The organism is Mesorhizobium sp. P2_B5 (assembly GCF_056404775.1).
On sequence record NZ_JBFUDJ010000008.1, the window covers coordinates 170,899 to 227,738 of the forward strand.

Here is a 56,840-nt window from a genome sequence, read left to right on the forward strand (position 1 = left end):
AGATATGATCCGCACAGAGCTCGATCTTGCCGGCCTTGAACAGGTCGTGATGACCGGCCAGCACCATGCACGACCGCACGATGTGCAGGTTCCTCACCAGCGCGGGATCGACCTCGGCGAACCGGGCGGCGAGAAAATCGGCCTGGTTCTGGTTATCGCGTTCGAAGGCACACCCGGTCGCCGCAACGGACCACGGCCTCAGCAGCTTCGCCGCGGTTGGTGGGAGACCAGACTGCCCCTGGCGTAGCGGGCGGCCGTCAAGATCCTTGTTCATAACTTTACCGCATGCCCTAGGACCGCCCGCGTTCGACTGATGCTGGATGGACGTCGGGGCAGCTCGGGCCGACGGGACGGCCGGCTCGCTCCCCGCCATCGGCCATCTGCTATTTTGCGCTGCCCGCGTCCCTGATCAGTGAAGCCACCTGTTTTGGATGGGATATCATGACGACATGGGAAGCGCCGTCGATGGCCACCGTGGCCCGGGACTTGGCCCGGTGGGCGCTAGGCAAAGCGCAGGCGCAGATATGCCACCACGGCAATCGCAAGGCCAATCCATACAAAGGTATATATTAGTTGAACAGTTAGCTGGCAATTAAAACCAAGGTATAGCGTATAATTATATTTCGATTTGGCTATTTATTGATCTTCTGTGAAGGCCGAAAGATATCTATCGAGCATAACGAAGATATGCCCGGGCTTCGCTGGAGTGATGAAACCCGGATTGAGGACGACGTCCAGCGCTGCAGTTGAGACTGGGGTCGTTATGGTACCATGCTTAACAGGATTGACTTCACCGCACCCTTGCAGAACGACGTTGATATTTCGGCTGGCGCCTCCGGCGCAAGCCACCTCGTCGGCCTGCTTTCGTTGGCCACGGCGCTTCCACTGTATGTAGTCGGGCAGGAGGAAGTAGCCGCGATGGCGCAACTCCTTTTCACGGATCTTTTCGAGCGCTCACCGAGTATGGCGAGCGTCTTCGCTAACACTGGCATACGTAAGCGGCACGTCGCGCGCCCAGTTGCCTGGTATCTCGAACCGCGGGGTTGGCCTGAGCGCACCGCTGTGTACATGGAGGAAGGTAGCCGTTTGTTCGTCGAGGCTGCAAACAAGGCGCTCGACGCCGCAGGATGCGTGGCAAATGACGTGGCAAATGACGTGGATGTCGTTGTCTTCATTTCTTCCACGGGGATCGCGACACCGAGCCTGGACGCGGTCGTGCATCGACAGATGGGATTCCGGTCCGATATCGAACGCGTTCCGGTATTCGGCCTTGGTTGTGCCGGCGGCGTGAGCGGCCTGGCCATTGCTTCGCGCATGGCTGCGGCTCGGCCCGGGTCGACAGTCCTCATGGTGTCTCTCGAGCTGTGCTCGCTGGCCTTTCGTTCGGACCTTGTTGACAAGACCAACGTGATTTCCACGGCGCTCTTCGGTGACGGCGCCGCAGCGTGTGTCCTGCGCTCTGGTCAGGCAGGCATCGCAATGATCGACGGCGCAGGCGAACATCTGTGGGCGGATACTCTCGGCATCATGGGATGGAACATGGATCCCGTGGGATTTGGCGTCCTGCTTGCACCGAACCTGCCGGCTTTCGCCACGACCAACCTGGGCCCGGCGGTGGAAGGTGTCTTGGCACGCATAGGGCTCGGCACGGCCGACATCGGACGCTTCATCTGCCATCCTGGAGGGGCGAAGGTGGTAACTGCAATTGAGCGCTCGCTGGAATTAAACCAAGGATCGCTTGATCACGAGAGAACGGTGCTAAGCGACTTCGGAAACATGTCGGCACCAACCGTCCTGTTCGTTCTGGCGAGGGCAATTGCCGAGGGACTGCCGACGCGGACCGCTCTTTTGGCCATGGGACCGGGCTTCAGCGCATCATGTGTGTCTCTCGTGCGGGCGACATGACGATGGAAGCGGTTCTGGTCCTTGCATTGGTAACTCTCCAACGGCTTGGAGAGCTGATGCTGTCCCATCACAACACAAAGAGGCTTCTCGACAAAGGCGCGTGGGAAGCGGCGCCCGCTCATTACCCGTTCCTGGTTATACTTCACGCAAGTTGGCTCGGCGGATTGTGGTGGCTGGCGCCGGGCCGTTCCGTCGACGTGGGGTTCCTGCTCGCCTATCTCGCCGTCCAACCCCTTCGGATTTGGATCCTGGCGACGTTGGGACGACGCTGGACGACACGTATCATCATATTGCCGAACTCGCCTCTGGTTGTGCGCGGACCGTACGCGGTGACTTCGCATCCCAACTATTTGGTGGTCGTCGCCGAGATTGCACTGCTGCCGATGGCTTTCCATCTAGGCTGGTATGCCCTGATATTTTCCGCTTTGAATGCGGCTATCCTGTTTGTGCGCATCCCGGCTGAGAACATTGCTCTTGGCATTGCGCGTCCGAGGCCAGTCGGTCGCGCATTATGACCGACAACGAACCGGTCCGGGTCCAATTCGCAACATGGGTAGGCTTTGCTGCGATGTGCCTCGGCATGTTCATGGCTGTGCTGGACGTGCAGATTGTCGCGACTGCGCTGCCAGCAATCCGCTCAGCTCTTGGCATCGGCGACGATCGGATGAGTTGGGTGCAGACCGCCTATCTAATCAGCGAGGTGATAGCGATCCCGCTGACCGGATTTCTGACACGCGCCTTGGGGGTGCGTATCCTGTTTTCGGCGGGCGTCGGCGTCTTTACAGTTGCCTCGATCGGCTGTGCGGCAAGCCACGGATTCGAGACCCTGATCGCCTGGCGGATATTGCAGGGCTTTTCCGGCGGAATGCTTATCCCGCTCGTATTCTCCGCTGTTTTCCTACTGTTCCCCATACATCTCCAGGGGATTGCGACAATGATCGCTGGAATGCTGGCGGTCCTCGCACCGAGCGTCGGCCCGGTAGCTGGCGGTTGGATTACACAGACGACCTCTTGGCATTGGCTGTTTCTGGTCAATGTGACTCCCGGCATCATCGCCTGTGCGTTGGGCATGACGATGCTGGCGAAAAAAAACTTAGACCGATCGCTGCTACGCACTCTGGATGTCCTGGGTCTGGCTCTTATGGCGACCTGCCTGGCCTCTTTGGAGATCGGGCTGAAGGAGGCGCCTACCCTCGGCTGGCTCCAAGGACCTACCCCGCTCCTGCTGGTCCTCAGTCTGGGAGCAGGCGTTACCCTGGGAGCCCGCGTGCTAAGACAGCGATCGCCAGTCCTGAACCTGCACCTCTTCCGCGAGCGGAGCTTTGCCCTCGGCTGCGCACTGAGCTTCATCTTTGGCATGGGACTATACGGCTCGGTTTATCTGATGCCCGTCTTTCTGTCTTTCGTACGCGATCACGGCTCGCTGACCATCGGGCTCATCATGCTCGTCACTGGCATCACGCAAATGGCGACATCGCCTGTCGCCGTCTGGTTAGAGGCGCGCACCTCCGCGAAAGTTCTATCCATGTTTGGGTTCGCGGTTTTTGGCTCGGGCCTGGCGATGAGTGCTTTCTCTACGACCGGGACAGACTCCGATGGCATGTTTTGGCCACAGGTCATCCGTGGATCCGCCATCATGCTATGCCTGTTGCCTCCTACCCGGCTGGCGCTTGGTGACATTTCACCAGAAAATCTCCCTGACGCCAGCGCCTTATTCAATCTCATGCGCAATCTTGGCGGGGCCATCGGCCTGGCGTTGATCGACACGGTCATTTGGGGACGATCTCCAACGATTGCGAAAAACCTTGGCAAGGATCTCCTGGCAGGCGACAGCAAGATTGCGACGCTCATCGGTCTGCCACCCGGATTCGTGACTGGCCCCGTTTCAAAGCATATCGACCCCGCCGTCGAAGCCATCGTGCAGCCGCTTATCCAAAAGGCGGCGCTCACCCAAGCCATTAATGAGGCGTGGGCCATGCTGGCTTGTGCCATGATCTTGGCGTTTACCCTTGCCTTACTTGTGCCGGCGACACGGCGGCCGACACAACCTCAGGCAGCGACGGCGTAAACAGTAAGCCTATCTCCGATCCAAATACAGGATCGCAGATCGAGATCCCGCGCGGGCTGGGTGTACCCGCGGAACGCGACGGGAGCCCGGTTTAAGCTACACGCAGCGCCTCGCATGATGGTTTAGGCCCGCTCCCTGATGCTAAAAGCTGATCGAGCTGCGCACGCCTACCAGGAACGCATCGTTGACAGCTTGCTTTCCCGTTTTATCAGGAACATTTCCGCCGGGATGAACAACATACTGAATGTCGGGTTGAATTGACCACCAAGGCGAGACCGCGACGAAGTAATTCAGTTCAAAAACCGTCTCGGCATCCCTAATCGGATAGCCGGCTGAACCAGCGGATGTATCCCTATCCAGGCCGGCCGCCCTGGCGCTAATGCGAGAATGACTTACAGCCATGGTCAGTGTGTCGTCCTTCCGATTTTCGAAGAGACCCTCGATAGCGATACCGGCATCCACCCCCCATGATACACGGTTGCGGTCGGAAGGTGCCACCTGCCCCCGCAGGAACGCACTGACACTCATCTGACTAGAAGTGAAAAACGTATTGTCCACCAGGCCATATAACGCCCAATCGCCTCGGTGCGTAAGAGGTTCAACCACGCTGGGATTTGCCAACGATACAACGTTGCCGACACCGTCGCGGCCGAACCGCTGGTCTGCAAATGTGCCCGTATGGTACCAACCGCCGATCTTAAGGGCGATGGCGGGACCACCGGCCCCGTCTTCCTGGTTGATCTCGTAGCCTAGTTCCCCCATCAGCAGCACACCGCCGCTAGTGCTGAATGTGGTTCCATGCCGGTTACAAACCTGCGGGTCGTCCTGGCAATCGTTCCCAGCTGGATTCCCACTGAATACCCCGGCACGAAGAACGACATCCGGCTGCAAATAGAACACCGCCAGGGCGCCTGGGGTGGCGAGCGGATATGCGGGGCCGCCGCTCGTCATATCTGCCCCGTTTAGAACCGGCCAGCCAAAAGCTCCATTCAGCAAGTTGCCTGCTGACTTCATTACCGAAAAGTCTTCATCGGCTGACAATTGGCCTATCCGAAACAAGTTTTTATTGGGAAACTCCTGCTGAACCCAGGCCGTAAAAAGACGTGTGGTGGGCAACGCATCGATGTTGCTAGGGTCTCCAAGGCTTCCAACGCTGTCAGCCGCGTTCCTTTGGTTCACATCGTGGATCTGATAGACCGTCACATGCGCTGACCCGCCTCGCCAGTGCGTAAGCTTGTCGAAATCGAAGTCCGCCGAAGCTTCCAGACGGCCTTCGTAAGTCGTTTGACGCTCGAGTCCGCCTCGCAAATTCACTATCATTTCGCTTGCGTAGTCCAGTGTAAGCGTGATCCCACGATCGGTGAGCGCTGTTCGTGCACCGGACCAGTCGCCGGTCAAATTGCCCCACTCCCAAATGGAATGCGGCGTCGCATCCGCAGCGAGTGTTGGAAATGTCAGCATCGCAAAAACTGCGATTCCGCAAATGCCGCTCCCACATTGAGACTTGAGTCGAGCCATGCGCGACGGCCTATTAGTTCTCATGCGGGGTGCCATTCCGAAAACGACTAAGTCCCCGAAGCGAGATCATGCATTGCGATCCAGCATTGCAATTGACTTCATCATCCCGTTGCAGCCGAATCAGCCGCTGATGCGTCGACATCCCTTAAGCCCGCACTACTAAATTAGCGACAAAGTCCTGTCGTACGCAAGCGCTGCATACATGTGCTTCTGGCGGTGGCCATAGTTTGAACGCCTGCAGCGCTCGCATTGCGAGTCCTTCTTCGGACTCCTGTTCCCCTTAGCATCTAATCCATTAGAATAAATGCGTTCCAGCACGGCTTCCGCAGCCCTGGCTCGTTGAATAGCGCAACCTACAATGTCGCGACCTCCCAAGCTTGCGGGTTTATCAGCGACCCTGTCCCAGACGGCCCACTTTCCGTTTGGCTCCCGCTCACAGTAGAAGCGAGGTTCCGTGTTCTGCAAAACGACTCCCCATTCCATGAAATCTCCTTCAGGATGCTTGCACACCCTCTCAGCACCCCGACTTACATTCTGCTTGCAACTGACATCCATGGACTTGCGCTAAATCAAACTGCGCGTAGCGAAGCCACTCTCAGACTGGCGGGTGTGACAAGCGAAACTGCTCCGTCACGAGCCTGGTCAGTAGAGAAAGATGTCTGACTTTGTTCTAAGAAAAAGTCTGTAAAATCAACGCCATTGACCCGACTTTCAAGCCTACCGAATCTCAGTTCCGGACGACGGGGACGTTTGACACAGCGCGGCGGAAAGAAGCAGGATAGCTGATAGAGTCGACATCGCATAATGATGTCACTATATACCGGCGGCTTCGACCACGTACCTTTGGTTGCGTGCCACGAAGCAGCAGCAGGTGTGCTACAAGTTGTGATACCTATTGTGATACAAATCGGCTATCGCCACCAGGAAAAAGATAGTAAAAACAGTAGCATACGGTCTAGATTGATCCCAGCCAACGGTACCACTCTATCAAACAATCAGTACGTGCTCCTTGAACCCTTCCCTTCCTTCGGCTTTGTGGACCTCGGGCAAGATCGGCTTGCCGGGCGAAGCCGACTCGGTTCGAATGCGGGCATGCATCCTTTGCCGGGTGCGGACGTTTACGATTACCAACCGGCATAGCCGCCAGGGAAAAGCAGTATGAGTGAACATGCGATCGAGTTTTTGCGCGGGTGGATTGGTGAAAAGGTCCACTGCCAGCACTCGCCGGTGAAGATCGAGAAGCAGGCCGAGACCCTGGCCAAGGAATGCGCCGCCAAGGCGGCCGAGGTCGGCATCCCGCTGGAGGATATCCAGGAAGAAGTCGGCGACATCCAGGAGCTGATCGCCTCGCGGCTCGAAGAGGCGGCCGAGGCCGACCAGAGCAACGCAAATTCGGGCAAGCCCGCCGAATAAATGTCAGGCCCGGCCGCCAGAGCCGGGCCCCCATCTATCCAAACCGATTTTTCAGCCAGGCCTTCGGCAGCGCCGGCACGAAATTGCCGTCGCGCCCGCTCATATCCTCATTGGCGACCATCGCATTGAGGATCGCCTCTTCCACACCCTGCACCACCGCATCGAAGAACGGGTCGATATCGACATCCGGGATGTAAGCGGCGCTGGCCGTCTGTCCTGATGGAGCAAGTGCTGCTTGCGGGTTGGCGGTGGTGAAGGCGAGGAAAATGTCGCCCGAACTGTGGTAGCCGAAGCCGCCGGTCATGGCGATGCCGAGCGGCACACGCCTTGCCAACCGCTTCATCTGATGCGGCAGGAAGGGCGCATCGGTGGCGACGATGGCGATGATCGAACCCTTCTCGGCGCGCGGCGTGCCTTCGCGCATCGCCGGTTCCACCAGATCAGGTCCGACGCGCGCGCCGCGCAGCGTGAAATTGTGCCGCTTGCCGAAATTCGCCTGCACGAACACACCGACCGTATGCCTGATGCCCTGCCATTCGACGATGCGCGACGCCGTGCCCGAGCCGGCCTTGAAGCCGAAGGCGATCATGCCGGTGCCGCCGCCGACGCTGCCTTCCTCGATGGTTCCGCCGGTGGCACCGTCGAGCGCGGCTTCGACATGTTCGAAGCCGACATGATGGCCGTTGATGTCGTTGAGGAAGCCGTCATAGGTTTCCGCCGCCACCGGCAGCCCCCAACCACTGTCGAGTGCCGCCGGCAGCACGCGTTGCATCCAGCGCAGCGTGCCGTCGCGGGTGACGCCGCAGGAATGCGTGTTGGTGATGGTGACCGGCAGGTTGAAGGCGCCGACCTCCTCGATGATATGCGAGCCCGTAAGCTCGCCATTGCCGTTCTGGCTGAACACGCCGGCAAACACCGGCGTGGCGAGCTCCGCTAACGGTCGCGGCAGGATGGCGGTGACGCCGGTGCGCACCGGTCCTGTGCCGACATCGAGCGGACCATCGCCTGAGATCAGCGTCGCATAGCCGACGCTCACACCGGGCACGTCGGTAATGGCATTAAAGCGGCCTGGCGTGCCTTCAAAGGCAATGCCGAACGCACGGGCGCGCGGCTTGCCGGTCGGCGTTTGAAGATGCGGGTCGTGTCCGGCCATGCCGTCCTCCAGAGCAATTCCAGGAAAAGTGCGAGCGGTTTTCCCGGAGAAAGTGCGCAGCACTTTCCCTTGGAAAGTGCGTCAAGACAAAGAGATAGAGCGCTTCACCGTTTCCGTGAAACGGTGAAGCGCTCTAGAAAAGCGAGCCCTGATTGCCTGGTTCTGTTGGCTTGCTGGCGGGCTTCGGGGAGGTAGGCTTGGCGGAGAGTGGAGCCGCAGCGGGCTTGGCAACTGCCTCCGGCTGCCCCGTGCCGCCGGTCGCAACCGCATTCGTGGTGCCGTCGGCGAACTCGATTTGCAGCGATGCGCCCGGCTCGACATCCGCCGCTAGCTTGATCACTGCGCCTTCAGCGTCCTTGACCAGCGCGAAGCCACGCGCCAGCACCGCCTTGTGCGACAGCGTCGCCAGCAGCCGGTCAGCCTGGGTCAATTGTCCGCGCAGCCGGTCGAGCCGTCGCGAAACCGCATGATCCTGGCGGCGCGTCAGTGCTGCCAGCGCGTCCGCCTGCAATTTCTGCCGCCTGGCGATCGGCGCCGGCGACAGCCGCTTTGCTGTGCGCGAAAACCGGGTGCGCCGTTCGCGCACGATGCCGAAAAATGCTGCTTGCGCCCGCGCCAGGTCGCGTCCGGTCAGCGTGCGTGCCTCGTTGATGCGTCGCGACAGGGTGGCCGGCGTCAGCCGCTGTCCCTGAAGCTTGGTCCGCTTGCGCTCGATGCTGACCGACAGCGCCCGGCCGAGCCGGCTGGTCGCCTCGTCCAGGCGCCGGCGCGGCAGCGCCAGCAACTGGTCGGGCGAGGGGAGCGCGCGGGCGGCCGCGCGCGAGGCCTGCCGTTTGCGTTCGAAATTGCGCAAGACCGCCGCCTTGAGCCGTGCGCCAAAACTGGCGAGCGTCGCTTCGAGATCCGCCTTCACCGGCACCGCGATCTCCGCTGCGCCCGTCGGCGTTGGCGCCCGCATATCGGCGACGAGATCGATCAGCGTCCAGTCGGTCTCGTGGCCGACGGCCGAAATCACCGGAATGCGCGAGGCGGCAACCGCACGCGCCAGACCTTCGTCGTTGAACCCCCAGAGGTCTTCTAGGCTGCCGCCGCCGCGCGCCACGATTAGAAGGTCGGGCTGGGCAATGGCGCCATCCCAGGCCAGCGCGTTGAAGCCGTTGACGGCGGCCGTCACTTCCGCGCCTGCCGTCTCGCCCTGGACTCTCACCGGCCAGACCAGCACATGCAGTGGAAAGCGGTCCTTGATGCGGTGAATGATGTCGCGGATGACCGATCCGGTAGGGGAGGTGACGACGCCGATGGTGCACGGCATGAACGGCAGTCGCCGCTTGCGACCGGCGTCGAACAACCCTTCAGCCTGCAGCCGTCGCTTGCGCTCTTCCAAAAGCGCCATCAGCGCACCGGCGCCGGCCGGCTCGAGATTATCGATGACGATCTGGTAGTTGGATTTGCCGGGATAGGTGGTGAGCTTGCCGGTGGCGATCACCTCCATCCCCTCTTCGGGGCGGAATTTCAGCCGGCTCATCGTGCCTTTCCAGACCACCGCATCGAGCCGCGCGCGGTCGTCCTTCAACGTGAAATAGGCATGGCCGGAAGAGTGCGGCCCGCGATAGCCGGAGATTTCGCCGCGCACCCGCACATGGCCGAAGACATCTTCGACCGTGCGCTTAAGCGCGCCGGAAATCTCGCTCACCGTATATTCGGTGGCGTTTGTGCGTGATTCGGATTCTGCGTCGCTCATGGTTCGATTGGGGAGCGGTTATCGGCCTGCGTCAAGGCGGCGCTCAATCGTCGCCAATACAATAACGCGATCTTAAGCCCGATTTGCTTTGAGTGTAGGTCACTCAAATGGCCAAGGACGCATGAGCGCACGCCCGAACAGCAGCCCGTTGACGCACCAGGTCACGCTGACCGTGCTGATGCTCGCCGCCTTTGCTTTGGCGATGGTCGTCGGCTTTGGCATATACGCGACCGCGCAAGCCGATCATGTCTCGCTCGAACGGCAGAAGATCTTCCTCACCAATGGACTGAAGGATCAGATCGCGGCGGTCGCGCGCGAGCAGGAAAGCGTTACCGTCTGGGACGATTCCGTGATCAACACCAAGGCCGGCAATCAGACCTGGATAGAGGAAAATCTCAGCGTCTGGATGTACTCCTACTACGGTCACATCCGGGTCTACATACTCGACGCCGGAAACCATCCGGTCCACGCCATGCGGGAGGGCAAGGTGCTCGACCCGTCCGTCTATGGCGAGGACGAGCCCGCGATGCAGCCCACCATCGAAAAACTGCGCGGCATGATCAGCCAGCCACCGAAGGCTGATGCTTCCGGGGCGCCGGCGAAGATGATCGCCGAGGATCTGGTGTCGCTCGGTGGCAAGCCTGCAATCCTCAGCATCATGCCCCTGGTGCCCAGTTCGGATCGCGTCAGCCAGGCGCCGGGAAGCGAGTATCTGCATGTGTCGGTCGAGTTCCTCAACGATGCGGTTATCGCCAAGATTGCTGAAAAATACCTGCTGGATGGCGCTCATCTGCTGACGCTGTCGCAGCCGACCGGCTCTGCCGCCATTCCGCTGCTCGATTCGCGCGGCGTCATCCTCGGCTATATCGGCTGGGACCAGGAGCGCCCAGGCCTGACGCTGGTGCGCAAGGCCGGCCCGGCTCTGGCTCTGGCCACGCTGCTCGCGGCGAGCGTGCTCGCCTTCCTGCTCCGGCGTCTGCGCCGTGCATCATGGGCGCTGCAAACCAGCCAGGACCAGGCGCAATATCTCGCCTTCCACGACATGCTTACCGGCCTGCCCAATCGGGCACTGTTCGAGGACAGGCTGCGGCGTGCCTTGCTCAGTTCCGGCACCGATGCCGGCAAGGTGGCGCTGCTTTACCTCGACCTCGATCGTTTCAAGCATGTCAACGACACGCTTGGCCATCCGGCCGGCGACGAGCTCGTTCGCCAGACCGCCGCCAGGCTCCAGCATACGGTTCGCGACGTCGACACGGTGGCGAGGCTGGGTGGTGACGAATTTGCGGTGATCCTGCTCGATGTCCGCGACATCAGGAGCGCAGAAGACATTTCGGACCGGGTGCTGCAAAAATTGCAGGAGCCGTTCAAACTGATAGACGACCAGGTCTTTGTCGGCGCCAGCATCGGCATTGCCTTGTCGACGGGGCCAGATGCCGATGCCGACGACCTGCTGCGCAAGGCCGACATCGCACTTTACGAAGCCAAGAGGAACGGCCGCGGCCGTTACCAGGTCTTCGCCGGCGACATGGACGACCTTTTGCTGCGCAAGCGCAAGGTCGAGAGCGAGCTGCGCAATGCGCTGAACGGCGGCACCGGCATCAAGCTCGCCTACCAGCCGGTCTTTGCCAGCAACGGCAAGACCATTGTCGGCGCGGAGGCGCTGATCCGCTGGGCACACGACGTCCATGGCGCATTGCCGGCGGCGCAGTTTATCGCCATCGCCGAAGAACGCGGCATGATCGGCCAGCTCGGCAAATGGGTGTTGCTGGAAGCCTGCCGCTTCGCCGTCCGCACCGAATTGCCCTGGCTCGCCGTCAACGTGTCGCCGCTGCAATTGCGTGACGCCGGCTTTGCCGAAGAGGTTGCCTCGATCCTCGCCGAGACCGGGCTGGCTCCGGAGCGCCTGCAGCTCGAGATCACCGAAAACGTGCTTTTGGAAAACAGCGACGCGACCAGAACGACGCTCGCCAACCTGCGCCGGTCGGGCGTCGGCATCGTGCTCGACGATTTCGGCACCGGCTATTCGTCTCTGAGCTATCTGCGCCGCCATGCCATCGACAAGCTCAAGATCGATCGCTCCTTTGTGCGGCTCCTCGACGGCGACGGCAATTCGGGCGCCATCGTCAAGGCGCTGATCGATCTCGCCGGCGCCCTCAAGGTCGAGGTCACCGCCGAGGGCGTCGAGACCGAAGCGCAGAAGACGCTGCTGGTCGCCATGGGTTGCCAGCAACTGCAGGGCTATCTCCTGTCGTCGCCACTGGAGCCGGCGCAATTGCTGGCGTTGCCCGGCCTGTCGTCGGCCAACGCAACGACAGAGGAGGCCGCGTCGGCCTGATCCGCCTCACCAGCCCGGCAGGATCTGGTTCGGTTTGCTCCGCTTCATCTTGGCGAAGGCGAGTGCCGCGAAATCGAAGCTTCCCGTCTCTTCGCCGAGCGGCACGGAAATGTTGTCGAGGCTTTCCGAAATATGGCGCGCCAGCGCATCGACGATTTCGGGCCGCGAGGTCTGGCCGCGCATGATGCCGATGCGGCAGTCGGGCAGGACGCCGAAACCGTCGGCTTCGCCCAGCAGCACCCGCATGCCGGGCCGCAGCGCGCATTCAGGCAGCACCGAGATTGCGAGCCCCGACAGCACTGCGGCGGTGATGACGGTTGCCGAGAAGCTGGTGAACAGGATGCGATAGTCGCGGTTCTGCCGGTCGAGCACATCGACGGCGGCGCGCCGCCAGATGCAATTCGGCCGGCCGAAGGCCATTGGCAACACTTCCTGTTCATGCGTGGCATGGTTGGCCGAGGTTACCCACAAAAGTGGTTCGCGCCGCACCACTTCCGACTGGCCGCGCGTGTCGTTGTGCGTCACCAGCGCCAGATCGAGATTGCCGCGCTTGATGTGCTCGACCAGCCCCGGCGTCGGCTCGCAGATGACGGTCAGCTCGACGCGCGGGTTGGAGCGCGTGAAGCGCGCCATGATCTCGGGCAGGAAACGGTCGGCATAATCGTCGGGCGTGCCGATGCGGATGGTGCCTTCGAGCCGCCGGTCGTCGAAGGCGGCCAGCGTCTCGCGGTTGAGATAGAGCAGGCGGCGCGCATAGGAGAGCAGCTTGTCACCTTCCTCGGTCAGCCTGTTGGTGCGGCCGTCCTTTTCGAACAGCGGCTTGCCGATCCGCTCTTCAAGCCGGCGCATCTGCATCGACACCGCCGACTGGGTGCGCAGCACTTCCTCGGCGGCGCGGGTGAAGCTGCCGGTATCGGCAATCGAGATGAAGGTCTGCAACTGGTCGAGATCGAGTGGCGCTTTCATCGGGTCCAATCCATCACTAGCGTTGATGCTAAAGATTAGAAACATTCGTTGGATTAATCAATCGTGTCGTGGCAAATTCCCTGACATCCACATGAAGGCATGTGAATCGAGACCGGAACGGCGCTTCTCCCAAGCACTGTTTGCCCGGCTTCGTCCGCTCGACTCCGAAGGAGACTGACATGACCACGATCGATTTCGCCACCGAGACCTCGCGCATCACCTCGCGTCCGGCCGTTGCGACGCGCGTGGCCAACGTTCTTCTCAACGCCTACCAGGCCTGGAAAAATCGCCGCGCCTTCTATCGCCTTGGCGAGATGTCGGACGCCGAACTCGCCGATATCGGCCTGACGCGCGCCGACCTCCATGTCGCCATCGATGTGCCGTTCGGCGCCGATCCGACCGTGAAGCTGCGTGCGATCGCCAGTGATCGTGCCGATACGATCGAAAATCTTGCCCGCCAGGTAGCGTGATATCAGGCGCGCTGTTTCGGCTTCCGTGAACCTTTTCAGGCTCGCGGCAACCAAGGACTATCGCAGGCTCCCCACTCCCTGCCGGATCCCCGCCGGCCAGCCTGCACACTGGCCCGGTCCTCCCAGGACCGGGCTTTTCTTTTTTGCTCAGCCTCTGACTACCGCCGGTCCATGTCCCGCTTGAACTGGTCGAAGATCGTTTCCACGCCCTTCTGATACTCGTCGCGCTGCTGGGCGCCGGTCTCGAACATCTTGCCGAAAATATCGTCGAACGGGTTCCGTGGCCTGCCGCTTGGATTGGCCTGCGGTTGCGGCGCTTGGCGCTGCTTCGCCTGGGGCTGCTGTGGCGCCGGCTGCCCGCTTGGCTGGCCACTGGGCAGACCCAAGCCGCCGCCACCGCCTTGCCGCAGCATCTCTTCAAAAATCTTGCCCAGCGGGTTGTCGCCGTAAGGGCTCTGCGTTTGTTGCGGCTGCTGCGCCCGGCCTTGCGGCTGTTGTGCCGCGCCGCCACCGAACATATCCTGCAGCACCTTGCCGAGCGGATTGTCGCCATAGGGGTTGGGCGCTTGTTGCGGTTGGCTTTGTGGCTGTCGGGCGCCGCCGCCGAACATGTCCTGCAGCACTTTGCCCAACGGGTTCTCGCCGTAAGGATTGGGTGCCGGCTGCGGCGCCTGCTGTGCGCCGCCACCGGCCTGGCGCATCATCTGCTCGATGATTTCGCCGAGCGGATTGCTGCCACCGCCGAAGCCGCCGGCAGCCTGCATCTGGCCCCCCATCAACTGGTCTGTCGTCTGCTTGAACAGTCCGCCCATCACCATCGAGGCGATGGCCGGCAGCATCTGCTGCAGGATGTGCTGGCTGATGCCCGTCGCCTGCGCCGCCTGGCTCGCCACGGCACGCGACAGCTCTTTGGAGCCGAACAGGTGACCCAGAATGCCATTGCCCTCATTGACGCCTTGCGGCGAGAAAGCCCTGGTCGCGTCCTCGAAATATTTGGCGTGCTGGCCGCTTGCCATCGCCGTCATGAAAGCGCCGAGCCCGTAAGGGTCGGCGGTGTTGCGTTGCAGCCCTTGCGAGAAAGCCGGCAGCAATGCGGCGACCGCAGCCTGTGTCTGCTGCATCGAAAGCCCGTACTGCTGGGCAAGCGCCTGCATGCCGTTGCCGTTCTGGGCCTGCGCCAATATGTCGAACAAGGTGGGCATCGGTTTCTCCTCCGGGAAATCCTCGAAGAAGAGCCTAGTTGGTTTCAATGCTCGATTGAAGCGGCTTTTGCCGCAGCTCGAGCCGCGCCGTTAATAGGCATATTCCATGAACACCGGCTCGATCGAACCGCCCCAACGCGTGTGGTAGGCCGACAGCATTTCCTCGGCGCTGGTGGTGCCGCGCGCCACGACTTCGTCCAGCGTATTGAGGAACGAGGTCTCGTCATAGCCGTCGCGGTTTTTCTTACCGCGGTTCTTCAGGCCCATGCGCGAAATGACCATCACGTCGCGGGCGATGTCGCGCAGCGTCGTGTTGCGGAAGGGCGCCGAAATGCCTTGTTCCGGCACCGCATTGCGCATCGCCAGCGTTTCTTCATAGGTCCAGCTCGAGGTCAGCGCCTCGGCGGCGTCGAGAGCGGCCTCATCGTAAAGCAGTCCGACCCAGAAGGCCGGCAGCGCGCAGATGCGCCGCCACGGCCCGCCATCGGCGCCGCGCATTTCAAGGAAGCGCTTCAGCCGCACATCGGGAAACAAGGTCGACAGATGGTTCGCCCAGTCGCCCATCGTCGGCAGTCCGTCGGGCACTTCATTGCGCGCAGCACCCGCCATGAACTGGCGGAAGGTGACGTGCGTCATGTCGTGATAGTGGCCGTCGCGAATGACGAAATACATCGGCACGTCGAGCGCCCATTCGACATAATCGGCAAAGCCGAACTCGGGCGAGAAGCAGAATTCGAGCAGGCCAGAACGCTGGTTGTCGGTGTCGCGCCAGATATCGCCGCGCCAGCTCTGCAGCCCGTTCGGCCGGCTGTCGGTGAAGGGCGAGTTGGCAAACAGCGCCGTCGACAGCGGCTGCAGCTTCAACGACACCTGCATCTTGCGGCGCATGTCGGCTTCGCTCTCGAAGTCGAGGTTCACCTGGATGGTGCAGGTGCGGTACATCATGTCGAGACCCTTGCTGCCGACTTTGGGCATGTAGCGGGTCATGATCTCGTAGCGTGATTTCGGCATTTTCGGCGTCTCGGCCAGCGACCATTTTGGGCTGCCGCCGAGGCCGAGGAAACGGATGCCCATCGGCTCGGCAATCTCGCGCACCTGCGCCAGATGCGCATTGCCCTCGCGGCAGGTCTGGTGGATCGTCTCCAGCGGCGCGCCGGACAGTTCGAACTGGCCACCCGGCTCCAGCGAGATGGCGCCCTGTCCGGTCGGCTCGACCAGGCCGATGATGCGGCCGTCATCGATGATAGGATCCCAGCCGAGCTTGTGCTGCATGCCTTCGAGGATGGCGCGGATGCCGCGCTCGCCGCCATAGGGAACCGGCGCGTTGCCGTCGACATAGAACGGGAACTTCTCGTGCTCGGTGCCGATGCGCCACTTGTCACGAGGCTTGTTGCCTTCGGCCAGATGCTCGACCAGCTCGTCGAAGTCTTCGATCGGCCGGAAATCGGTTGTATCGCGCGCCATGGGCCCCCCTCTGCGGTTCTCGGAAGACCGCCGGCGCTAGATGGACGAAATGTCAGCAGCCGATCAAGCAAAAAATCCTGAGCCACAGGTCAACAGGAATTGAATGTGACTGCCTCGCCCGTCCCTTGCAATAGGCGAAGTCTCACCAGTCTCCGAGCGTTGCTTGCATCACGGCAAGCGCCGCAACCGCCGCCGTGTCGGCCCGCAGGATGCGTGGGCCGAGCGGGATGGCGGTGACGAAGGGAAGGGCCCGCAACATCTTGCGTTCGTCATCGGAAAAGCCGCCTTCCGGTCCGACCAGCAGCCCAAGCTTCTTTTCCCTGATCGCCTGCAATGCCGGCAGCGGATTGTTGGTCGAGGCGTCCTCGTCGCAGAAGATCAGCCGCCGTTCCTTGTCCCAGCCGGAGAGCAGGCGCTCGAATTTTTCCGCATCGCGCACCTCAGGCACCGCCAGAATGCCGCATTGCTCGGCCGCCTCGACGACATTGGCGCGCAGCCGATCGATGGAGGGTTTTGCCACTTGCGTGTGCTGGGTGATCACCGGCTGCAGGATGCCGGCGCCCATTTCCACCGCCTTTTGCACGAGATAGTCGAGCCGCCCCTGCTTCAGCGGCGCGAAGCAGTAGATCAGATCGGGCAGCGGCGGTTGTGGCCGCTGCTGGCTGAGCACATTCAGCCGCACCGCTTTCTTCGACTTGGCGGCGATCGCCGCCGACCATTCGCCATCGCGGCCGTTGAAGACAAGGATTTCGGCGCCTTCGCCAAGTCGCAGCACATGCATCAAATAATGGCTCTGCTGCTGGCCGGCATCGAATTCGATGCCTACCGCGAGATCGTCCGGCACGAACAGCCGCTGCATCTTGTAATTGGCGCGCATCGCCGAGGAATGGTCGAGGCGGTTCCCGGCGTCAAGCCTTGGCGGAAGGATGCCACACAGGTTCAAAGCCCTGCCGCAACACCGAAACGGTTGTCGCCGGTGTCAGCAGGTGAACCTGTCGACCGGCAAAGCTCGCAAACCCTACCGCACTACCGTAACCCGCGAACGACCAACGCAGTGTCTTGCCGCCGCGCAACGCATAGGCGGTGCCGGCATCCGCGATCATCGCTCCGTCCGGCAATCCGGCCAAATCTTCCGCCTTGATCGCCGGTGGCTTGCCGCCCGAAGCCAGCCGCTCCTTGTGCAGACGCTTGTCGACCATTGGCGCCCGCGGCTCGGTCACACCGAAAGCCTTGCCGAAACGGCCGACAAAATCCGTGGCTCGCTCACGCCGGCAATAGAAACAGGGCCGGTGCCCGGCGGCCAGCGCCGTCACCTCGTCGAGAAAGAACAGCTCGGTCCAGCCGGCCTTGCCACCCGGCCGATTACGGCCCATCGGCTCGCGCCGCACATTGCCAAACTTGCAGACGCAGATGATCCACGCCTGAAGCGCCCAGCGCTTTTTCAGCAGCGTCTTGGTCTGCGGGTCGTGGATGATGCCGCGATTGCCGGTGAACAGGCCGCGTTCCGGCACGGCATGAATGGCGCCGAACGGATCGACCCGGTTTTGCAGTGGCATAGCTCTCTCCTGGAACGCGCATCTTGGCTGCAATGCTGGCGACATGATATCGCTCGTCGCGTCATTTCATGTCAGCAGGATTTCCGTATGCGAGTGCTGGTGGTCCAGAACTACGACAACACCGGTCTCGGCCAGGTCGGCGCGGCACTTGCCGAAGCCGGCGCCGATCTCGACCTGCGCCGACCCTACAAGGGCGATCCGCTGCCTGACGACGCGACCGGGCACGATGCCATGGTGATGCTGGGCGGCGGTCAGAACGCGCTGGCCGACGATGACTACCCCTATTTCCCGGCGCTGCTCGAACTGACCCGCGATTTCGCCGCCAAGGATCGCTCTGTGCTCGGTATCTGCTTGGGCAGCCAGCTGGTCGCCCGCACTTTCGGTGGCGAGAACAAGATCGGCGGCGCCTCGGAATTCGGCTGGCACAAGGTGTCGCTGACACCGGACGCCAAGACCGATCCGGTGCTTGGCGCACTGCCCCAGGATTTCCCCATCTTCGAATGGCACGACGACACCTTCGCACTGCCCGAAAATGCGGTGCGGCTAGCCGGCAACGATATTGCCGAGAACCAGGCATTCCGCATCGGCCGCGCCGTCTACGGCTTCCAGTTCCATTTCGAAGCCGACCGGCCGATGGTGAAGGACTGGAGCACATCCTTCGCACCGCTCATCGCCGAGCGCCATCCCGACTGGCATGACCGGCTCGATGGCGAAATGGCTAGCAACGGCGCGGACGCCGATGCCGCCGGCCTCGCCATTGCCCGCGCCTGGGTGGCGACGATCTGAACCCCGGTAGCCGCGCGGAAGCCAGCCGTTGCATAATTGGCACGCGGCGGTGAATCCGCCGGGGAAAACCTCTTTCATCCTTGGTTTGTGGCCGAACGCTAGCCTACAAGGCGCGCGCTCTGCATCGGCAATGCAACCGCGATGAACCTTCTGTGTGCTCCGCGCGACACACCGCCGATACAGAATCGACCTACAAGCGCGAAATCGTCGAAACTTTGAGACGAATTCTCCGTTTCAACGCATTGGTAACCGCCTCGTGCCCAGATGCAGGAAGCTCAACTAGAGATGACGTCCGTGAAAGCAGCGCTTCTGTCCTTTGTCATGCTGTCTGCCATCGTGCTGTGCGGTCTCGGCATTTATTCCGCCGATGCAGCCAACAACCATCAAGCCGTTGACGGCTACGGCGTCACCGCCGCGCTCCGTTAAAACGCTTTTCCCTGCACAGTCAGGATACGCTTGTCCGCGCCGTCTACGGCGAGCGCGGTGAGCATGCCGGACTGCCAGGCGAGCGTGTCGACATTGACGCGGTTGGGCATCACCTCGGCCTCCGGCACCGGCGTGTGGCCGTGCACGACCACTTTCGGGTAAAGCCCTGGATGGTTGTGGAAGATGTCGCGAATCCAGACCAGATCCTGCGGGTTCTGGCTCTCCAGTGGCACATCCGGCCTGATGCCGGCATGGCAGAAGAAGAAATCACCGAAGCTTACTGAAAACGTCAGCGACCGCAGGAAGTCGACATGGGCTTGCGGCACGGCCTTGACCAGCTCGGCGTGCCCCCGCTGCACCGCCTCTGCCTTGCCGAACCAGCGTGCGTCTCCAATCAGGTCAACGCCATAGGATTGTGCCGTCTGCACACCGCCATAGCGCATGAACAGCCCTTCCGGGTCGGGCACATCGAGAAAATCGAGGAAGCCGATATCGTGGTTGCCGGCCAGCATCAGGTTGCGCGGATCGCGCTTTTGCGCCTCGATCAGGAAATCGATGACGCCCTTGGAGTCTGGCCCGCGGTCGACATAGTCGCCGAGGTGAATGATCCGCCAGTCGGCGGTCGGCTTGTATTCGAGCTCGCTCTCGATCTGGTGGTGCATGGCTTCGAGCAGGTCGAGCCGGCCATGCACGTCGCCGATCGCATAAAGGCGCATGCCATCCGGCGCGCGCGCATCGAGGTAATAGATGCCGGTCTCGGTCAAGGCTGGCGTCGTCTCCGTGGTCCCAGTGAAGCTAGGGCCAATCGGTGAACAAGACCCTAGCGCCGCAACTGATCCTTGCCCACGTCGGTCACCAGGCGCTTGCCTAACAGCGCCAGCGTGATGTCCATCTCCTTGCGGATGATTTCCAGTGCCGTTGTCACGCCTTGCTTGCCCATGGCGCCGAGGCCGTAGAGGAAGGGACGGCCGATATAGGTGCCTTTGGCGCCGAGGCACAGCGCCTTCAGCACGTCCTGGCCCGAACGGATGCCGCCATCCATATGCACCTCGATCCTGTCGCCGACGGCATCGGCGATTTCTTCCAGCGCCATGATCGACGACGACGCCCCGTCGAGTTGGCGCCCGCCATGGTTGGAGACGACGATAGCGTCGGCGCCGGTCTTGACCGCCATCAGCGCGTCCTCCTTGTCGAGAATGCCTTTCAGGATCAGCTTGCCGCCCCAGCGCTCCTTGATCCAGGCGACATCTTTCCACGACAGCTGCGGGTCGAACTGCTCATTCGTCCATGACCCCAGCGAGGAGACGTCGCCGACGCCCTTGGCATGGCCGACAATGTTGCGGAAGGTGCGGCGCGGGGTAGCCGCAATGCCCATCAGCCAGCGCGGCCGCATGGCGATGTTTACAATGTTGGCCAGCGTCATCTTGGGCGGCGCCGACAGTCCGTTGCGGATATCCTTGTGGCGTTGTCCCAGGATCTGCAGGTCGAGCGTCAGTACCAGTGCGGAGCATTTCGCCGCCTTCGCCCGGTCGATCAAATTGAGCACGAAATCCTTGTCGCGCAGCACGTAGAGCTGGAACCAGAACGGCTTCTTCGTCACCGAGGCGACATCCTCGATCGAGCAGATGCTCATCGTCGACAGCGTGAACGGCACGCCGAATCCTTCCGCCGCCTGCGCCGCCAGCATCTCGCCATCGGCATGCTGCATGCCGGTCAGGCCGGTCGGGGCGAGTGCCACCGGCATTGCCACCTTCTCGCCGATCATGGTCGATTCCAGCGAGCGATTGCTCATGTCGACCAGCACGCGCTGGCGGAACTTGATCTTGCCGAAATCCTCCTCGTTGGCGCGGTAGGTGCTTTCGGTCCAGGCGCCGGAATCGGCATAGTCGAAGAACATCTTCGGCACCCGCCGGCGCGCCAGATCCTTGAGGTCGGCAATGGTGAGGATGTCGCTCATGGTGGTCCCTAACCTGTTGTTTTCGTGCCGTTGCCGGCGTCGGAGCGCTGTTTGAGCCTGAGCCGCGACACGCGCTGCCAGTCGCCGCTGCGCTCGGCCTCGAGCATCGAGCGCTCGACATAGGAGATGTGGTCCATCGCCGCCTGCCGGGCGGCAGCGGGATCGCCGGCCTTGATTGCCTTGTAGATCGCGCGGTGCTGGGCCAGCAGCGCCTCACGCGCGCCGGGCACGCTGAACACCAGCAGCCGGTTTTGGAACACGCCTTCCGACAACAGCCGGTAGCAGGAGCGCAGCGTGTGCAACAGGATGATGTTGTGCGCGCACTCGCAGACCGCGTGATGGAACTCGACGTCGATCTCCGCCTCGTCGTCGAAATCGCCGGTGCGGTGCGCCTCGTCCATGCGCGCCATGATGCGGTCGAGCAGCGCGATGTCGTCTGCTGTGGCACGCCGCGCCGCATATTCGGCGGCGACGCCTTCGATCTCGCGGCGATATTCCAGATAGTCCGTCACCGCCTTGCGGTGCATGGAGATCAGGTCGGTCACCGGCTTGGTGAACAGCTGCCCGATGACATCGGCGACATGGGTGCCGCCGCCGGCTTTGGTGCTCAAAAGCCCGCGCCCCTCCAGCGCCTTCAGCGCGTCGCGCAGGATCGGCCGCGACACGTCGAACTGGCGCGCCAGTTCGCGTTCGCCTGGCAGCCGGTCGCCGGTGCGCAGCACACCTTCCAGGATCAGGCTTTCGATCTGCTGCACCACCTCGTCGGCGGTGCGCGAATGCTCGATCCTGGAGAAAATATCGCTCAAAGGGGCGCCTGGGAAATCTTGCCTGGAGCATGATGCCGAAAAGTGTGAAGCGGTTTTCGGGACGACATCATGCTCTGCTTCTTGTCGTGCAGATTAAAGCCGGTGTCGCCAACTGGTCAAATTATTTATCCAATTCGCCCCACACAGTCGCTTTCCGTGCGGTGCCGGCGAAATCGCTTCGGCTAAACTTTGCTGTTTACGCGCCTCATCGATTGTCTCAAGAGGACGCGACAACACGAAGGGTCGAGAACAGGGGGACCAGCCGTGTCGGACGAGACGTCCAATCTCGAATTCCAGCCGCGCGCCCAAGGCAGCGTGATGGGCTTTCCCGCGCATGAGGGACGGCCCGGCGCGCTTGGCGAGGTTCATGCCCGGCCGCATCCGCTGATCGAGAAGCCGCGTGTGCTGGTGCAGCTTGCTTTCATGACCGAAGGCGGCTCCGGCGTTGACATGGCCGTGCTCTCGGAATTGTCGCGGCGCCTCGGCATCGCCGCGCCCGACCGTCACGCCCGCCACCACGCCATGAAGTGGGGCAAGGGCACGCTGCGCTGGGAGCGGCACACCGAATTCTCGACCTATCTGTGGGAAGGGCCGCTTGCCGAAAACGGCAGGGCGCAGGAGGATTCTCCCTTCGGCAATGGATTTTCGCCGCCTGGAACGGTCATTTCCGGCATCCGCCTCGACATCCGCAAATGGACGCAGGCGAGCGAGAAGCTGATCGCCAGCTTCGACCCGACGAGCCTGTGCTATTCGCTGGTCGAGCGCGGCAACGCGGCCATCGTCACTGATTTTCGCCAGGACGGCGACGGCATGACCCGCATCCTGGTTCTGGACCGCGGCCTGACGCCGGCCCGCACCGGCGCGCTGTCGCAGCGCCTGATCGACGTCGAAACTTATCGCACGCTTGCCATGCTCGGCTTGCCGCTGGCGCTGACGCTGTCCGGCCGCGCCCGCCGCATCGAGGACAGGCTGGCGCAGACGACGCTGGAGATGAAGGTCGCCGAGACGCGCGACAGCCAGACGCTGCTCGCCGATTTGACCGAGCTTGCCGCCGAACTGGAAGCCGATGCCGCCTCCAGCCTGTATCGCTTCGGCGCCAGCCGCGCCTATGACGGCATCGTTGTCGAGCGGCTGGAAGCGCTGGAGGAAGAGGCAGTGCCCGGCTACGACACATGGGGCGGCTTCCTGCAGCGCCGCGTAGCACCCGCCATGCGCACCTGCCGCTCGGTCGAGGAGCGCCAGGCCAATCTGTCGCGAAAACTCACCCGCGCCACGACGCTGCTGCGCACCTGGGTCGATGTCGAGGTCGAAAAGCAGAACCGCGATTTGCTGGCCTCGATGAACAACCGCGCCCGGCTGCAACTGCGCCTGCAGCAGACGGTGGAAGGTCTCTCGGTTGCCGCGGTGTCCTACTATGTCGTCGGCCTGATCTCCTATCTCGCCAAGGGCGCCTCGATCTTCGGCCATGCCTTTGCGCCGGAGTTGGTCACTGCCGCGTCGGTGCCGGTTGCCATCCTGCTGGTCTGGTGGGGTGTGCGGCGTGTGCGGCGCATGCATTCCGAGCCGGCGAAACATCCGGGAGAATAATTCCCCCCCTTGAGGGGGAGATGTCGCCGAAGGCGACAGAGGGGGTCGTCTCGCGTGAAGCACCAGCCTCGTTCTCGAGACGGAAGACGACGTCGGCGCTTCACGTGCACGGACCCCCTCTGACCGCTTCGCGGCCATCTCCCCTTCAAGGGGGGAGAGCGCCAGCGGCAGATTGCCGCTGCGGAAGCTCGCCGCTGGACCTTGCCGCGCGCTCGACCAAAGCAGGATTTGCAACAAGCGCCGACGGCTGGTAAAAGATTTTTACCAGTCACGCGGAGGACGTTGCCGATGTCCGGCCTTGTCATGCCCAAGCCAGACGACGCCACGATGCGCCGGCGCACAGAGATCGTTGCCGACATGCGCATCATCGTGCCTGGCGAGGGCGTCGTCGACGCCACCAACGAAATGCGTGCCTTCGAAAGCGACGGCCTCACCGCCTACCGGCAATTGCCGCTGGTCGTGGTGCTACCGGAAACGGTGGCGCAGGTGTCGCGGGTGCTGAAATACTGCAACGACCGCAACATTCGCGTCGTGCCGCGAGGCTCCGGCACCTCACTGTCCGGCGGCGCGCTGCCGCTCGAAGATGCGGTGCTGCTGGTCATGAGCCGCTTCAACCGCATCCTTGCGATCGACTATCCCGACCGCGTTGTCGTCGCTCAGCCCGGCGTCACCAATCTCGGCATCACCACCGCCGTCGAGCAGGAGGGGTTTTACTACGCCCCTGATCCATCCTCCCAGATCGCCTGCTCGATCGGCGGCAATGTTGCGGAGAATTCCGGCGGCGTGCACTGCCTGAAATACGGCCTCACCGCCAACAATGTGCTCGGCATCGAGATGGTGCTGATGAACGGCGAGGTGGTGCGCCTCGGCGGCAATCATCTGGACTCGGAAGGCTACGACCTGCTGGGCGTCATGACCGGCTCCGAAGGCTTGCTCGGCGTCGTCACCGAAGTCACCGTGCGCATCCTGAAAAAGCCGGAGACGGCACGCGCGCTGCTGATCGGTTTTCCCACGAGCGAGCAGGGCGGCCAGTGCGTCGCTGACATTATCGGCGCCGGCATCATTCCCGGCGGCATGGAGATGATGGACCGCCCGGCAATCCATGCGGCGGAGGATTTCGTCCATGCCGGCTATCCCCTTGATGTCGAGGCGCTGCTGATCGTCGAACTCGACGGGCCGGGCGTCGAGGTCGATCACCTGATCGGTCTCGTCGAGGCGATCGCCTACAAGAACGGCTCCACCACCTGCCGCATCTCGCAGTCCGAACAGGAGCGGCTGAGTTTCTGGGCCGGCCGCAAGGCGGCTTTCCCCGCTGTCGGCCGTATCTCGCCCGACTATTACTGCATGGATGGCACCATCCCGCGCAAGGAGCTGCCGAAGGTGCTCGCCGGCATGCGTGAACTGTCGGAGAAATACGGGCTCGGCGTCGCCAATGTCTTCCATGCCGGCGACGGCAATCTGCACCCGCTGATCCTCTATGATGCCAATGTGCCGGGCGAACTCGACAAGGCGGAAAGCTTTGGCGCCGACATATTGCGGCTTTGCGTCAAGGTCGGCGGCGTCTTGACCGGCGAGCACGGCGTCGGCGTCGAGAAGCGTGACCTGATGCCGGAGATGTTCAACCAGATCGACCTCGACCAGCAAATGCGCGTCAAATGCGCCTTCGATCCCAATCATCTGCTCAACCCGGGAAAAGTGTTTCCACAACTGCGCAGATGCGCGGAATTGGGGCGCATGCATGTGCATCGCGGGCAGGTGGCATTTCCGGATATTCCGAGGTTTTGATGGGGACGTCTCAAAACTTGGGTTCCTCGCCCCCGCAAAGCGGGGGAGAGGTGGCTCGGGCGAAGCCCGAGACGGAGAGGGGGACGCCCGATGCGCCGAGCCGCCGGTCGCCTGAAAAGATCGCCCGTGCGAGCGAGCTTCGCCACGGCGACAATCAAGCCGAGGCGACCCTCTGGAACGAACTGAAAGCCAAGAGACTGGGCGGACATAAGTTCGTGCGCCAGATGCCGATCGGTCCGTATTTCGCGGATTTTGCTTGTCGAAACCAAAAGCTGATCGTGGAGTTGGACGGCAGTCAGCACGCTGAAAGCAGTTATGACAGGCGACGCGATGAGTTCATGCGAGGCCAAGGTTTCTCCGTGCTGCGATTCTGGAATTACGATGGGCTGAAGAACACGAGGAGTGTTTGCGAAACCATCCTCGCAGCGCTGGAAGGACGGATTGCTGAAGACGTAGTTGCTGCCGACCTCAGGTTTGTTTTCGCCGCCAGGAAAACGGGAGATAGCGCTCTATGATGGCCCCCTCTCCGTCTCAGGCTTCGCCCGAGCCACCTCTCCCCCGCTTTGCGGGGGCGAGGAACCGGAGTTTACGATGACCACCTTCACTCCCACCTCGTCCACCGAAGCCCTCTCCATCGTGCAATGGGCCGCGGCAGAGGAGACGCCGTTGGAAACCGTCGGCCACGGCTCCAAGCGCGGCATTGGCCGGCCACAGCAGAGCGAGCACACGCTCGACCTCTCGCAACTCACGGGCGTGACCCTCTACGAGCCGGCTGAACTGGTGCTGTCGGCCAAGGCCGGCACGCCGCTTTCCGAGATCGAAACCCTGCTCGCTGAAAACGGCCAGCAGCTCGCCTTCGAGCCGATGGATTATGGCCCGCTGCTCGGCGGCAAGCCCGGCAGGGGCACGATCGGCGGTGTGCTCGCCGCGAACCTGTCCGGCCCGCGCCGGCTGAAGGCGGGTGCCGCGCGTGACCACATCCTCGGTATCAACGCCGTTGCCGGTCGCGGCGAGGCGTTCAAGTCCGGTGGCCGCGTCGTCAAGAACGTCACCGGCTACGATTTGTCGAAACTGATGGCCAACAGCTGGGGCACGCTCGCCGTGTTCACCGACGTCACCTTCAAGGTGCTGCCGGCGGCCGAGGTCGAAGTCACGCTTGCCGTGCGCGGCCTGCTCGATGATGCAGCAGCTGCCGCCATGGCGCTGGCGCTCGGCTCGAGCGCCGAAGCGTCGAGCGCTGCCCATCTGCCCGAGCGCATCGCTGCGCGCGTTGCCGGCGGCAGTCTCGGCGCTGACGCCGCGACGCTGCTGCGTGTCGAAGGCTTTGGCCCTTCGGTCGCCTATCGTATCGAGGCGCTGAAGACCCTGTTGAAAAACGCCGGCCCGTTGCAGGAGATTGCGGGCGAAGCCTCATATGCAGTCTGGCGCGACGTCAGGGATTGCGCGCCATTCGCCGATGGCACTGAAAAGCCGGTATGGCGCGTCTCCATGGCGCCGTCCCAGGCCCACCAGATGGTCCTGACGCTGCGCATGCAGATCGGTGTCAGCGCCTTCTACGACTGGCAGGGCGGGCTGGTCTGGCTGCGCATGGAGGAGGGCGATCCCGAGGCCGGCCTGCTGCGCGGGCTGATCCGAAAACATGGCGGCGGTCACGCGACGCTGGTGCGCGCTGCGCCCGCGCATCGCGCCGCCGTGCCGGTGTTCGAGCCGCAGGCGCCGCATCTGGCGGCCCTGTCGGCCAGGCTCAAGGCCGAGTTCGATCCCAAGGCCATCCTCAATCCCGGCCGCATGACCCAGAGCTAGATTATGCAGACCAATTTCTCCCTTGCCCAGCTAGCTGATCCCCACGTCGCGGAATCGGAAAAGATCCTGCGCAAATGCGTGCATTGCGGCTTCTGCACCGCCACCTGCCCGACCTATGTGACGCTCGGCAACGAACTGGATTCCCCGCGCGGGCGCATTTACCTGATCAAGGACATGCTGGAGAACGGCCGTCCGGCCGACAAGGAGATCGTCACCCATATCGACCGCTGCCTGTCCTGCCTGGCCTGCATGACGACCTGCCCGTCGGGCGTCAATTACATGCATCTGGTCGACCATGCCCGCGCCCATATCGAGGAGACCTACAGGCGGCCGCTGTTGGACCGGCTGACGCGCGCCATCCTGGCCTTCGTGCTGCCCTATCCCGCGCGCTTTCGCACCGCGCTGAAACTGGCGAGACTGGGCAAGCCGTTCATTGGCCTGTTCGAAAAACTGCCGGCCCTGAAGCCGCTCGGTGCGATGCTGAAGCTGGCGCCGGCCTCGATCCCGGCGGCCTCGCCAATGGCTTCTCCCGGCGTCCATGCCGGCAAGGGGGCGAAAAAAGGCCGCGTCGCCATCCTCACCGGTTGCGCCCAGTCGGTACTCGATCCCGCCATCAACGAGACGACGATCGCGCTGCTGACCAGGCTTGGCGTCGAGGTCGTGGTGCCGCAGGGCGAGGCCTGCTGCGGCGCGCTGGTCCATCATATGGGCCGCGAGGAAGCAGCGCTCGCTTCGGCGAAGCAGAATGTCGATGCCTGGACGCGTGCCATCGACCAGGGCGGGCTCGATGCGATTGTCATCACCGCATCGGGCTGCGGCACCACCATCAAGGATTACGGCTTCATGCTGCGCCTCGACCCGGCCTATGCCGACAAGGCTGCACGCGTGTCGTCGCTGGCCAAGGACATCACCGAATATCTCTCGTCCCTCGACCTGCCGGAGCCGGTGCGCAAGCCGGGCACCGTCGTCGCCTATCACTCGGCCTGCTCGATGCAGCACGGCCAGAAGATCACCCGCCAGCCGAAGGAGCTGCTGGCCAAGGCCGGCTTCGTCGTCCGCGAGCCGCGCGAGGGCCATCTGTGCTGCGGCTCCGCCGGTACCTATAACATCCTGCAGCCGGAGATTTCCGCAAAACTGCGCGACCGCAAGGTGAAAAACATCGAGGCGACCGGCGCCGAAATCGTCGCCACCGGCAACATCGGCTGCATCACCCAGATCGCGTCGGCCGCCAAGCTGCCGGTGGTGCATACGATCAAGCTACTCGACTGGGCCTATGGCGGCCCGAAGCCGGACGGCGTCTCCGAGGGAAGGCTGGTCGCTGCGGAGTGAGAAGACGATCGTAGGCGCCAGCCTCCTCATCCGGCCGCTTCGCGGCCACCTTCTCCCCGTCGGGCAGAAGAGGTTGGCGCTGGCGCCGAAAGTCTCCTCTCTCCAAGGGGAGAGGTCAGCCGAGCGAAGCGGAGGCTGGGTGAGTGGCTTGGCGCCGCCGTATCTTACTCCGCCGCCAGCCTGTCCACCACGCCATACGTCGCCTGGTAGCGTGCCCGCTGGCGGCTGAGCGCGACCATTGTGTTGCGCAGCAGGATCGCCACGGTGATCGGGCCGACGCCGCCCGGCACGGGTGTGATCCAGGACGCGACGTGCTTGACGCTCTCGGTGTCGACGTCGCCGACGATGCGGCTTTGCCCGTCCGGCCCGATCTCCGAATTGATGCCGATGTCGATGACCGCCGCACCGGGCTTGACCATATCGGCCTTGATCAGCCTCGGCTTGCCGACGGCGACGAACAGCGCGTCGGCCCGGCGCGCATGGGCGGCCACCGAGCGTGTCATGTGATGGCACACCGTCACCGTCGCGCCTTCGCTCATCAGCAGGAAGGCGATCGGCTTGCCGACGATCTCGGAATGGCCGACGACGACGACTTCGAGCCCCTTGAGGTCGAGGCCGGTTTCCTTAAGCAGCTCGACAGAGGCCGCCGCCGTGCAAGGCGCGAGATCGAGCTGGTTGTAGACGATGTTGCCGATCGAGGCCGGATGCATGCCTTCGACATCCTTCAGCGGGTGCACCGCCGCCTGCAGCGTCTTGATCGGGATGTGTGCAGGCACCGGCCGCTGGATGATGATGCCGGTGACGCGCGGATCGGCGTTGAGGCCATGGATTGCCGCCTCGAGTTCGCCGGCGGTTATATCGGCGGGGAACCGCCGCTCCTCGAAACCGATGCCGGCGAGCCCGGCCTTGGCGCGCTGGTTGCGCACATAGACATCGACCGCATCGGTATCGCCGACGGTGATCGACACCAGCTTGGGCGGAAAACCTTCGGCGGTAGCAATGGCAGCATCCTCGCGCACGGCGGCGATGATGCGCTGGGCGACCGGGCCGCCCCGGAGATAGCGGCTGTCGTCTGGCTGAGACATGGCTGGACCTTCGTAGCGAATTTGGCCGCCCCTATAGCAGGGGAAATGTGGCAAGGGCAGCGTGAAAGCGAACCGTCATCCCCCCGGCGCGACGTTCTGGCACAGCTTGGCCTAGGCGCAGCCGGTCCTACCTCAAAGAAAAAGGGCAGCGCGGTTTCCCGTGCTGCCCTTTCCTGACTGGCCGCATCCCCACACGGCCCGTCCCCCGTAAACCCTTGCCGATCCCTGAAGGTCTAGCCTTCCGGACCAGTTGATTCGCTAGCCGACTATATCACGACAACGGTCGTTCCAACATTGACCCTCTCGTAAAGGTCAACCACGTCCTCGTTGCGCATGCGGATGCAGCCGGACGACACCGCGCCGCCGATCGTCCAGGGCTGGTTGGTGCCGTGAATGCGATATTCCGTCGTGCCGAGATAGAGCGCGCGGGCGCCGAGCGGGTTCTCTTCGCCGCCGGCCAGATAAGTCGGCAGGTAGCGGCCCTTGGCGGCCTCGCGCTTGATCATCTCCGCCGGCGGGCGCCAGTCGGGCCAGACGCGCTTGTTGGTGATCTTGTGCGTGCCGGACCATTCGAAGCCCGGTTTGCCGGTGCCGACGCCATAGCGCCGCGCCTTGCCATTCTTCTCGACCAGGAACAGGAAATTCTGCGTCGTATCGATGACGATCGTGCCCGGCTTCTGCGGGCCGTCATAGGCGACTTCCTGTGGCAGATAGAGCGGGTTGATCTGCGGCTGCATCACCATGCGCTTGGCCGGAGCCTGCACCGAAGCGGTACGCACCCGGTCGGGCTGCGCCGGCTGTGCATAGCGAACGCGCGGCTGCTGGATCACTTGGCGGCTCTGCCGCACGATGCCGGGCGCGCGGCCAAGCTGCAGCACCCAGGGTGCCGAAAGGTCGGGGCTCACCATCACCGGCGGCCTGTCGGCATAGCGGTCGTTGGCGGCGGACGAGGTGACGCCGGCGGCCAGAATGGCCACGGCGCCGAGCACGGAACGCAAAAAGATCTTCATCGGAACGCACCTTGATCGTCGAACGGACGGAGGCGGAACTTGCCCCCGGTTGCGCGATCCTTGGCGTGAAGCCGCAACCGAAACATGAATCGGAATGCGTAAAATGCCGCTTTGTCAGTAAACCTTTTGGTGTGGTTACCGCCGCGTTCAGGAATCTGGTAAAGCCGCGGTAAATGCGCGACAGCGCGTTAACGAATGGGTCTTTGACTATGGAAAAAGGAAACACCGGCCTGGTCGCCGGCCCCGACGGCATCATGCGCTGCTTCTGGCACGGCAATCTGCCTGACTATCTGCACTACCACGACCATGAATGGGGCCGGCCGGTGGCCGACGACCGCAGGCTGTTCGAAAAGATCTGCCTCGAAGGTTTTCAGTCCGGCCTGTCCTGGCTGACCATCCTGCGCAAGCGCGAGAACTTTCGCGAGGCCTTTGCCGGGTTCGACTTCGACAAGGTCGCCGCCTTCACCGACGAGGATGTCGAGCGCCTGCTCGGCAATGCCGGCATTATCCGCCACCGTGGCAAGATCGTCTCGACCATCAACAACGCCAAGCGGGCGCGGGAAATGGTCGATGAGTTCGGCTCGCTGGCCGCATGGTTCTGGAAATTCGAGCCGGGCAAGGAGGAGCGACCCGAAATCGTCGACCTCGCCCATCTGCGCGCCAATCCGACCACGGCGGTCTCGGTCAGGATTTCGAAAGAATTGAAAAAGCGCGGCTGGAGTTTTGTCGGCCCGACGACGGTCTACGCCTTCATGCAGGCAATGGGCCTGGTCAACGACCACCTCGAAGGGTGTGTTTGCCGCAAGGAGGTCGAGAAGGACAGGAAGGCGTTCAAACGGCCGAAGTAGCGCTGTCCCCTACCTCCCCCTTGTGGGGAGGTCGCGCCGAAGGCGCGGGTGGGGGGTCCCTTGGCGCTGCCCCCACCCCGACGCTACGCGTCGACCCTCCCCACAAGGGGGAGGGTAAGCTCACACCCCACTCGCGCCCGTCAAAAACAACCCCGCGACAATCGCCGCCAGCGCTGCAAAGGCCGGATAGATCACCAGCAGCCCAGTCATCAGCGCCTCGCGCATCGTCGAGCCCTTGCGCTCGTCGGCAGTGACTTCAAACGGACCGAGGCTCGCCGTCACCGGCGCACGGCTCTCGGCCGGCCGCAGCCGCACTTCATGCAAGCCGTCGTCTGTGATATCGAACTTCCGTGCCGCGGTCATGGCGCCAACCCCTTGTTTCGGCGCGCTTATCGGCTCCGATTGTGTCGGCACGATGCCGCGCCGATGGCGGAATTGTTTCCTTTTTGGTGCGTTTTGTTTCGGAGTCGGATTCGCAGGTGGCTTTGACCGTTTGCGCTGCCCCTCATTGCCCTGCCGGGCATTTCTCCCCGTATAGTGACGGGGAGAAAGATTGCTTGCGCGCAAGGTTTCGCCAATCACCAGCGCAGCAGGAGGCGCGCCGGGTTGCGGTCGTCCCCTTCTCCCCGTCCCTATACGGGGAGAAGGTGCCGGCAGGCGGATGAGGGGCGGCGCAGCGTTGGCAAAATATCGAACCGTTCCAAGCGACTTCGCGGGCGGGGTTGCAAACCCTTGCCGCTCCCTGCTGCATCGGTTAGGACACGCGCGCCGTGGAAAGCGGTAATTTGACTGATCCACGCAACGCCACGAAACGCCGAGTACCCATCCCATGGCCGACAAATCGGAAAAGACGAAAGCGCGGCTGCCGCGCGGCTTTGCCGACCGCAGCGCCGACGATATCCGTGCCGTCGAGAAGATGATGGCGACGATCCGCTCGGTTTATGAGCTGTATGGTTTCGAACCGGCCGACCAGCCGCTGATCGAATACACCGATGCGCTGGGCAAATTCCTGCCCGACCAGGACCGGCCGAACGAAGGCGTGTTCTCGTTCCAGGACGATGACGAGCAATGGCTGTCGCTGCGCTACGACCTGACTGCGCCGACGGCGCGTTACGTCGCCGAGAATTTTGAGAGGCTGCCGAAGCCGTATCGCAGCTACCGCTCCGGTTGGGTGTTCCGCAACGAAAAGCCCGGCCCCGGCCGCTTCCGCCAGTTCATGCAGTTCGACGCCGACACCATCGGCACGCCGGGTGTTGCCGCCGACGCCGAAATGGCGATGATGATGGCCGACGTGATGGAAGCGCTCGGCATCAAACGCGGCGACTACGTCATCCGCGTCAACAATCGCAAGGTGCTCGACGGCGTGCTGGAGGCGATTGGGCTCGGCGGTGAGGAGAATGCAGGGCGCCGCCTGACCGTGCTGCGCGCGATCGACAAGCTGGACAAGCTCGGGCCGGAAGGCGTGAAGCTTCTGCTTGGTCCGGGTCGCTGGGATGGTGGCAAGGAAGGCGAGGGTGACTTTGCCAAGGGCGCTGGACTGAATGAGGTGCAAGCCGAGGCCGTCCTTCTCGCGACAGCGAGGGAACAGGCGCGCCAGGATTCTAATGTGGGTGCGAACGCGATCTATCAGGAAGGCGTTGGCGAACTGTCGACCATTGAAGCCTTGGTCAGGGCGGCCGGATATGGCGAAGATCGTATTGCCATGGACCGTTCCGTCGTTCGTGGCCTCGAATACTACACTGGCCCCGTCTTCGAGGCCGAGCTTCTGGCCGAGATCCCCAATGAGGACGGCCAGATCGTGCGCTTCGGCTCGGTCGGCGGCGGTGGGCGCTACGATGGCCTGGTCTCGCGCTTCCGTGGCGAGCCAGTGCCGGCGACCGGCTTTTCCATCGGCGTGTCCCGCCTGATGACGGCGCTGAAGAACCTCGGCAAGCTGGACACCACCGATGTCATCGCGCCGGTCGTCGTGCTGGTGATGGACAAGGACACCGAAAGCCTCGGCCGCTACCAGAAGATGGTCGCCGAACTGCGCGCTGCCGGCATCCGCTCCGAAATGTATCTCGGCGGTGCAGGCATGAAGGCGCAGCTGAAATACGCCGACCGCCGTGGCAGTCCGGTCGCAATCATCCAGGGCGGCGACGAGCGCGCCAAAGGCGAGCTGCAGATCAAAGACCTAATCGAAGGCGCCCGCATGTCAGCCGAGATTACCGACAACGCCGAATGGCGGGCAGCAAGGCCTGCACAGGTGACGGTGGCGGAGGGTGAACTGGTCGCCGAGGTGAAGAAGATACTCGCGGCGCAGGCCGAGGAACGAGCGAAATGATGAGCGCCGCGCTGTTCTTCCCTTCTCCCCTTGTGGGAGAAGGTGGATCGGCGCGGAGCGCCGAGACGGATGAGGGGTGTTCCAAGGAACGCCAACGCCTCATTCCGTCACGCACCCCTCATCCGACCGAGCTTCGCTGGGCCACCTTCTCCCACAAGGGGAGAAGGGAAGGGCGTGCCTCATGACCTCCCGCCCCACCATCGCAACCGAAATCACCAGCCTCTTCGCCACCCGCAACACCCATGCGGTGGAAGTGGCCGTGTTGCAGCCGGCCGATCCGTTCCTCGACATGGCCGGCGAGGATTTGCGCCGCCGCATCTTTCTCACCGAAAGCGAGACCGGTAAGACGCTGTGCCTGCGTCCCGAATTCACCATTCCCGTCTGCCTCGACCACATAGCCAGCCAGGCCGGCACGCCGCGCCGCTATTCCTACCTCGGCGAAGTGTTTCGCCAGCGCCGCGAGGGCGGCAATGAGTTTTTCCAGGCCGGCATCGAGGATCTCGGCGACCGCGATACGGCTGAGGCCGACGCCCGTTCGCTGGCCGATGCACATGCGCTGCTGCAGCTGGTGCTGCCGGCGCAGCCCCTGGCGATCACGCTCGGCGACCAGACCATCTTCGAGGCGGTGCTTGCGGCGCTCGGCCTGCCGCGCGGCTGGCGCATGCGGCTGGCACGCGCCTTCGGTTCCGCGCCGATGCTGCAGGCAGCGCTCGCCGACCTCGCCAACCCGCCGCGCAACGGCCAGCTTGACGGCGATGTCGCGGCCCTTGTGCTCGACGGCGATCTCGAAGCGCTGTCTGCCCACATTGCTGGTGGCATGGAAGAGGCGGGCCTTTTGGCGTCAGGCGGACGCGCGCCGGCGGACATTGCGCGGCGCCTGATCGAGAAGGCTGAACTGCGCAGCGTGCGGCTGTCGAACGAAGCCTTCGCGGCACTGAAGGATTTTCTCGCCATCGACGTGCCGCTCGACGGCGCGAGTGCTGCGCTCGAAAGCTTCGCCGCCTCTGCCGGGCTTTCGCTCGGCGCGGCACTCGAAAAGTTCGCCGCTCGCGCCAGGGCGATCGAGGCGCATGGCCTGCCGGCAAAGACAATCCGCTACGACGCCGCCTTTGGCCGTCCGCTGGATTACTACACCGGCATCGTCTTCGAGATCGCGGCGCAAGGTGGTGAGCGGCCGCTGGCCGGCGGCGGCCGTTACGACCGGCTGCTGACACTGCTTGGCGCGAAAACGCCGATCCCCGGCGTCGGCTTCTCCGTCTGGCTCGACCGCATCGAAGCGCTGCGGGGAGAGCCGCAATGATCACGCTGGCAATCCCGTCGAAAGGCCGGCTCAAGGAGCAGGCGCTGGAGGTGTTGGCCAAAGCCGGGCTTGCCGTCAGCCTGCCCGGCGACGAGCGCCAGTACCGCGCCCGCATCGATGGCGCTGAAGGCATCGAGGTGGCGTTCCTGTCGGCATCGGAAATTGCCGGCGAGATCGGGCAAGGCTCGGTCGATCTCGGCATCACCGGCGAAGATCTGCTGCGCGAAAACCTGGCAGATTGGGAAGCGCACACCGAGATCGTCGCCCGTCTCGGCTTCGGCCATGCCGATGTGGTCGTGGCCGTGCCCGGCATTTGGCTCGACGTCGACACCATGGCCGACCTCGACGATGTCGCCGCCGATTTTCGCCAGCGCCATGGCCGGCGGCTGAGGATCGCCACCAAATACTGGCGGCTGACGCAACAATTCTTCTCGCAAAAGCACGGCATCCAGGTCTACCGCATCGTCGAAAGCCTCGGCGCCACCGAAGGCGCGCCGGCGACGGGCCTTGCCGACGTCATCGTCGACATCACCACCACCGGCTCGACCTTGCGCGCCAACCATCTCAAGGTGCTGGCCGACGGCGTTGTGCTCAAGTCGCAGGCTTGTCTGGTGGCTTCGAAGAAGGTGCGTGCTGCGCCCGATGAGGCGCTGTTGCGCGATATCGCCGCGAAGATGAGCGCCCTCCCTCCCTCTTGAGGCGAGGGTGGACAGCCGCCGAAGGCGGCTGGACGGGTGGGCTCGCTACGGCAGTGCTCCATCTCTGGTCAAAGCCAGACAGAGGTCGAGGCAGTTGAGGCGACCCCACCCGCCTCGCTTCGCTCGGCACCCTCCCCTGGAGAGGGAGAGGGGTACCATCGACGGGATTTCCACCGCCCCATCAGGCTGATAGGTTCGGCCTATCCCGGGAGGAGACGGCGATGGCGATCAATCTCGACGAACTCAACAACGCCACCAATCTGCGCGAGCGCGGCAGGGCGTTCATCGCTCCGCTCGATGGCCGGGCGCATGTTTCGGGCGATCGTTCGGTGCCGCTGCTCAACAAGACAATCCCCGAGCTGTTTTCCGACACGGTCAGCAAATACGCCACGCAGGATGCTGCCGTCTTCGTCGGCCAGGACAAGCGCTTCACCTGGAGCGAACTGTCGGACACCGTCGACACGCTCGCCGCCGGCTTCTTGGCGCTTGGCCTCGAAAAGGGCGACCGCGTCGGCATCTGGTCGCCCAACCGCTGGGAATGGCTGGTGACGCAGTTCGCCACCGCCCGCATCGGCCTGATCCTGGTCAACATCAACCCGGCCTACCGGCTGACCGAACTCGAATATGCCCTCAACAAGGTCGGCTGCAAGGCGCTGGTGACGGCGGCCAGTTTCAAGACCTCCGACTATCTCGGCATGATCGAGACGTTGGCGCCGGAACTTGCCAAGGCCACCCCCGGCAAGCTCAAGGCGCAGAAATTGCCGACGCTGAAGATCGTCATCCGCATGGGCGACGACAACTCGCCCGGCATGTTCAATTTCGCCGATGTGCTGTCGATGGCCGGCCGCGACGAGCATGACAGCCTCGACCGCATCTCCGAGGGGTTGAAGCCCGGCGAGGCCATCAACATCCAGTTCACCTCAGGCACGACTGGCGCGCCCAAGGGCGCCACGCTGACCCACACTAACATCGTCAACAACGGCAATTTCGTCACCGCGGCCATCAAGCTCACTGTTGACGACCGGCTCTGCATTCCGGTTCCACTCTACCACTGCTTCGGCATGTCGATGGGCACGATGGGCTGTGTCACCAAGGGCGCGACCATGGTCTTCCCGGGCGAGGGCTTTGACTCCGGCGCAACGCTGAAGGCGGTGGCGCAGGAACGCTGCACCGGCCTCTACGGCGTGCCGACCATGTTCGTCGCCATGCTCGACCACGCCGACTTCGCCAGCTTCGATCTCTCCAGCCTGCGCACGGGCATCATGGCGGGTTCGCCATGCCCGATCGAGGTGATGAAGAAGGTGGTTTCGCTGATGCATATGGAAGAGGTGACCATCGCCTATGGCATGACAGAGACCAGTCCGGTCTCGTTCCAGAGCAGCGTCGATGACCCGCTGGAAAAGCGCGTCTCCACCGTCGGCCGCATCCACCCGCATGTCGAGGTCAAGGCCATCGACGCCGAGGGAGCCACCGTGGCCGTCGGCGCGCCGGGCGAGCTCTGCACGCGCGGCTACTCCGTGATGAAAGGCTATTGGGACGACGTGGAAAAGACCGCCGAGGCGATCGATAGCGACGGCTGGATGCACACCGGCGACCTCGCAACAATAGACGCCGAGGGCTATTGCAACATCGTCGGCCGGGTCAAGGACATGGTCATCCGTGGCGGCGAGAACGTCTACCCCCGCGAGGTCGAAGAATTCCTCTACCGCCATCCCAAGGTCAAGGAGGTGCAGGTCTTCGGAATTCCCGACGCCAAATATGGCGAGGAGCTGTGTGCCTGGATCGTGCTGAAACCCAACCAGATCGCCACCGAACAGGAGATCAAGAACTTCTGCGCCGGCCAGATCGCCCACTACAAAATCCCCCGCTACATCCGCTTCCGCACCGAACTGCCGATGACGGTGACGGGAAAACCGCAGAAGTTTCTGATGCGCGAGGCGATGGTGGAGGAGCTGGGGCTGGTGGTGCAGAAGACGGCGTAAAGCGGTTACTTAGCCGCAGTTCGCGCCGGTAGGCATCTTGCCTTACCGTACAGGCTTGGCCGGGTAGTCTCGTGTGGACGTGGCCACTAATTTGCGGCAGTGAGTTCGATCTGCTCGACCCCCGCCGCGATATTGATGCCAGTTTCGCCCTCGACTGCGAGTGGTTGAAGTGCAAAGGCTTTCTCAGTTCCACCAAGCAGGACATCGGCGCCAACTCCAAGGCCCGCGGCCGCTTCCGCATCGACGCCATCATATTTTCCGGTTAGCAGGCCATTGTCCTTTGCAGCCGAACCGCTCACGACGGCCCATATGAGATGGCCCTCCTTCACGTCGCCAAGTTCAATGCCGAATTCGTTGATGGAGCCGGTGTAATTTTCCTTCGTGCCGTCATTCTTGGTGAATACGCAGGTCATTGTCTGTTTGCGCGTAATGATTTCGCCGATGCCAGTCGAGGTGTCGCATTTCAGGATACCGACCTGGGCGTTCACCGCCCAGGCTGGCGCCGTCGGGACAAGCAGAAATGAAGCGCCCGCAAGAGCGAAGAGGCGGATGAGGGAGTGGAAAAGCATATCCGATTTTCCTTGGCTAAGTTGCGATGCGTCCGATAGCAGGCAAATCTCCTTAGTAGTCGTTGGAGGCGGCTCTCTTGCCGTGCCTAGCCGGCAAGCGTGGACGTGACCTCCCGCTTCCCTTTGCGCTCGGCGCGCCATTCCTCAAACCGCTGTAAGATCACGAAGAAGGCAGGCACGAAGAGAACAGCAAGGCAGGTGGAGGCGATCATGCCGGAGAAGACCGTGATGCCGATCGATTTGCGCGCACTGGCTCCGGCGCCTGTCGCCAACACCAGCGGCGCGACGCCGAGGATGAAGGCGAAGGACGTCATCAATATGGGGCGGAAGCGGGCGCGCGCGGCCTCGATCGCCGCCTCGACGATCGGTCTGCCGGCGGCGCGCAATTCGCGCGCGACCTCGACGATCAGAATGGCGTTCTTGGCCGACAGCGCAATCAGCAGGATCAGGCCGATCTGGACATAGAGGTTGTTATCGATACCGAGCCCGGTGAGGACCAGCACCGGGCCGACCAGCGAAAGCGGCGCGGCGAGCAATATCGAGATCGGCGCCAGCCAGCTCCCATACTGGCCCGCCAGCACCAGATAGACCAACAGCAGTGCCATGCCGAACACCAGGTAGATCTGGCTGCCAACGAGCTTTTCCTGGAAGGAGAGTGCAGTCCAGTCGTAGCCGGTCCCGGGCGGCAGCGTGTCGGCCGCGGCCGCTTCCATCAGCTTGATCGCATCACCTGATGAGAAACCCTGCGCCTGCACGCCAAGGACCGATGCGGAGGGATAGAGGTTATAGAGGCTGATCAGCGAGGGGCCGACGCTTGGCGTGACCGTCAGCACTGTGCCAAGCGGGATCATATCGCCGTTCTGGTTGCGCACCGTCAGGCGGCCGATGTCCTCGGGCGACAGTCGGAACTGAGAATCGCCCTGCACATAGATCTGGAAGACCCGCCCGAACTTGTTGAATTGGCTGACATAGGTGGAGCCTAGATAGCCGGCGAGCGTCTGAAACACCTGGTCGGTGGTCAGCCCGAGCATCTGTACCTTTTCGCGGTCGAACTCGACCTTGTATTGCGGGACGTTGGATCGGAACGTTGCCGATACACGCTGGATGCCGGACTGCGTCGCTGCTGCCCTGGTCAGCGCGCTGGTCGCACCCTGCAACTTCGCAAGGTCGAAACTGCCGTCACGCAACTCGACCTGCATGGTGAAGCCGGCGGCGTTGCCGATGCCCTGGATCGGCGGCGGTGGCAGCACCAGGACATTGCCGTCCGCCATGTCTGACAGGTTCTTGTTCAGCGTCGCATAAAGCGAGGCGAGATCCTCACCCTTGCCCCGCACGCTCCAGTCCTTGAGGATGATGTAGGCAACGCCGGCATTTGCTAAAGTCGAGTTGTTGTCGAGGGCCGATAAGCCGGCGATCGTCACCACCTGGTCTACGCCCGGCGTTGCCTTGGCGATCGTCGAAATCTGCTGCAGCGTCTCCTGCGTACGGCCGAGGGACGCGCCGTCAGGCAGTTGCACCGAAGCGAGCAGATAGCCTTGGTCCTCGATCGGAATGAAACCGGTGGCCACGCGCGACATGCCGTAGCCCGCCGCGCCAATGATGAGCAACGCGATTATGCCCATCACCGTGCTGTGGCGCACCATGGATCCGATCAGCTGGGCGTAGCCGTTTTCCGCGCGCTGATAGACGGCATTGAAGCCGCGGAAGAAGGCGTTTCGCTTGTCCAGCGGCACCGGCTGCCTCAGCCAGGTCGCGCACTGCGTGGGCTTCAGCGTTGCCGCGTTGATGGCGCTGATCAAGGCCGTTGCCGCAATCACCAGGGCGAATTGCGCATACATCTGCCCGGTAAGGCCTGGCAGGAAGGCGGCAGGCAGGAACACCGCCATCAACACAAGCGTGATGCCGATGATCGGCCCGAACAGCGCATTCATGGCCGCGACCGACGCATCGTGGCCGGACATGCCGCGCTCCATGTTGTGCGCGGCCCCCTCGACCACAACGATGGCGTCATCGACGACGATACCGATGGCAAGCACGATGGCGAACAGGGTCGACAGGTTGACGGTAAAGCCAAGCGCGAGCATCGCCGCGAAGGCCCCGATGATGGTCACCGGCACGGTCGTTGCCGGCACCAGCATCGCCCGCCAGTCCTGTAGGAAAAGCAGGATCACGATCAGCACCAGCACCGCGGCCTCAAGCAGCGTCTTGTAGACTTCGTCGATCGCTTGGCTGACGAAGATCGTGGTGTTGAACGGGATCGAGTAAGCAAGGCCTTGCGGGAACTCGCCAGACAGTTCCTTCATCCTGGCCTCGACTTTGCCGGCCACGTTGAGCGCGTTGGCGCCCGGCGACAGGAAGATGGCCAGGCCAGCCGCCTGCTGGCCATCGAGATTGAAGAATTGCCCATAGGTCTGGGCGCCGAGCTCGACCCGCCCGACGTCGCGCACGCGGGTCAGGTCGCCGCTGGCGCCGGTCTTGACGATCACCGCGCCGAACTGATCGGGGTCGTCAAGGCGGCTGGACACTTCGATCGTATATTGGAAGGACTGTCCGTCGGGCGCCGGCGGCGCGCCAACCTGGCCCGCGGTGACCTGCTCGCTTTGCTGCTGCAGGGCCTGGACGACGTCCTGGGTGGTAAGGCCGCGCACCTGCATCTTCTGCGGGTCGAGCCAGACGCGCATCGAATACTGCCCGGCGCCGAACACGTTCACGTTGCCGACACCTGGTATCCGGGAGAGCTCGTCCTTCAGCCGGATGGTTGCGTAGTTGGCGAGATAAAGGCTGTCGTATTGTTTGTCCGGCGACGTCAGCGTGACGATCTCGAGAATGGAGGTCGATTTCTTCTGGACGTTGACGCCCTGCACCTGCACTGCCTGCGGCAGCGATGCGAGCGCAGTGGACACCCGGTTCTGGACACGCACCTGCGCCTGGTCGAGGTCCGTGCCGATCTGGAAAGTGACGGTCAGATTGTAGCTGCCATCCGACGCGGAGAAGGACTGCATGTAGAGCATGCCCTCGACGCCGTTGACCTGCTGCTCGATCGGCAGCGCCACCGTGTCGATCACCGAGCGCGCGCTGGCGCCAGGATAGCGGGTGGTCACTGAAACGGTCGGCGGCACCACGTCGGGATATTGCGCCACCGGCAGGCCGAAGAGCGAGACCAGGCCGATGACGACCATGAGGATCGCGATTGCATTGGCCAGGACCGGCCGCTCGATGAAGAATTTGGAGATCATTGGGCAGCGCCGTCGGCCGCAGCCGCTTCCAGCGTTTTCACCTGCGGCTCGATCTTCTGGCCGGGCACCGCCGTCAGCAAGCCGGAGACCAGGACGCGGTCTTCCGCGGTGAGCCCCTTGCTGATCACGCGCAAGGCACCGACAAGCTGGCCGATCTCGACCGGACGCTCCTCGACGACGTCGTCCTTTCCTGCAACGAGCAGGTAGCGACCCCTCTGGTCGCTTCCGATCGCTCGGTCGGGAACCAGCAGCATGTCCGGTTCTTCGCCCAGCGGCACGCGCACCCGCACGAAGTAACCCGGAAGCAATGCCCGATCGTCGTTGGGCAGCACGGCGCGCACTGCGAGCGTGCCGGTGGTGGCCGTAACCTCAGGGGAGGCGTAGTCCAGCATTCCCTTGTGCGGATAGCCTGTCTCGTTCTGCAGGCCGACTTCGGCGGGTACCTTCTTGAGGTCCTGGCCGGTCAGGCCCCGTTTGGCCATGGCGGCGCGAATGCGCAGCACGTCCTGCTCCGAGATGTTGAAGTTGACATAGATTGGCGCGAGCTGGACGATGGTCGCCAGCGTCGTCGCGCTGCCGGCGCCAACCAGTTGCCCGATCGACACCTGGCGGGCGCCGACGATGCCGGCAAACGGCGCCTTGACCTCGGTGTAGCTCAAATTGAGCTGGGCCTGCTGGACGTCGACGGCGCTCTGCTTCTGCTTGGCGGCGTCGACATCCGCCGCGGCGGCGGACTGATCGAGGGTCGATTGCGAGATGATCTTCTGTGATAGCAGCTCCTGCTGCCGCTTGAGGTCGGCTCCGGACTGCTTGGCGGAGGCGTCGGCCGAACCCTGCCCGGCCTGGGCCTGTTCGAGTGCCAATTGGTAGGTATCCTGTTCGATCAGGAACAGCCGGGTACCAGCCTTGACCTCATCTCCGTCCTTGTAGTCGATTTCCTGGATGAAGCCGGAGACACGCGCAACGAGCGGCGTCGTATTCACCGCCGTGGCGCTGCCTGTGGCCTCGAGATAGGGGGTTACTGTCTGCTTGACCGGAAGCGCTACATCTATCTTGGGTGGTGGGGGCGGCGCGTAACTGTTTTCATTGCTGCAGGCGCACAATAAAATTGCTGCAAATGCGAATGAACCAGCCGTCGGCGCGGCTCTCCTCCATGAGAAAACCATTTTGCCCCTCTGAATACTTCGGTATATATATCGTATTGCTGTGAAATTGCGTGAACCTAGCTTTTTTTTGGGAGTTTGTCATGCGGATTGCGTTAAGCGTGCTTTTTCTGGCAGCTCAGTTGACGGCCAATGTCGCATTTGCGCAGACTGCGGCCGAGCGTGAAGCCTGCCAGTCTGACTACGAGAAATTCTGCAAGGGGGTGGAGCAGGGCGGAGGCCGCATCATCAAGTGCCTGAGCGATCATCTGAGTGACCTGACGCCGCAATGCCAGAAGGTCGTCAAGGAGAATACTCCCCAATAGGGCCACCAAGGCAATTCCAGCAAAAATGCGCAGTGATTTTGCCTCCGGAATGGCGATAGAGTGCTCTAGGGCTCGGCCTATCCGACGACTGAGCGGGATCAGCGAACGCTGGCCGGCAAAGGCCCGCTGATCTCGTGGAATGTTGGCTGGATGCTTGAAGACAGGCCTACGCAAACGCCCAAGGTTGCAACATCCAAGGCCCCATCGGGCGGTTTCGGGCGATCGGTGGTGTCTTGGGTGATGCCTTTGGGTGCCTTGGCAATGGCTCTCGCGGTGAGGGCCAGCGGCCTTTCGGTCGACCAAGGATCGCTGAACCTCAGAATCCTGGTTGGCGCGCTGTCGAGCGCGATCATGTTCACCACCATTTTCGTGGTGCTCGAGCATGCCGAGGCAGTCGCCCGGCGCGTGGGGGAGCCCTATGGAACCTTGGTGCTGACTTTTGCCGTGACGGCGATCGAAGTGTCGATCATCGTTTCTATGATGTTGCACGGAGAAAACAATCCGACGCTTGCGCGCGAGTCCGTTTTCTCGACAGTGATGATCACTTCAACCGGCGTCGTCGGCATCTGTCTCGCGCTTGGCGGCTGGCGCCACCGCAAGCAGGCAATCGTCCGGCAAGGAACCAGCGCCTATCTGGCGGTTCTGATCGCGCTGACCGTCATGACGCTTATTCTTCCGTCCTATACCCAGACCACGGGTCCCGGCACGTTTTCGGCAGCTCAACTTGGTTTTGTCAGTGCCCTTTCAGTACTGCTCTATGCAAGCTTCGTGTTCGCGCAGACTGTCCGGTACCGGGAAGACTTTGTCGAGGGACAAGAGCACCACGTTTCGGCGCGAATGGCCTCTGACGAGAACATCTTTGTCAGCGCTGTGCTGCTGGTGGCCGGGCTGATCGGAATTGTTATGCTTGCCGAGCAGGTCGCCGCAAGCGTTGAAGATACGCTCGTTGCCTACCAGGTGACCCAGGCCGACAGCATTGTCGGAGCAATGATTGCAGGGCTGGTGTTGATGCCGGAGGCCATTTCGGCAATTCGCGCTTCGCTCAACAATGAGTTGCAGCGCGGCTTGAATGTCGCGATGGGTTCAGCCTGCGCCACGATCGGCCTGACGATACCGGGAGTAGCAGCCGCCAGCCTGCTAACGGGGAGGGGTTTGACCCTGGGGCTGCCGGCGGCTGACGCGGTCCTCTTGGTCCTGGCGCTTTTCACATGCGCCGTAAGCTTCAGTACCGAAAGAACCACGTTCCTGACCGGCATGGTCCATATCGTGGTGTTTTTTACGTATGTGTTTCTGATCTTTGTGCCGTGAAATTGTTGCCGGCCACTGATGCAGGGTCGGGCTATGCCGGGGCTGCATCGATGATCTGGCCGCGCCTCAATGGAACGGAATCAATCGATCTGTTGAGGCTTTCGCTCGCTGATGTTACATTAGAGAGGCTGCAGGTTAAGGAGAGGGGAAACCTATGGTCAGACGCGGTTTGTTTGCGCGCACATTTGCCATTGGAGCTTTGTTCGCGATTTCGTCGATGGCAGGCGCCTCTGGATTCGGTCTAATCGCATCAGCGGAAGCAAAGACGGTCTTCATCCAGAAGACCACCATCTACATTACGACACTTCCAACGGGCTGCGTGAAGAGCACCTATAGCGGTGGGATCGTGGTCTGGAAGTGCGGCACGAAATACTACCAGCCCTACAAAAACAGGTACGTGCTCGTCTACATCAAATAGTCGGGACAGTATGGTGTGAGGCATAAAGCCTCTTACGGCCCTACGAGGCCTGCCAGGCTGACTACGAGAATTCTGCAAAGCCATGGAACAAGGCGGCGGGCGTATGATCATGCGCCTGAACGATCATCTGAACGACCAGACGCCGCAATGTCAGAAGGTCGTCAAGGACAACATGTGACCGGCCTATCAGTGAAGAATAGAGTCGCCTCCAACGCGCATCAAACCCCCAGCACCGCCGCATCCAGCCCGCGAATGATCTTCGCCAGTTCCACGCACTCGTCATGCCGCACCTTGTTGCGGCGCCACGCCAGGCAGATCGTGCGTTGCGGCATCGGCTCCTGGAACGGGACGATCTTCAAATCCTGGATGGCGCCGGCCGGACCTGCCGCCATTTCCGGGATCAGCGTGACGCCGAGCCCATGCGCCACCATCTGCAGCAACGTCGTCAGGCTGGTCGCGCCGTAGCTTGCCATCGCCACCGGCCGCACGCTGCCGCACAGCGCCAGCGCCTGTTCGCGCAGGCAGTGGCCTTCCTCCAAAAGCATCAGCCGCTCCAGCGCCGGGCTTTCCGGCGGCACCGGCGGCGAGGCGAAGGCGGGGTCGCCGGCCGGCACGGCGAGGAAGAAGCGGTCGGCGAACAGTTCTTCGGTGACCAGGCCCGGCTGGTCGAGCGGCAGCGCGGCGATGAAGGCATCGAGCCGTCCCGTCGCTGTGTCCTCGACCAGCGATGCGGTCACCGCTTCGCGCAGTTCGAGCTGCAAAGCGGGAAAATGCCGCTTCAGTTCCGGCAGCACATGTGGCAGCAGATAGGGCGCTACGGTCGGAATGATGCCCAGTCGGAAGCGCCCTTCCATCGCTGGGCGGCCGCGCCGCGCCGTCGTTTCGACCTCGCTGATATCGCGAAGGATGCGCTCGATGCGTGGCAGCAGCGCTTGCGCCTCTTCCGTCATCCGCACCGTCTTGCCGCCGCGCTCGAACAGCCGGCAGTTTAGCCTTTGCTCCATCTCGGCGATCTGCGCGGACAGCGCCGGCTGGCTGACGCCGGCCAGTTTTGCGGCGCGGCCGAAATGCAGCGTTTGCGCCAAAGCCTCGAAATATTGCATCTGCCGGACGGTGAGACCAATCATAAGAAAAACCTATCGCAACAAACAGGAAAGGCAATTTGTTTTTATCGAGAAGACGGCCTAGTCTGGAACCATTCCAGAGTGGCGCGGCTCCCGGCCGGCCCGGAAAACCAACACAGAAAATCAGCAATTCGGAGGCTAAGATGGACGCGAACACCGACGACAACAGCGCCGGCAAATGCCCGGTCGCGCATGGAACGTCCGGCAGGACCAATCGTGACTGGTGGCCGAACCAGCTCGACATCAGCGTTCTCCACCAGCAGTCGAACCTTTCCGACCCGATGGGCGAGACGTTCGACTATGCCGAGGAATTCAAAAGCCTCGACCTCGATGCGGTGATCAAGGACCTGCACAAGGTGATGACGGATTCGCAGGATTGGTGGCCGGCCGATTTCGGCCATTACGGCCCGCTGTTTATTCGCATGGCCTGGCACAGCGCCGGCACCTATCGTATCGGCGACGGCCGCGGTGGCGCCGGCGCCGGCCAGCAGCGTTTCGCGCCGTTGAACAGTTGGCCGGACAACGCCAATCTCGACAAGGCGCGCCGGCTGCTGTGGCCGATCAAGCAGAAATACGGCCGCAAGATTTCCTGGGCCGACCTGTTGATCCTCACCGGCAACGTCGCGCTGGAATCGATGGGCTTCAAGACTTTTGGTTTTGCCGGCGGCCGCGCCGATGTCTGGGAGCCTGAGCAGGACGTCAACTGGGGTTCGGAAACCAAGTGGCTCGACGACAAGCGCTATTCCGGCGACCGTGAGCTGCAAGGCCATCTTGGCGCCGTGCAGATGGGCCTGATCTACGTCAATCCGGAAGGCCCGAACGGCAAGCCCGATCCGCTGGCCTCGGCGCGCGATATCCGCGAGACCTTCGGGCGCATGGCGATGAACGACGAAGAGACGGTGGCGCTGATCGCCGGCGGCCACACTTTCGGCAAGACCCACGGCGCCGGCGATGCAGCCCTTGTCGGCGCCGAGCCGGAAGGCGCCGGCATCGAGGCGCAGGGCCTCGGCTGGTCAAGCAAGCATGCGTCAGGCATTGCCGGCGATGCGATCACGTCGGGCCTCGAAGTCACCTGGACGACGACGCCGACCAGATGGAGCAACAACTTCTTCGACAATCTGTTCAACTTCGAATGGGAGCTGACCAAGAGCCCCGCCGGCGCTCATCAGTGGACGCCGAAAGGCGGTTCCGGCGCCGTTACGGTGCCGGACGCCCACAATCCGGGCAAGCGTCATGCACCGGCGATGCTCACCACCGACCTCGCGCTGCGTGCCGATCCGGCCTACGAGAAGATCTCACGGCGTTTCCATCAGCATCCCGCTGAGTTCGCAGACGCCTTCGCCCGCGCCTGGTTCAAGCTCACCCATCGCGACATGGGACCGGTCGTTCGCTACCTCGGCCCGTTGGTGCCGAAGGAAGAGCTGATCTGGCAGGATCCGGTGCCGGCAGTCGACCATGAACTGGTCAGCGACCAGGATATCGCTTCCCTGAAGGCCAAGATCCTGGCTTCGGGCCTCACCGTTTCGCAGCTGGTTTCGACCGCCTGGGCCTCGGCCTCGACCTTCCGCAACTCCGACAAGCGTGGCGGCGCCAATGGTGCGCGCATCCGTCTGGCACCGCAGAAGGACTGGGAGGTCAACCAGCCGGCCGAACTGGCCAAGGTGCTGGCAAGGCTTGAGGCCATCCAGAAGGAGTTCAACGCAGGCGGCAAGAAGGTTTCGCTGGCCGACCTCATCGTGCTCGGCGGCGTCGCCGCGGTCGAGAAGGCGGCGACGGATGGCGGCAATGAGGTGAAGGTACCGTTCACGCCCGGTCGCACCGACGCCTCGCAGGAACAGACCGATGTTCATTCCTTCGCGGCACTCGAGCCGAAGGTCGATGGCTTCCGCAATTATGTCGGTGGCAAGCTGCCGATGTCGGTCGAAGCAATGCTGGTCGATCGGGCGCAACTGCTCAACCTGACGGCGCCGCAGATGACGGTGCTGGTCGCCGGCCTGCGCGTGCTCGGCGCCAATACGGGCGGCTCGAAGCATGGCGTGCTCACCGACAGGCCAGGCACGCTGACAAACGACTTCTTCGTCAACCTGCTGTCGATGAGCACCGTCTGGGATCCAGCCTCCGAACCGGGCTCGCATGAGGTCTACGAAGCGCGCGATCGCAAGACCAAGGCGGTCAAATGGACGGCTACCCGCGCCGACCTGATCTTCGGCTCGCATGCGCAGTTGCGCGCGCTGGCCGAGGTCTACGGGTCGGCGGATGCCGGGCCGAAATTCGTCGGCGATTTCGTCAAGGCTTGGACCAAGGTGATGAACGCCGACCGCTTCGACATCGTCGGCTGATCGCAGCCCTCCCAACAAAAAGGCGCGGGCCGAGGCCCGCGCCTTTTTGTTTATGCTTTCGAAAATCAGTCCTTTTCGAAGATGCGCGCCTTGGCGACGACGCCGGCAATGGCGCCGCCGATCAGCGGCGCGACGATGAACAGCCAGAGCTGGCTGAGCGCGGCGCCGCCGGTAAACAGCGCCGGGCCGATCGAACGTGCCGGATTGACAGAGGTGCCGGTCACCGGGATCATGGCGAAGTGCAGCCCTGCCAAGGTCAGGCCGATGACCAGCCCGGCGAACGCCGTCGAGTGCTTTTCCGCGGTGACGCCGAGGATGACGGTGACGAAGGTGAAGGTGCCGATCAGCTCCCACAGGAAGGCCGAGCTCATCCCCCATTTCGCCACGTCCCAGCCATTGGCGCCGAAGCCGGTGGTGTGTCCGCCGGTCTGGCCGGAAACGATGATCCACAGCGCCAGCGAGGCCAGGATGGCGCCGATGACCTGCGCGATCCAATAGGGGATCACATCCTTGGCCGGCAGCCGGCCGGCAAGGAAGACGCCGAGCGTGACGGCTGGATTGAGATGCGCGCCGGAAATCGGTCCGACCGCATAGGCCGCCGCTATCAGGCCGATGCCGAACGCCAGGCCGATGGCTTCCTGGCCGAGCGGCAGGTCGGCCAGAAAGCCGCCCGTCGCCACCGACGCCGTGCCGATGAACACCAACAAAAATGTCCCTAGAACTTCCGCAAGATACGTTTTCATTGCCCTCTCCTCGTATCGATCCGCGGGTTCGCGTTTTCTGCGCCGCGAATCATGGTGCAGAGAGTATTCCCAACGCAAAAGCTTGGAAAGCAGAGCAGTTGCGCCACAGGTCATGCTTGCGGCGGCCAGTTTCCAACATTAGAGACCCTGCATCTATTTGGGATTTGTTGTCGCCGGCGGGCGGGACATTTGCCGGCCGGGAAATTCGCCGACCGCGATCGGGGTGGTCTCGTTGCCGCGAATGCGAGCGGGGTTCAATCTCGATGTGAAAGGCTCTAAGAGCAAGCCGGGAAGCTTGATTGAATGGAATGATGGATGCGACTGGGTGGACGGCTGGCGGCAGCCATTGAAGTGCTGGAAGACATTGGCCGGCGCCACCGGCCGGTGGCCGATGCGCTGAAGGATTGGGGCCTGTCGCATCGCTTTGCCGGCGGTGGCGACCGCGCGGCGATCGGCAACATCGTCTACGACGCGCTTCGCCACAAGCGTTCGGCCGGCTGGCTGCTCGGTGAAGACACGCCGCGCGCCATCGGCTTCGGCGCGCTGCTCATCGAATGGGGCCAGACGGCGCAATCGCTCAACGATGCGCTCGACGGCGACAAATTCGCGCCGCCGCTGCTCAGTGCCGCCGAGTTGCAGGCGCTGGCCGAACGCCGGCCTGAAGACGCACCGGAGGCGGTGCGGGCAGACATTCCCGACTGGTGCTCGCCGCTGTTCGAGCGAGCCTTTGGCGCAGGCTGGGTCGAGGAGGGCGCAGCTCTGGCCACTCGTCCGCCGCTCGACATAAGGGTAAACACGCTGCAGGCCGACCGCGCCAAGGTGCTGGTGGAACTCGCCGACACCGGCGCCAAACCGGCCGCTATCGCGCTGCAAGGCATCCGCATTCCGCCCATCGACGGCGATGGCCGGCATCCCAATGTGCAGGCTGAGCCCGCCTTCCAGAAAGGCTGGTTCGAGGTCCAGGACGAGGGTTCGCAGATCGTTGCGGCGCTGGCCGGGGCGCAAGCCGGCATGCAGGTGCTCGACTTCTGCGCCGGCGCCGGCGGCAAGACGCTGGCCCTGTCAGCGGCGATGGCCAACAAAGGCCAGGTTTTCGCCCACGACGCCGAAAAGGCGCGGCTGGCGCCGATCTTCGACCGCATCCGCCGTTCGGAAAACCGCAACGTGCAGGTGGTCACCAAGCCGGCCGAACTTAGCCCCCTCGCGGGCCATATGGACATCGTGCTCGTCGATGCGCCCTGCACCGGCAGCGGTACCTGGCGGCGCCGTCCCGATGCCAAATGGCGGCTGACACAGAGACAGCTCGATGCCCGCAAGAACGAACAGTCGGCGATCCTTGATGCCGCTAAAACCTATGTCAAACCTGGTGGCCTCTTGGTCTACATCACCTGTTCGGTGTTCGACGACGAGAATGGCGAGCAGATCGCCACCTTCCGCGAGCGGCACAAGGGCTTTGCCCCGGTACATCATCGCGCGCTCTGGGACATCAGCTTCCCCGGCCATGCGGCGGCCGCGCGGATCGGCAAGACAAGCGACATCTCCCTGTCGCCGGCGCTGAGCGGCACTGACGGGTTCTATTTCTGCGCGCTGCGCCGGGCGGCCTGAGCCTGGCCGCAAATCGGCAGTCTTCAGCCGGCTCTCGTCCCTTGATGGCTGGCGGCGCTTTGCTGCAGTGCAGCAAAAGCATTTGCGCGGCGTTCAAGCCTCTGCAATAAGCTTTTGCAGATCAATCAGGGCGACAGCCATGGCAGCAAAGATCGTACCGGCTCCCGACTATGAGGATCGCGTCAGGGCGTCCTTCGCGCGCCAGCAGGCGATGGCGACGATCGGCGCCGAGCTGACGCTGGTGACGCCAGGCATCATCGAGATCGAGATGCCCTATTCGGCGGCACTCACCCAACAGCATGGTTTCCTGCACGCCGGCGTGATTTCGACGGCGTTGGACTCGGCCTGTGGCTATGCCGCGTTTTCGCTGATGCCGGAAAATTCTGGCGTGCTGACCATCGAGTTCAAGGTCAACCTCCTGGCGCCGGGCCGAGGCGAGCGTTTCCTGTTTCGCGGCTCGGTGACCAAACCCGGCCGCACCATCATCGTCGCCGACGGCCAGGCCTATGCCTTTGCCGCCGACGGCGAGGCCAAGCTGATCGCCACCATGACCGGGACGATGATGACGGTGGTCGGGCGTGATGGGATTGCAGGCTGATGGCCAAAATTACGCGCATTGGCGGCAAGGATGTCCTCTTCGTCATGGCCGCGCAGGCCGAGTACGGTCCGCATCTGCAGAAACTGTTCACGCCGCTGATGACGGGCGTTGGCCCGGTCGAGGCAGGCGTGCGCCTCGGCGCCGAACTGTCCTGGCTGAAATCCGAGAAGACGCTGCCCGATCTCGTCGTTTCGCTCGGCTCCGCCGGCAGCCGCACGCTGGAGCAGACGGAAATTTACCAGGCCGTCTCGGTCAGCTATCGCGACATCGACGCCTCCCCCTTAGGGTTCGAGAAGGGCGCAACGCCGTTTCTCGACCTGCCGCTGACCGTGCCGCTGCCGTTCCGGATTCCCGACATCAAGGAGGCCAGCCTGTCGACCGGCGGCGCCATCATCACCGGCGGCGCCTATGACGCAATCGCCGCCGATATGGTCGACATGGAGACCTTCGCTTGCCTGCGCGCCTGCCATCTCTTCGACATCCCGCTGATCGGCCTGCGCGGCATTTCCGACGGCGCGGCTGATCTCAGGCATGTCGGTGGCTGGACTGAATATCTGCATGTCATCGACGAGAAGCTGGCGGATGCTGTCATGCGCCTCGAACAGGCCATCGGGTCCGGCCTGCTGTGCAAGGAACAGCCTGAAGACGAGCCGTCGCCGCTCTGAAAGTCGGGTTACACAACCCATTGCGCCGACTCGTTTCTTTCTCTAAAGGCTCGCCATGACGACAGCCAATCATCCCGATACAGTCCTGATTGTCGATTTCGGCAGCCAGTTTACGCAGCTCATCGCCCGCCGCATCCGCGAGGCCGGCGTGTTTTCCGAGATCGTGCCGTTCCAATCGGCCGAAGCTGCCTTCAAGCGCATAAATCCCAAAGCCGTGATCCTGTCTGGCGGTCCCGCCTCGACATCGGACATAGGCAGCCCGCGCGCGCCGCAGATCGTCTTCGACGCCGGCGTGCCGGTGCTCGGCATCTGTTACGGCCAGATGGCGCTCTGCGTGCAGATGGGCGGCGTTGCCGAAAGCTCAAACCATCGCGAATTCGGCCGCGCCTTCGTCGAGATCGAGAAGGACAGCCCGCTGTTCGAGGGCCTGTGGGCGCCCGGTCAGCGCCACCAGGTGTGGATGAGCCATGGCGACCGCGTCATCTCGCTGCCGAAGGGGTTCGAAGTCTTCGGCAAGTCGGAAGGCTCGCCCTTCGCCATCTTCGGCAATGTCGCGCGCAAGATGTACGGCATCATGTTCCACCCCGAAGTGGTGCATACGCCGGATGGCGCCAGGCTGCTCAGGAACTTCGTCCACAACATTGCCGGCATCGAAGGCGACTGGACGATGCGCGCCTATCGCGAGCATGCCGTCGAGACCATCCGCAAGCAGGTCGGCAAGGGCAAGGTCATCTGCGCGCTGTCGGGCGGTGTGGATTCTTCCGTCGCCGCGCTGTTGATCCACGAGGCGGTCGGCGACCAGCTCACCTGCATCCTCGTCGACCATGGCCTGATGCGCAAGGACGAGGCCGCGGGCGTGGTGGCGATGTTCCGCCAGCACTACAATTTGCCGCTGATTCTGGTCGACGCTTCGGAAAAATTCATCTCGGCGCTGGAAGGCGAGTCCGACCCCGAGAAGAAGCGCAAGACCATCGGCCGACTCTTCATCGAAGTGTTCGAGGAAGAGGCCAAGAAATTAGGCGGTGCCGATTTCCTGGCGCAAGGCACACTCTATCCCGACGTCATCGAAAGCGTCTCCTTCACCGGCGGCCCGTCGGTGACCATCAAGTCGCACCACAATGTCGGCGGCCTGCCTGCGCGTATGAACATGCAGCTGGTCGAGCCGCTGCGCGAACTGTTCAAGGATGAGGTGAGGGCGCTCGGCAAGGAGCTCGGCCTGCCCGAAAGCTTTATCGGCCGCCATCCGTTCCCGGGTCCCGGCCTCGCCATCCGCTGCCCAGGCGGCATCACCCGCGAAAAGCTCGAAATCCTGCGCGAGGCCGACGCCATCTATCTCGACGAGATCCGCAAAGCCGGCCTCTACGACGCCATCTGGCAGGCTTTCGCCGTGCTTTTGCCGGTGCAGACCGTCGGCGTGATGGGCGACGGCCGCACCTACGAATTCGTCTGCGCGCTGCGCGCCGTCACCTCGGTCGACGGCATGACCGCCGATTTCTACCACTACGACATGGCTTTCCTCGGCGCCGCCGCCACCCGCATCATCAACGAGGTCAAGGGCATCAACCGTGTTGTTTACGACGTGACCTCGAAGCCGCCAGGGACGATCGAGTGGGAATGATTCAGGCCCACTCAAACGCCGCCGAACCTACGCCAATCTGCGACGTAACATACTGAAAACAAAGATAAATCCTTTCAGAGACAATCAGCGACAATTGGCACGCAGAGATTGGTTGTGACAGACCGACTGACGGGTCGCGTACATATTGCCCACCCGAAATTTTCTGAGTACCGTCACAGTCAATGAGGCTAGTGACGGTCCTTTTTTGCCCCATAAGGCATTGAAGAAAAAAGGAATTTTCTGCCGAGAAGCCTCAAAATTGTACTGACGGTACTTTTTCAGGAGGCAATAGGCATGCTGACGGATGCCGCCATTAAGGCGCTGAGACCAAAACTGAAAATCTACAAGGTTGCAGACCGTGACGGCATGTACATCAGGGTCATGCCCAGTGGCGCGATCTCGTTTCGGCTGGACTACAGGCTGAATGGACGCCGTGAAACGGTCTATCTAGGCAGATATGGCAGAGACGGCATCTCGCTCGCGTTGGCCCGGGAGAAGTGCCTCGACGCGAAGCGCGCTGTTCGCGAGGGACGATCACCGGCCATCGAGAAGCAGCGCGAGAAGCGCCGCTTGAAAGAGGCCAAGAGTTTTGGCGAGTTCGGGCAGAAGTGGCTCACCGCCGCGCCGATGGCCGACAGTACGCGCGCCATGCGGCGCTCCATCTTCGAGCGAGAGCTGCTTCCGGCCTGGCGCAATCGACTCCTGACGGAGATCACGCCGGAAGATCTAAGAGCCCACTGCGGCAGCATCGTCGAACGTGGTGCTCCGGCGACCGCTATCCACGTTAGAGATATCTTGAAGCAGATCTACGGCTTCGCCATCCTGCACGGGGAGAAGGTGTCCAATCCGGCTGATGAAGTTGGGCCGGCGTCGATTGCCACGTTCGTGCCAAAGGATCGCTCGCTCTCGCCCTCGGAAATTCGTGTGATGCTGAAGCAGCTCGAGCACATCCCCACACTTCCCACGATCCGTTTGGGAATGCGGCTTTATCTGCTCACTATGGTGCGTAAAAGCGAGCTGCAGGACGCGGTGTGGGACGAGGTCGATTTTGAAAATGCAGTCTGGACGATCCCGAAAGAACGCATGAAGCGATCGAAGGCGCATAACGTCTACCTGTCACGCCAAGTGCTCGACATCATGATTGCCCTGAAGACCTGTGCAGGGAATTCCAGATACCTTCTTCCATCGCGGTACGATGCGGATGCTCCGATGTCGCGCGCTACCTTTAACCGCGTCACCTACGCGGTCGTCGAGCGAGCGAAGTCCGAGGGACTGCCTCTGGAGCCGTTTACGGTTCATGACCTGCGGCGAACGGGCTCGACGCTGTTGAATGAACTTGGTTTCAACAGCGATTGGATCGAGAAATGCCTGGCACACGAAGACGGGCGCTCGTCGCGTGGTGTCTACAACAAGGCCGAATATGAGGTGCAACGCCGCCACATGATGCAGGAATGGTCGGATATCGTCGATGCCTGGGTCGGTGGCAAGAAACATGTGCCGACACTGATCCCGCCGTCGATGCCGATCCTGGTGCCCGATCCGGCGCTTTGATTCCATACAAGGGTTGTATGCGCATCACGGATGTTCTGGCCCGAGGTTCGCCGAGTCCGTTTTTCCTGCTACGCATTAATATGAAACTTTGTGGCGCCGGTATTATCGCTGGACGATGATATGGTGAGGCGGTTGGGGACTCACTACTGCCAGGCATTAGTAAGCCACTTTTGTGATACCTGTTAACGGTTCCCTGGCTCGCACCAGGACCTTCGGCTGCACTCCGGCGCCCCCACATCGTACACGAAAGTCGAACCACGTTTGCCGGATCTGTCCAGGCCGCCGACTGGCTTCTGCTACCTACCTAAACGCACAGCAAGCTCCGCACGTTTTTTGCTCCTGATCATTATCGCCATCATGCCGCCGGCGTGATCGTGCCGACGTCACCATCAGTGATCTTCGGAGGGTTGATGGCTATCACAGATGTCCCGAATCTCGGGTTAGCAGCTTTCGACGTTCGCGACCGCTCAATCTGGTTTCATGGACGCCCACCTGAAGCTCACTGGGGCGTTGGATTTGCCAGTGGAATTTGCGGCTCCATGCGTCCGTCGCAGCGGCAGATATGCCGGAACGGATTGATCATCGACACCGTGGCGATCGTCCCCCTATGCTTACGGTATTTGTGCCCGATCTCGCGCTCTGACCGGAGAGGTTTTCCGTAAACGCACATCAGGAGGACTTGCTCGGGGGATCGGAACTGCCCTGCGAGCCTGTAGCCAGGCTTCTACTTCGGCCAGATCCCAAACCACGCACCGAGAGGTGAGAGCGAAGCGTCGTGGAAATTGCCCGCGCTGTTCCATTTCATAGATTGTGCTGTCGGCCAGAGGTACGATTTCGCGTAACTCCTTGCGGCGGATCGTCCGCTTTGTTCCACTCTTTCCGGGACCAGTCATGGCGCCATTCCTCCATCGCTAAGGATTGAAGCTTATGGTCTTCAGGGATGGAAATGGCGAAAGCCGGCAAGCGTATGCAGGGCGGCCATTTCGTACATATCGGCCGGTGAAGGTTAGCTGTGGCCCGGATCGACAATGCGTCATGCGCGGCGGATCGCTTCCTGCTCTGCGTTCAAATTAGCGAGCAGAGTTTCATATGGCGCCCTTCGCCGGGGGCGGTCGGTCCCGCATCCCGCCTCGCGGCGGCGCTATGCTGATGCTCCTTCGGCCGCCCTGTTGAACCGGTCTCAGGGCCACGAACCTGCTCCAGCACCGAACTGACTTATTCCCGCTGACGGACATTTCGGTGCTTCCGCCTTGTACGCCCTTTTTTACGTTGGTCGGGAGAGCAGGGGCTCTCCCGACGGAGAGTCAGAGGAGGGGCGGGTTTTTCGCGACAGGTTGAAAGCGGAAGGGGAGGCCTTCGGCGCTCGTCGCGGAGAACCGCGATGTCTGTCGGGCCAATCGAATCCATCCCGTCGCCGACCGGTCGAACCTCTACGACGAGATCATTGGCAAGATAATTGCCGAGCTGGAAGCGGGTCGTTTTCCTTGGGTTCAGCCATGGGGGACGTCCGCGGCCAAAGCGTCAATTTAACTGCCGCGGAATGCCAGCACGCATCGCACGTACAGCGGGATCAACGTGCTTATCCTCTGGGGTGCCGTCGTCGAACGCGGGTTCCCAACACAGAGTGGATAACCTATCGACAGGCTCGGCGGGAACCTCCGCAGAGGCGAGAACGGAACAACGGTCGTTTATGCTGATCGTTTTGTCCCGGATCATGAGAAGAAGCGTGCTCGCGAGACCGGCGAGGATGCTCTTGCCATCCCGTTCCTCAAGCGCTTCACCGTTTTTGGCCGATCCAGCACTTGTCCTGCCCCTTGCCTGGATTGACGCGCACGTTGCGATGCTAGCCTCTTCTCGCCAGCGCAATCCTTGGCGGGCGTGGTCGCCAAGCTCGCGGTCATCCTTCGGGAGGCGACTGACAACACCGACCTTCGCGGATTTCCGCTGCCGCATCCGCTCGGCCTTGGCCGATCTGCGGCGCCTCACGCATGAAGCGATAGGCGACCAGCCTCCCGGCTGGCCGCCGGCGATCAGTCGATCGGCGCGCTGTTCGAGCAGTCCGCGTCATCGTTCGCCGCCGGG

48 protein-coding genes and 1 pseudogene (1 of these 49 running past the window's edge) are annotated in these 56,840 nt (G+C 62.6%); 28 read left to right on the plus strand and 21 right to left on the minus strand.

Annotation, left to right across the window (positions count from 1 at the left end):
- Window positions 1-274: the 5' portion of a malonate decarboxylase subunit alpha gene (locus tag AC1D1N_RS23805; RefSeq protein ID WP_436258359.1), read on the minus strand. 5 nt of this gene lie to the left of the window's left edge; only the first 274 of its 279 coding nucleotides appear in the window; the start codon lies at window positions 272-274; its stop codon lies off the left edge, out of view.
- A 497-nt stretch (window positions 275-771) separates the two neighbouring features.
- On the opposite strand from AC1D1N_RS23805, the gene AC1D1N_RS23810 reads away from it, so the two are divergent.
- The 3 genes from AC1D1N_RS23810 to AC1D1N_RS23820 are packed head-to-tail and all read left to right on the plus strand — an operon-like array spanning window position 772 to window position 3,973.
- Complete coding sequence (locus tag AC1D1N_RS23810; protein WP_477351425.1) at window positions 772-1,905, plus strand: type III polyketide synthase; 1,134 nt, start codon at window positions 772-774, stop codon at window positions 1,903-1,905.
- Window positions 1,902-2,420 (plus strand): isoprenylcysteine carboxyl methyltransferase family protein, encoded by a 519-nt coding sequence (locus AC1D1N_RS23815; RefSeq protein ID WP_436258361.1) that lies wholly within the window; start codon window positions 1,902-1,904, stop codon window positions 2,418-2,420. Before AC1D1N_RS23810 ends, AC1D1N_RS23815 begins: the two co-directional genes overlap by 4 nt.
- Window positions 2,417-3,973, plus strand: a complete 1,557-nt coding sequence (locus AC1D1N_RS23820) for a DHA2 family efflux MFS transporter permease subunit (protein ID WP_477351427.1) — start codon at window positions 2,417-2,419, stop codon at window positions 3,971-3,973. Before AC1D1N_RS23815 ends, AC1D1N_RS23820 begins: the two co-directional genes overlap by 4 nt.
- Window positions 3,974-4,114: 141 nt before the next feature.
- Here the strand turns inward: AC1D1N_RS23820 and AC1D1N_RS23825 are convergent, their stop codons facing one another.
- Complete coding sequence (locus tag AC1D1N_RS23825; RefSeq protein WP_477351429.1) at window positions 4,115-5,491, minus strand: carbohydrate porin; 1,377 nt, start codon at window positions 5,489-5,491, stop codon at window positions 4,115-4,117.
- A 1,158-nt stretch (window positions 5,492-6,649) separates the two neighbouring features.
- Here AC1D1N_RS23825 and AC1D1N_RS23830 point away from each other — a divergent pair.
- The gene (locus AC1D1N_RS23830) at window positions 6,650-6,904 is read left to right on the plus strand and encodes a DUF768 domain-containing protein (protein ID WP_192248174.1); all 255 of its coding nucleotides are present in this window, start codon (window positions 6,650-6,652) and stop codon (window positions 6,902-6,904) included.
- A 34-nt stretch (window positions 6,905-6,938) separates the two neighbouring features.
- On the opposite strand, the gene AC1D1N_RS23835 is transcribed toward AC1D1N_RS23830, so the two are convergent.
- Window positions 6,939-8,057 carry a DmpA family aminopeptidase gene (locus AC1D1N_RS23835; RefSeq protein WP_436258364.1) on the minus strand — a complete coding sequence of 373 codons (1,119 nt, stop codon included), beginning with the start codon at window positions 8,055-8,057 and terminating at the stop codon, window positions 6,939-6,941.
- A 133-nt stretch (window positions 8,058-8,190) separates the two neighbouring features.
- Window positions 8,191-9,798: an exodeoxyribonuclease VII large subunit gene (xseA, locus tag AC1D1N_RS23840; protein WP_477351431.1), complete on the minus strand. Its 1,608-nt coding sequence runs from the start codon at window positions 9,796-9,798 to the stop codon at window positions 8,191-8,193.
- 121 nt (window positions 9,799-9,919) lie between these two features.
- Here xseA and AC1D1N_RS23845 point away from each other — a divergent pair, with 121 nt between their 5' ends.
- Complete coding sequence (locus AC1D1N_RS23845; RefSeq protein ID WP_477351433.1) at window positions 9,920-12,133, plus strand: bifunctional diguanylate cyclase/phosphodiesterase; 2,214 nt, start codon at window positions 9,920-9,922, stop codon at window positions 12,131-12,133.
- A 6-nt stretch (window positions 12,134-12,139) separates the two neighbouring features.
- Here AC1D1N_RS23845 and AC1D1N_RS23850 read toward each other — a convergent pair whose 3' ends face one another.
- A complete protein-coding gene (locus AC1D1N_RS23850; protein WP_477351435.1) occupies window positions 12,140-13,099 on the minus strand; it encodes a LysR substrate-binding domain-containing protein in 960 nt (319 codons plus the stop codon).
- Between the two features lie 179 nt (window positions 13,100-13,278).
- Between AC1D1N_RS23850 and AC1D1N_RS23855 the strand changes: the two genes are divergently transcribed.
- Entirely contained in the window at window positions 13,279-13,569 is a 291-nt protein-coding gene (locus AC1D1N_RS23855; RefSeq protein ID WP_436258367.1) for a DUF1127 domain-containing protein, read from the plus strand.
- Window positions 13,570-13,727: 158 nt separating this feature from the next.
- On the opposite strand, the gene AC1D1N_RS23860 is transcribed toward AC1D1N_RS23855, so the two are convergent.
- From AC1D1N_RS23860 to AC1D1N_RS23875, 4 genes are all read right to left on the minus strand, one after another.
- Window positions 13,728-14,771 (minus strand): DUF937 domain-containing protein, encoded by a 1,044-nt coding sequence (locus tag AC1D1N_RS23860; RefSeq protein ID WP_436258368.1) that lies wholly within the window; start codon window positions 14,769-14,771, stop codon window positions 13,728-13,730.
- 90 nt (window positions 14,772-14,861) lie between these two features.
- Window positions 14,862-16,235: a glutamate--cysteine ligase gene (locus tag AC1D1N_RS23865; RefSeq protein ID WP_477351437.1), complete on the minus strand. Its 1,374-nt coding sequence runs from the start codon at window positions 16,233-16,235 to the stop codon at window positions 14,862-14,864.
- A gap of 142 nt (window positions 16,236-16,377) precedes the next feature.
- Entirely contained in the window at window positions 16,378-17,112 is a 735-nt protein-coding gene (locus AC1D1N_RS23870) for a 16S rRNA (uracil(1498)-N(3))-methyltransferase (protein WP_477351439.1), read from the minus strand.
- A 31-nt stretch (window positions 17,113-17,143) separates the two neighbouring features.
- Complete coding sequence (locus AC1D1N_RS23875; protein ID WP_436258369.1) at window positions 17,144-17,791, minus strand: hypothetical protein; 648 nt, start codon at window positions 17,789-17,791, stop codon at window positions 17,144-17,146.
- An 87-nt stretch (window positions 17,792-17,878) separates the two neighbouring features.
- On the opposite strand from AC1D1N_RS23875, the gene AC1D1N_RS23880 reads away from it, so the two are divergent.
- Window positions 17,879-18,577 (plus strand): type 1 glutamine amidotransferase, encoded by a 699-nt coding sequence (locus AC1D1N_RS23880; RefSeq protein ID WP_477351441.1) that lies wholly within the window; start codon window positions 17,879-17,881, stop codon window positions 18,575-18,577.
- A 285-nt stretch (window positions 18,578-18,862) separates the two neighbouring features.
- A complete protein-coding gene (locus tag AC1D1N_RS23885) occupies window positions 18,863-19,003 on the plus strand; it encodes a hypothetical protein (protein WP_006206855.1) in 141 nt (46 codons plus the stop codon).
- Here AC1D1N_RS23885 and AC1D1N_RS23890 read toward each other — a convergent pair.
- From AC1D1N_RS23890 to AC1D1N_RS23900, 3 genes are read right to left on the minus strand one after another with little or no spacing between them, the layout of a single operon-like run.
- The gene (locus tag AC1D1N_RS23890) at window positions 19,000-19,767 is read right to left on the minus strand and encodes a metallophosphoesterase (RefSeq protein ID WP_112561981.1); all 768 of its coding nucleotides are present in this window, start codon (window positions 19,765-19,767) and stop codon (window positions 19,000-19,002) included. The genes AC1D1N_RS23885 and AC1D1N_RS23890 overlap by 4 nt on opposite strands.
- A gap of 56 nt (window positions 19,768-19,823) precedes the next feature.
- Window positions 19,824-20,960 carry an alpha-hydroxy acid oxidase gene (locus AC1D1N_RS23895; protein WP_477351443.1) on the minus strand — a complete coding sequence of 379 codons (1,137 nt, stop codon included), beginning with the start codon at window positions 20,958-20,960 and terminating at the stop codon, window positions 19,824-19,826.
- Window positions 20,961-20,968: 8 nt separating this feature from the next.
- Complete coding sequence (locus AC1D1N_RS23900) at window positions 20,969-21,766, minus strand: FadR/GntR family transcriptional regulator (RefSeq protein ID WP_477351445.1); 798 nt, start codon at window positions 21,764-21,766, stop codon at window positions 20,969-20,971.
- 264 nt (window positions 21,767-22,030) lie between these two features.
- Here AC1D1N_RS23900 and AC1D1N_RS23905 point away from each other — a divergent pair, with 264 nt between their 5' ends.
- From AC1D1N_RS23905 to glcF, 5 genes are all read left to right on the plus strand, one after another.
- Window positions 22,031-23,353, plus strand: a complete 1,323-nt coding sequence (locus tag AC1D1N_RS23905) for a DUF3422 family protein (protein WP_477351446.1) — start codon at window positions 22,031-22,033, stop codon at window positions 23,351-23,353.
- A gap of 288 nt (window positions 23,354-23,641) precedes the next feature.
- The gene (locus tag AC1D1N_RS23910; protein WP_112561985.1) at window positions 23,642-25,138 is read left to right on the plus strand and encodes an FAD-linked oxidase C-terminal domain-containing protein; all 1,497 of its coding nucleotides are present in this window, start codon (window positions 23,642-23,644) and stop codon (window positions 25,136-25,138) included.
- A 50-nt stretch (window positions 25,139-25,188) separates the two neighbouring features.
- Window positions 25,189-25,653, plus strand: coding sequence for an endonuclease domain-containing protein (locus AC1D1N_RS23915; protein WP_477351449.1), 465 nt, complete (start codon window positions 25,189-25,191; stop codon window positions 25,651-25,653).
- A gap of 76 nt (window positions 25,654-25,729) precedes the next feature.
- Window positions 25,730-26,941, plus strand: coding sequence for an FAD-binding protein (locus AC1D1N_RS23920; protein ID WP_477351451.1), 1,212 nt, complete (start codon window positions 25,730-25,732; stop codon window positions 26,939-26,941).
- A 3-nt stretch (window positions 26,942-26,944) separates the two neighbouring features.
- Window positions 26,945-28,270, plus strand: coding sequence for a glycolate oxidase subunit GlcF (gene glcF / locus AC1D1N_RS23925; protein ID WP_477351453.1), 1,326 nt, complete (start codon window positions 26,945-26,947; stop codon window positions 28,268-28,270).
- Window positions 28,271-28,434: 164 nt separating this feature from the next.
- On the opposite strand, the gene AC1D1N_RS23930 is transcribed toward glcF, so the two are convergent.
- Window positions 28,435-29,355, minus strand: a complete 921-nt coding sequence (locus AC1D1N_RS23930) for a bifunctional 5,10-methylenetetrahydrofolate dehydrogenase/5,10-methenyltetrahydrofolate cyclohydrolase (protein WP_477351455.1) — start codon at window positions 29,353-29,355, stop codon at window positions 28,435-28,437.
- Between the two features lie 266 nt (window positions 29,356-29,621).
- Window positions 29,622-30,365, minus strand: coding sequence for a L,D-transpeptidase (locus AC1D1N_RS23935; RefSeq protein WP_112561989.1), 744 nt, complete (start codon window positions 30,363-30,365; stop codon window positions 29,622-29,624).
- Between the two features lie 209 nt (window positions 30,366-30,574).
- On the opposite strand from AC1D1N_RS23935, the gene AC1D1N_RS23940 reads away from it, so the two are divergent.
- Window positions 30,575-31,213 (plus strand): DNA-3-methyladenine glycosylase I, encoded by a 639-nt coding sequence (locus tag AC1D1N_RS23940; protein WP_112561990.1) that lies wholly within the window; start codon window positions 30,575-30,577, stop codon window positions 31,211-31,213.
- Window positions 31,214-31,333: 120 nt separating this feature from the next.
- Here the strand turns inward: AC1D1N_RS23940 and AC1D1N_RS23945 are convergent, their stop codons facing one another.
- Complete coding sequence (locus tag AC1D1N_RS23945) at window positions 31,334-31,576, minus strand: hypothetical protein (protein ID WP_477351457.1); 243 nt, start codon at window positions 31,574-31,576, stop codon at window positions 31,334-31,336.
- Between the two features lie 466 nt (window positions 31,577-32,042).
- Between AC1D1N_RS23945 and hisS the strand changes: the two genes are divergently transcribed.
- The 4 genes from hisS to AC1D1N_RS23965 all read left to right on the plus strand — a co-directional run bounded on the left by hisS (window position 32,043) and on the right by AC1D1N_RS23965 (window position 37,516).
- A complete protein-coding gene (gene hisS / locus AC1D1N_RS23950) occupies window positions 32,043-33,536 on the plus strand; it encodes a histidine--tRNA ligase (protein WP_477351459.1) in 1,494 nt (497 codons plus the stop codon).
- Window positions 33,537-33,717: 181 nt separating this feature from the next.
- Window positions 33,718-34,836 (plus strand): ATP phosphoribosyltransferase regulatory subunit, encoded by a 1,119-nt coding sequence (locus tag AC1D1N_RS23955; protein ID WP_477351461.1) that lies wholly within the window; start codon window positions 33,718-33,720, stop codon window positions 34,834-34,836.
- Window positions 34,833-35,534 carry an ATP phosphoribosyltransferase gene (gene hisG / locus AC1D1N_RS23960; protein WP_436258376.1) on the plus strand — a complete coding sequence of 234 codons (702 nt, stop codon included), beginning with the start codon at window positions 34,833-34,835 and terminating at the stop codon, window positions 35,532-35,534. Before AC1D1N_RS23955 ends, hisG begins: the two co-directional genes overlap by 4 nt.
- A gap of 221 nt (window positions 35,535-35,755) precedes the next feature.
- A complete protein-coding gene (locus tag AC1D1N_RS23965; protein ID WP_436258377.1) occupies window positions 35,756-37,516 on the plus strand; it encodes an AMP-binding protein in 1,761 nt (586 codons plus the stop codon).
- 86 nt (window positions 37,517-37,602) lie between these two features.
- On the opposite strand, the gene AC1D1N_RS23970 is transcribed toward AC1D1N_RS23965, so the two are convergent.
- The 3 genes from AC1D1N_RS23970 to AC1D1N_RS23980 form a co-directional block, all read right to left on the minus strand.
- Window positions 37,603-38,004, minus strand: a complete 402-nt coding sequence (locus AC1D1N_RS23970; protein WP_436258378.1) for a DUF992 domain-containing protein — start codon at window positions 38,002-38,004, stop codon at window positions 37,603-37,605.
- A 167-nt stretch (window positions 38,005-38,171) separates the two neighbouring features.
- A complete protein-coding gene (locus AC1D1N_RS23975; RefSeq protein ID WP_477351464.1) occupies window positions 38,172-41,321 on the minus strand; it encodes an efflux RND transporter permease subunit in 3,150 nt (1,049 codons plus the stop codon).
- Window positions 41,318-42,487: an efflux RND transporter periplasmic adaptor subunit gene (locus AC1D1N_RS23980; protein ID WP_477351466.1), complete on the minus strand. Its 1,170-nt coding sequence runs from the start codon at window positions 42,485-42,487 to the stop codon at window positions 41,318-41,320. The genes AC1D1N_RS23975 and AC1D1N_RS23980 overlap by 4 nt, the downstream gene beginning before the upstream one ends.
- Window positions 42,488-42,567: 80 nt before the next feature.
- Here AC1D1N_RS23980 and AC1D1N_RS23985 point away from each other — a divergent pair, with 80 nt between their 5' ends.
- The 3 genes from AC1D1N_RS23985 to AC1D1N_RS23995 all read left to right on the plus strand — a co-directional run bounded on the left by AC1D1N_RS23985 (window position 42,568) and on the right by AC1D1N_RS23995 (window position 44,515).
- The gene (locus AC1D1N_RS23985) at window positions 42,568-42,789 is read left to right on the plus strand and encodes a cysteine rich repeat-containing protein (protein ID WP_436258381.1); all 222 of its coding nucleotides are present in this window, start codon (window positions 42,568-42,570) and stop codon (window positions 42,787-42,789) included.
- A gap of 150 nt (window positions 42,790-42,939) precedes the next feature.
- The gene (locus AC1D1N_RS23990; protein ID WP_477351469.1) at window positions 42,940-44,097 is read left to right on the plus strand and encodes a calcium:cation antiporter; all 1,158 of its coding nucleotides are present in this window, start codon (window positions 42,940-42,942) and stop codon (window positions 44,095-44,097) included.
- A gap of 154 nt (window positions 44,098-44,251) precedes the next feature.
- Complete coding sequence (locus AC1D1N_RS23995; RefSeq protein ID WP_477351471.1) at window positions 44,252-44,515, plus strand: hypothetical protein; 264 nt, start codon at window positions 44,252-44,254, stop codon at window positions 44,513-44,515.
- A 218-nt stretch (window positions 44,516-44,733) separates the two neighbouring features.
- On the opposite strand, the gene AC1D1N_RS24000 is transcribed toward AC1D1N_RS23995, so the two are convergent.
- Entirely contained in the window at window positions 44,734-45,642 is a 909-nt protein-coding gene (locus AC1D1N_RS24000; RefSeq protein WP_436258384.1) for a hydrogen peroxide-inducible genes activator, read from the minus strand.
- A gap of 140 nt (window positions 45,643-45,782) precedes the next feature.
- On the opposite strand from AC1D1N_RS24000, the gene katG reads away from it, so the two are divergent.
- Complete coding sequence (katG, locus tag AC1D1N_RS24005; RefSeq protein ID WP_436258386.1) at window positions 45,783-47,978, plus strand: catalase/peroxidase HPI; 2,196 nt, start codon at window positions 45,783-45,785, stop codon at window positions 47,976-47,978.
- A gap of 65 nt (window positions 47,979-48,043) precedes the next feature.
- On the opposite strand, the gene AC1D1N_RS24010 is transcribed toward katG, so the two are convergent.
- Window positions 48,044-48,721: an MIP family channel protein gene (locus AC1D1N_RS24010; RefSeq protein WP_112562434.1), complete on the minus strand. Its 678-nt coding sequence runs from the start codon at window positions 48,719-48,721 to the stop codon at window positions 48,044-48,046.
- A gap of 315 nt (window positions 48,722-49,036) precedes the next feature.
- Between AC1D1N_RS24010 and AC1D1N_RS24015 the strand changes: the two genes are divergently transcribed.
- The 5 genes from AC1D1N_RS24015 (at window position 49,037) to AC1D1N_RS24035 (ending at window position 54,758) form a co-directional block, all read left to right on the plus strand.
- Window positions 49,037-50,326, plus strand: a complete 1,290-nt coding sequence (locus AC1D1N_RS24015) for an RsmB/NOP family class I SAM-dependent RNA methyltransferase (protein ID WP_477351473.1) — start codon at window positions 49,037-49,039, stop codon at window positions 50,324-50,326.
- 139 nt (window positions 50,327-50,465) lie between these two features.
- A complete protein-coding gene (locus AC1D1N_RS24020) occupies window positions 50,466-50,924 on the plus strand; it encodes a PaaI family thioesterase (protein ID WP_023686843.1) in 459 nt (152 codons plus the stop codon).
- Entirely contained in the window at window positions 50,924-51,589 is a 666-nt protein-coding gene (locus AC1D1N_RS24025; RefSeq protein WP_477351475.1) for a 5'-methylthioadenosine/S-adenosylhomocysteine nucleosidase, read from the plus strand. The genes AC1D1N_RS24020 and AC1D1N_RS24025 overlap by 1 nt, the downstream gene beginning before the upstream one ends.
- 55 nt (window positions 51,590-51,644) lie before the next feature.
- Window positions 51,645-53,207, plus strand: coding sequence for a glutamine-hydrolyzing GMP synthase (gene guaA / locus AC1D1N_RS24030; protein WP_192250469.1), 1,563 nt, complete (start codon window positions 51,645-51,647; stop codon window positions 53,205-53,207).
- 294 nt (window positions 53,208-53,501) lie between these two features.
- Window positions 53,502-54,758: a tyrosine-type recombinase/integrase gene (locus tag AC1D1N_RS24035; protein WP_436258391.1), complete on the plus strand. Its 1,257-nt coding sequence runs from the start codon at window positions 53,502-53,504 to the stop codon at window positions 54,756-54,758.
- A gap of 611 nt (window positions 54,759-55,369) precedes the next feature.
- On the opposite strand, the gene AC1D1N_RS24040 is transcribed toward AC1D1N_RS24035, so the two are convergent.
- Window positions 55,370-55,651: a helix-turn-helix transcriptional regulator gene (locus AC1D1N_RS24040; protein WP_436258392.1), complete on the minus strand. Its 282-nt coding sequence runs from the start codon at window positions 55,649-55,651 to the stop codon at window positions 55,370-55,372.
- Between the two features lie 508 nt (window positions 55,652-56,159).
- Here AC1D1N_RS24040 and AC1D1N_RS24045 point away from each other — a divergent pair.
- A pseudogene (locus AC1D1N_RS24045) lies at window positions 56,160-56,585 on the plus strand (ArdC-like ssDNA-binding domain-containing protein).
- Window positions 56,586-56,840: the final 255 nt, after the last annotated feature.

Bases quoted from the DNA above. Each gene is read 5' to 3' on its own strand.
- AC1D1N_RS23810 (WP_477351425.1), top strand. From the start codon at position 772: ATGCTTAACAGGATTGACTTCACCGCACCCTTGCAGAACGACGTTGAT.
- AC1D1N_RS23815 (WP_436258361.1), top strand. From the start codon at position 1,902: ATGACGATGGAAGCGGTTCTGGTCCTTGCATTGGTAACTCTCCAACGG.
- AC1D1N_RS23820 (WP_477351427.1), top strand. From the start codon at position 2,417: ATGACCGACAACGAACCGGTCCGGGTCCAATTCGCAACATGGGTAGGC.
- AC1D1N_RS23825 (WP_477351429.1), bottom strand. From the start codon at position 5,491: ATGGCTCGACTCAAGTCTCAATGTGGGAGCGGCATTTGCGGAATCGCA.
- AC1D1N_RS23830 (WP_192248174.1), top strand. From the start codon at position 6,650: ATGAGTGAACATGCGATCGAGTTTTTGCGCGGGTGGATTGGTGAAAAG.
- AC1D1N_RS23835 (WP_436258364.1), bottom strand. From the start codon at position 8,057: ATGGCCGGACACGACCCGCATCTTCAAACGCCGACCGGCAAGCCGCGC.
- xseA (WP_477351431.1), bottom strand. From the start codon at position 9,798: ATGAGCGACGCAGAATCCGAATCACGCACAAACGCCACCGAATATACG.
- AC1D1N_RS23845 (WP_477351433.1), top strand. From the start codon at position 9,920: ATGAGCGCACGCCCGAACAGCAGCCCGTTGACGCACCAGGTCACGCTG.
- AC1D1N_RS23850 (WP_477351435.1), bottom strand. From the start codon at position 13,099: ATGAAAGCGCCACTCGATCTCGACCAGTTGCAGACCTTCATCTCGATT.
- AC1D1N_RS23855 (WP_436258367.1), top strand. From the start codon at position 13,279: ATGACCACGATCGATTTCGCCACCGAGACCTCGCGCATCACCTCGCGT.
- AC1D1N_RS23860 (WP_436258368.1), bottom strand. From the start codon at position 14,771: ATGCCCACCTTGTTCGACATATTGGCGCAGGCCCAGAACGGCAACGGC.
- AC1D1N_RS23865 (WP_477351437.1), bottom strand. From the start codon at position 16,235: ATGGCGCGCGATACAACCGATTTCCGGCCGATCGAAGACTTCGACGAG.
- AC1D1N_RS23870 (WP_477351439.1), bottom strand. From the start codon at position 17,112: ATGCGCGCCAATTACAAGATGCAGCGGCTGTTCGTGCCGGACGATCTC.
- AC1D1N_RS23875 (WP_436258369.1), bottom strand. From the start codon at position 17,791: ATGCCACTGCAAAACCGGGTCGATCCGTTCGGCGCCATTCATGCCGTG.
- AC1D1N_RS23880 (WP_477351441.1), top strand. From the start codon at position 17,879: ATGCGAGTGCTGGTGGTCCAGAACTACGACAACACCGGTCTCGGCCAG.
- AC1D1N_RS23885 (WP_006206855.1), top strand. From the start codon at position 18,863: ATGACGTCCGTGAAAGCAGCGCTTCTGTCCTTTGTCATGCTGTCTGCC.
- AC1D1N_RS23895 (WP_477351443.1), bottom strand. From the start codon at position 20,960: ATGAGCGACATCCTCACCATTGCCGACCTCAAGGATCTGGCGCGCCGG.
- AC1D1N_RS23910 (WP_112561985.1), top strand. From the start codon at position 23,642: ATGTCCGGCCTTGTCATGCCCAAGCCAGACGACGCCACGATGCGCCGG.
- AC1D1N_RS23920 (WP_477351451.1), top strand. From the start codon at position 25,730: ATGACCACCTTCACTCCCACCTCGTCCACCGAAGCCCTCTCCATCGTG.
- glcF (WP_477351453.1), top strand. From the start codon at position 26,945: ATGCAGACCAATTTCTCCCTTGCCCAGCTAGCTGATCCCCACGTCGCG.
- AC1D1N_RS23930 (WP_477351455.1), bottom strand. From the start codon at position 29,355: ATGTCTCAGCCAGACGACAGCCGCTATCTCCGGGGCGGCCCGGTCGCC.
- AC1D1N_RS23935 (WP_112561989.1), bottom strand. From the start codon at position 30,365: ATGAAGATCTTTTTGCGTTCCGTGCTCGGCGCCGTGGCCATTCTGGCC.
- AC1D1N_RS23940 (WP_112561990.1), top strand. From the start codon at position 30,575: ATGGAAAAAGGAAACACCGGCCTGGTCGCCGGCCCCGACGGCATCATG.
- AC1D1N_RS23945 (WP_477351457.1), bottom strand. From the start codon at position 31,576: ATGACCGCGGCACGGAAGTTCGATATCACAGACGACGGCTTGCATGAA.
- hisS (WP_477351459.1), top strand. From the start codon at position 32,043: ATGGCCGACAAATCGGAAAAGACGAAAGCGCGGCTGCCGCGCGGCTTT.
- AC1D1N_RS23955 (WP_477351461.1), top strand. From the start codon at position 33,718: ATGACCTCCCGCCCCACCATCGCAACCGAAATCACCAGCCTCTTCGCC.
- hisG (WP_436258376.1), top strand. From the start codon at position 34,833: ATGATCACGCTGGCAATCCCGTCGAAAGGCCGGCTCAAGGAGCAGGCG.
- AC1D1N_RS23965 (WP_436258377.1), top strand. From the start codon at position 35,756: ATGGCGATCAATCTCGACGAACTCAACAACGCCACCAATCTGCGCGAG.
- AC1D1N_RS23975 (WP_477351464.1), bottom strand. From the start codon at position 41,321: ATGATCTCCAAATTCTTCATCGAGCGGCCGGTCCTGGCCAATGCAATC.
- AC1D1N_RS23980 (WP_477351466.1), bottom strand. From the start codon at position 42,487: ATGGTTTTCTCATGGAGGAGAGCCGCGCCGACGGCTGGTTCATTCGCA.
- AC1D1N_RS23985 (WP_436258381.1), top strand. From the start codon at position 42,568: ATGCGGATTGCGTTAAGCGTGCTTTTTCTGGCAGCTCAGTTGACGGCC.
- AC1D1N_RS23990 (WP_477351469.1), top strand. From the start codon at position 42,940: ATGCTTGAAGACAGGCCTACGCAAACGCCCAAGGTTGCAACATCCAAG.
- AC1D1N_RS23995 (WP_477351471.1), top strand. From the start codon at position 44,252: ATGGTCAGACGCGGTTTGTTTGCGCGCACATTTGCCATTGGAGCTTTG.
- AC1D1N_RS24000 (WP_436258384.1), bottom strand. From the start codon at position 45,642: ATGATTGGTCTCACCGTCCGGCAGATGCAATATTTCGAGGCTTTGGCG.
- katG (WP_436258386.1), top strand. From the start codon at position 45,783: ATGGACGCGAACACCGACGACAACAGCGCCGGCAAATGCCCGGTCGCG.
- AC1D1N_RS24010 (WP_112562434.1), bottom strand. From the start codon at position 48,721: ATGAAAACGTATCTTGCGGAAGTTCTAGGGACATTTTTGTTGGTGTTC.
- AC1D1N_RS24015 (WP_477351473.1), top strand. From the start codon at position 49,037: ATGCGACTGGGTGGACGGCTGGCGGCAGCCATTGAAGTGCTGGAAGAC.
- AC1D1N_RS24020 (WP_023686843.1), top strand. From the start codon at position 50,466: ATGGCAGCAAAGATCGTACCGGCTCCCGACTATGAGGATCGCGTCAGG.
- AC1D1N_RS24025 (WP_477351475.1), top strand. From the start codon at position 50,924: ATGGCCAAAATTACGCGCATTGGCGGCAAGGATGTCCTCTTCGTCATG.
- guaA (WP_192250469.1), top strand. From the start codon at position 51,645: ATGACGACAGCCAATCATCCCGATACAGTCCTGATTGTCGATTTCGGC.
- AC1D1N_RS24035 (WP_436258391.1), top strand. From the start codon at position 53,502: ATGCTGACGGATGCCGCCATTAAGGCGCTGAGACCAAAACTGAAAATC.
- AC1D1N_RS24040 (WP_436258392.1), bottom strand. From the start codon at position 55,651: ATGACTGGTCCCGGAAAGAGTGGAACAAAGCGGACGATCCGCCGCAAG.